At 48.1% G+C, this 57,671-nt stretch carries 53 protein-coding genes and 1 riboswitch (1 of these 54 running past the window's edge); of the genes, 30 read left to right on the top strand and 23 right to left on the bottom strand.

All coding sequences use genetic code 11. The annotated features are described in order from the left end of the window. Positions 1-745: the 5' portion of a multidrug transporter subunit MdtD gene (gene mdtD / locus OKC24_RS14135; protein WP_130144091.1), read on the bottom strand. It extends 647 nt beyond the left edge of the window; only the first 745 of its 1,392 coding nucleotides appear in the window; its start codon is at positions 743-745; its stop codon lies off the left edge, out of view. Positions 746-983: 238 nt separating this feature from the next. Between mdtD and OKC24_RS14130 the strand changes: the two genes are divergently transcribed. Then, a complete protein-coding gene (locus OKC24_RS14130) occupies positions 984-1,952 on the top strand; it encodes a hypothetical protein (RefSeq protein ID WP_130144109.1) in 969 nt (322 codons plus the stop codon). Positions 1,953-2,021: 69 nt separating this feature from the next. Here the strand turns inward: OKC24_RS14130 and OKC24_RS14125 are convergent, their stop codons facing one another. Beyond that, the gene (locus OKC24_RS14125; RefSeq protein WP_130144090.1) at positions 2,022-2,642 is read right to left on the bottom strand and encodes an LOG family protein; all 621 of its coding nucleotides are present in this window, start codon (positions 2,640-2,642) and stop codon (positions 2,022-2,024) included. A 324-nt stretch (positions 2,643-2,966) separates the two neighbouring features. On the opposite strand from OKC24_RS14125, the gene OKC24_RS14120 reads away from it, so the two are divergent. The 6 genes from OKC24_RS14120 (at position 2,967) to OKC24_RS14095 (ending at position 11,645) form a co-directional block, all read left to right on the top strand. Beyond that, positions 2,967-4,550 (top strand): TerC family protein, encoded by a 1,584-nt coding sequence (locus tag OKC24_RS14120; protein WP_130144089.1) that lies wholly within the window; start codon positions 2,967-2,969, stop codon positions 4,548-4,550. A gap of 77 nt (positions 4,551-4,627) precedes the next feature. Then, on the top strand, positions 4,628-5,095 hold the full coding sequence (locus OKC24_RS14115; protein WP_265465736.1) for a YchJ family protein: 468 nt from the start codon (positions 4,628-4,630) through the stop codon (positions 5,093-5,095). Positions 5,096-5,155: 60 nt separating this feature from the next. Beyond that, complete coding sequence (locus tag OKC24_RS14110) at positions 5,156-5,800, top strand: trimeric intracellular cation channel family protein (protein ID WP_130144087.1); 645 nt, start codon at positions 5,156-5,158, stop codon at positions 5,798-5,800. Between the two features lie 137 nt (positions 5,801-5,937). After that, the gene (gene niaP, locus OKC24_RS14105) at positions 5,938-7,257 is read left to right on the top strand and encodes a niacin transporter NiaP (RefSeq protein WP_131276165.1); all 1,320 of its coding nucleotides are present in this window, start codon (positions 5,938-5,940) and stop codon (positions 7,255-7,257) included. Between the two features lie 340 nt (positions 7,258-7,597). Then, positions 7,598-9,817 (top strand): DNA topoisomerase IV subunit A, encoded by a 2,220-nt coding sequence (parC, locus tag OKC24_RS14100; RefSeq protein WP_131276164.1) that lies wholly within the window; start codon positions 7,598-7,600, stop codon positions 9,815-9,817. A gap of 151 nt (positions 9,818-9,968) precedes the next feature. Beyond that, the gene (locus tag OKC24_RS14095) at positions 9,969-11,645 is read left to right on the top strand and encodes an AMP-binding protein (RefSeq protein WP_130144084.1); all 1,677 of its coding nucleotides are present in this window, start codon (positions 9,969-9,971) and stop codon (positions 11,643-11,645) included. Positions 11,646-11,695: 50 nt separating this feature from the next. Here the strand turns inward: OKC24_RS14095 and OKC24_RS14090 are convergent, their stop codons facing one another. Then, positions 11,696-12,076 (bottom strand): hypothetical protein, encoded by a 381-nt coding sequence (locus OKC24_RS14090; RefSeq protein ID WP_131276163.1) that lies wholly within the window; start codon positions 12,074-12,076, stop codon positions 11,696-11,698. Between the two features lie 103 nt (positions 12,077-12,179). Here OKC24_RS14090 and OKC24_RS14085 point away from each other — a divergent pair, with 103 nt between their 5' ends. Both OKC24_RS14085 and ppa read left to right on the top strand, forming a co-directional pair. Beyond that, the gene (locus OKC24_RS14085) at positions 12,180-12,578 is read left to right on the top strand and encodes an MAPEG family protein (RefSeq protein WP_130144083.1); all 399 of its coding nucleotides are present in this window, start codon (positions 12,180-12,182) and stop codon (positions 12,576-12,578) included. A 116-nt stretch (positions 12,579-12,694) separates the two neighbouring features. After that, positions 12,695-13,231, top strand: coding sequence for an inorganic diphosphatase (ppa, locus tag OKC24_RS14080; RefSeq protein ID WP_265465731.1), 537 nt, complete (start codon positions 12,695-12,697; stop codon positions 13,229-13,231). 87 nt (positions 13,232-13,318) lie between these two features. Here ppa and OKC24_RS14075 read toward each other — a convergent pair whose 3' ends face one another. Then, the gene (locus OKC24_RS14075) at positions 13,319-14,641 is read right to left on the bottom strand and encodes an OprD family outer membrane porin (RefSeq protein WP_130144082.1); all 1,323 of its coding nucleotides are present in this window, start codon (positions 14,639-14,641) and stop codon (positions 13,319-13,321) included. Positions 14,642-15,228: 587 nt separating this feature from the next. Here OKC24_RS14075 and OKC24_RS14070 point away from each other — a divergent pair. Together OKC24_RS14070 and OKC24_RS14065 are read left to right on the top strand one after the other, a co-directional pair. Beyond that, on the top strand, positions 15,229-15,996 hold the full coding sequence (locus OKC24_RS14070) for a TorF family putative porin (protein ID WP_130144081.1): 768 nt from the start codon (positions 15,229-15,231) through the stop codon (positions 15,994-15,996). A gap of 367 nt (positions 15,997-16,363) precedes the next feature. Beyond that, on the top strand, positions 16,364-17,128 hold the full coding sequence (locus OKC24_RS14065; RefSeq protein ID WP_130144080.1) for a TorF family putative porin: 765 nt from the start codon (positions 16,364-16,366) through the stop codon (positions 17,126-17,128). Positions 17,129-17,218: 90 nt separating this feature from the next. On the opposite strand, the gene OKC24_RS14060 is transcribed toward OKC24_RS14065, so the two are convergent. Together OKC24_RS14060 and OKC24_RS14055 are read right to left on the bottom strand one after the other, a co-directional pair. After that, entirely contained in the window at positions 17,219-18,706 is a 1,488-nt protein-coding gene (locus tag OKC24_RS14060; protein WP_131276162.1) for a YifB family Mg chelatase-like AAA ATPase, read from the bottom strand. A gap of 66 nt (positions 18,707-18,772) precedes the next feature. Next, on the bottom strand, positions 18,773-19,000 hold the full coding sequence (locus tag OKC24_RS14055; protein ID WP_130144078.1) for an accessory factor UbiK family protein: 228 nt from the start codon (positions 18,998-19,000) through the stop codon (positions 18,773-18,775). Positions 19,001-19,277: 277 nt separating this feature from the next. Between OKC24_RS14055 and glnK the strand changes: the two genes are divergently transcribed. The 7 genes from glnK to OKC24_RS14020 all read left to right on the top strand — a co-directional run bounded on the left by glnK (position 19,278) and on the right by OKC24_RS14020 (position 25,424). Next, on the top strand, positions 19,278-19,616 hold the full coding sequence (glnK, locus tag OKC24_RS14050; RefSeq protein ID WP_004650081.1) for a P-II family nitrogen regulator: 339 nt from the start codon (positions 19,278-19,280) through the stop codon (positions 19,614-19,616). 60 nt (positions 19,617-19,676) lie between these two features. Beyond that, entirely contained in the window at positions 19,677-21,071 is a 1,395-nt protein-coding gene (locus tag OKC24_RS14045; protein WP_130144077.1) for an ammonium transporter, read from the top strand. Between the two features lie 152 nt (positions 21,072-21,223). Next, positions 21,224-21,682, top strand: a complete 459-nt coding sequence (gene nrdR, locus OKC24_RS14040; RefSeq protein ID WP_005013430.1) for a transcriptional regulator NrdR — start codon at positions 21,224-21,226, stop codon at positions 21,680-21,682. A 23-nt stretch (positions 21,683-21,705) separates the two neighbouring features. Next, the gene (ribD, locus tag OKC24_RS14035; protein WP_130144076.1) at positions 21,706-22,794 is read left to right on the top strand and encodes a bifunctional diaminohydroxyphosphoribosylaminopyrimidine deaminase/5-amino-6-(5-phosphoribosylamino)uracil reductase RibD; all 1,089 of its coding nucleotides are present in this window, start codon (positions 21,706-21,708) and stop codon (positions 22,792-22,794) included. After that, on the top strand, positions 22,791-24,083 hold the full coding sequence (locus OKC24_RS14030) for a DNA adenine methylase (RefSeq protein WP_130144075.1): 1,293 nt from the start codon (positions 22,791-22,793) through the stop codon (positions 24,081-24,083). Before ribD ends, OKC24_RS14030 begins: the two co-directional genes overlap by 4 nt. Before the next feature lie 24 nt (positions 24,084-24,107). Beyond that, positions 24,108-24,767, top strand: a complete 660-nt coding sequence (locus tag OKC24_RS14025) for a riboflavin synthase (protein ID WP_130144074.1) — start codon at positions 24,108-24,110, stop codon at positions 24,765-24,767. 111 nt (positions 24,768-24,878) lie between these two features. Continuing rightward, positions 24,879-25,424 (top strand): VTT domain-containing protein, encoded by a 546-nt coding sequence (locus OKC24_RS14020; RefSeq protein WP_130144073.1) that lies wholly within the window; start codon positions 24,879-24,881, stop codon positions 25,422-25,424. A 66-nt stretch (positions 25,425-25,490) separates the two neighbouring features. On the opposite strand, the gene OKC24_RS14015 is transcribed toward OKC24_RS14020, so the two are convergent. From OKC24_RS14015 to OKC24_RS14000, 4 genes are all read right to left on the bottom strand, one after another. Continuing rightward, on the bottom strand, positions 25,491-25,709 hold the full coding sequence (locus tag OKC24_RS14015; protein WP_130144072.1) for a hypothetical protein: 219 nt from the start codon (positions 25,707-25,709) through the stop codon (positions 25,491-25,493). 133 nt (positions 25,710-25,842) lie between these two features. After that, the gene (blhA, locus tag OKC24_RS14010; RefSeq protein WP_130144071.1) at positions 25,843-26,472 is read right to left on the bottom strand and encodes a cell division protein BlhA; all 630 of its coding nucleotides are present in this window, start codon (positions 26,470-26,472) and stop codon (positions 25,843-25,845) included. Between the two features lie 35 nt (positions 26,473-26,507). Further along, positions 26,508-26,915, bottom strand: coding sequence for a DNA polymerase III subunit chi (locus tag OKC24_RS14005; RefSeq protein WP_130144070.1), 408 nt, complete (start codon positions 26,913-26,915; stop codon positions 26,508-26,510). After that, complete coding sequence (locus OKC24_RS14000; protein ID WP_130144069.1) at positions 26,908-28,356, bottom strand: leucyl aminopeptidase; 1,449 nt, start codon at positions 28,354-28,356, stop codon at positions 26,908-26,910. The genes OKC24_RS14005 and OKC24_RS14000 overlap by 8 nt, the downstream gene beginning before the upstream one ends. 159 nt (positions 28,357-28,515) lie before the next feature. Between OKC24_RS14000 and lptF the strand changes: the two genes are divergently transcribed. The 4 genes from lptF (at position 28,516) to OKC24_RS13980 (ending at position 33,559) form a co-directional block, all read left to right on the top strand. Then, complete coding sequence (gene lptF / locus OKC24_RS13995; RefSeq protein ID WP_130144068.1) at positions 28,516-29,616, top strand: LPS export ABC transporter permease LptF; 1,101 nt, start codon at positions 28,516-28,518, stop codon at positions 29,614-29,616. 2 nt (positions 29,617-29,618) lie between these two features. Further along, positions 29,619-30,689, top strand: a complete 1,071-nt coding sequence (gene lptG / locus OKC24_RS13990) for an LPS export ABC transporter permease LptG (RefSeq protein ID WP_130144067.1) — start codon at positions 29,619-29,621, stop codon at positions 30,687-30,689. Between the two features lie 122 nt (positions 30,690-30,811). Next, positions 30,812-32,359: a 2,3-bisphosphoglycerate-independent phosphoglycerate mutase gene (gene gpmI / locus OKC24_RS13985; protein ID WP_130144066.1), complete on the top strand. Its 1,548-nt coding sequence runs from the start codon at positions 30,812-30,814 to the stop codon at positions 32,357-32,359. A gap of 27 nt (positions 32,360-32,386) precedes the next feature. Then, positions 32,387-33,559, top strand: a complete 1,173-nt coding sequence (locus tag OKC24_RS13980) for a S41 family peptidase (protein WP_130144065.1) — start codon at positions 32,387-32,389, stop codon at positions 33,557-33,559. A gap of 13 nt (positions 33,560-33,572) precedes the next feature. Here the strand turns inward: OKC24_RS13980 and OKC24_RS13975 are convergent, their stop codons facing one another. The 3 genes from OKC24_RS13975 to gacA are packed head-to-tail and all read right to left on the bottom strand — an operon-like array spanning position 33,573 to position 37,225. Further along, positions 33,573-34,985 carry a sigma-54-dependent transcriptional regulator gene (locus OKC24_RS13975; RefSeq protein ID WP_130144064.1) on the bottom strand — a complete coding sequence of 471 codons (1,413 nt, stop codon included), beginning with the start codon at positions 34,983-34,985 and terminating at the stop codon, positions 33,573-33,575. Positions 34,986-35,003: 18 nt separating this feature from the next. Beyond that, a complete protein-coding gene (locus OKC24_RS13970; RefSeq protein WP_130144063.1) occupies positions 35,004-36,569 on the bottom strand; it encodes a sensor histidine kinase in 1,566 nt (521 codons plus the stop codon). Between the two features lie 20 nt (positions 36,570-36,589). Next, positions 36,590-37,225 carry a response regulator transcription factor GacA gene (gene gacA / locus OKC24_RS13965; RefSeq protein WP_130144062.1) on the bottom strand — a complete coding sequence of 212 codons (636 nt, stop codon included), beginning with the start codon at positions 37,223-37,225 and terminating at the stop codon, positions 36,590-36,592. 207 nt (positions 37,226-37,432) lie between these two features. Between gacA and OKC24_RS13960 the strand changes: the two genes are divergently transcribed. Beyond that, a complete protein-coding gene (locus OKC24_RS13960) occupies positions 37,433-38,488 on the top strand; it encodes a serine hydrolase (RefSeq protein WP_416346063.1) in 1,056 nt (351 codons plus the stop codon). Between the two features lie 115 nt (positions 38,489-38,603). Here the strand turns inward: OKC24_RS13960 and thrC are convergent, their stop codons facing one another. The 4 genes from thrC to xerD form a co-directional block, all read right to left on the bottom strand. Beyond that, positions 38,604-39,743, bottom strand: a complete 1,140-nt coding sequence (gene thrC, locus OKC24_RS13955) for a threonine synthase (protein WP_005013380.1) — start codon at positions 39,741-39,743, stop codon at positions 38,604-38,606. Positions 39,744-39,809: 66 nt separating this feature from the next. Next, on the bottom strand, positions 39,810-41,114 hold the full coding sequence (locus OKC24_RS13950; RefSeq protein ID WP_130144060.1) for a homoserine dehydrogenase: 1,305 nt from the start codon (positions 41,112-41,114) through the stop codon (positions 39,810-39,812). Between the two features lie 123 nt (positions 41,115-41,237). Then, on the bottom strand, positions 41,238-42,050 hold the full coding sequence (locus OKC24_RS13945) for a DsbC family protein (RefSeq protein WP_130144059.1): 813 nt from the start codon (positions 42,048-42,050) through the stop codon (positions 41,238-41,240). A gap of 97 nt (positions 42,051-42,147) precedes the next feature. After that, on the bottom strand, positions 42,148-43,065 hold the full coding sequence (xerD, locus tag OKC24_RS13940; RefSeq protein WP_130144058.1) for a site-specific tyrosine recombinase XerD: 918 nt from the start codon (positions 43,063-43,065) through the stop codon (positions 42,148-42,150). 172 nt (positions 43,066-43,237) lie between these two features. Between xerD and OKC24_RS13935 the strand changes: the two genes are divergently transcribed. The 5 genes from OKC24_RS13935 to ftsW all read left to right on the top strand — a co-directional run bounded on the left by OKC24_RS13935 (position 43,238) and on the right by ftsW (position 48,363). Next, a complete protein-coding gene (locus OKC24_RS13935) occupies positions 43,238-43,492 on the top strand; it encodes a FeoA family protein (protein ID WP_005013373.1) in 255 nt (84 codons plus the stop codon). Next, positions 43,489-45,342 (top strand): ferrous iron transporter B, encoded by a 1,854-nt coding sequence (gene feoB, locus OKC24_RS13930; RefSeq protein ID WP_130144057.1) that lies wholly within the window; start codon positions 43,489-43,491, stop codon positions 45,340-45,342. The genes OKC24_RS13935 and feoB overlap by 4 nt, the downstream gene beginning before the upstream one ends. 30 nt (positions 45,343-45,372) lie before the next feature. Beyond that, positions 45,373-45,624: a DUF6587 family protein gene (locus OKC24_RS13925; protein WP_005013369.1), complete on the top strand. Its 252-nt coding sequence runs from the start codon at positions 45,373-45,375 to the stop codon at positions 45,622-45,624. 174 nt (positions 45,625-45,798) lie between these two features. After that, positions 45,799-47,145, top strand: a complete 1,347-nt coding sequence (gene murD / locus OKC24_RS13920) for a UDP-N-acetylmuramoyl-L-alanine--D-glutamate ligase (protein WP_130144056.1) — start codon at positions 45,799-45,801, stop codon at positions 47,143-47,145. A 21-nt stretch (positions 47,146-47,166) separates the two neighbouring features. Beyond that, on the top strand, positions 47,167-48,363 hold the full coding sequence (gene ftsW / locus OKC24_RS13915; protein WP_130144055.1) for a putative lipid II flippase FtsW: 1,197 nt from the start codon (positions 47,167-47,169) through the stop codon (positions 48,361-48,363). Between the two features lie 147 nt (positions 48,364-48,510). On the opposite strand, the gene gluQRS is transcribed toward ftsW, so the two are convergent. The 6 genes from gluQRS to OKC24_RS13885 all read right to left on the bottom strand — a co-directional run bounded on the left by gluQRS (position 48,511) and on the right by OKC24_RS13885 (position 55,002). After that, complete coding sequence (gluQRS, locus tag OKC24_RS13910) at positions 48,511-49,431, bottom strand: tRNA glutamyl-Q(34) synthetase GluQRS (protein WP_171457686.1); 921 nt, start codon at positions 49,429-49,431, stop codon at positions 48,511-48,513. Positions 49,432-49,433: 2 nt separating this feature from the next. After that, on the bottom strand, positions 49,434-49,961 hold the full coding sequence (gene dksA / locus OKC24_RS13905; RefSeq protein ID WP_005013354.1) for an RNA polymerase-binding protein DksA: 528 nt from the start codon (positions 49,959-49,961) through the stop codon (positions 49,434-49,436). 209 nt (positions 49,962-50,170) lie between these two features. After that, entirely contained in the window at positions 50,171-50,980 is an 810-nt protein-coding gene (gene cpdA / locus OKC24_RS13900) for a 3',5'-cyclic-AMP phosphodiesterase (protein WP_130144053.1), read from the bottom strand. Between the two features lie 10 nt (positions 50,981-50,990). Continuing rightward, on the bottom strand, positions 50,991-51,611 hold the full coding sequence (locus tag OKC24_RS13895) for an NUDIX domain-containing protein (protein ID WP_130144052.1): 621 nt from the start codon (positions 51,609-51,611) through the stop codon (positions 50,991-50,993). Between the two features lie 83 nt (positions 51,612-51,694). Next, positions 51,695-53,590, bottom strand: a complete 1,896-nt coding sequence (thiC, locus tag OKC24_RS13890; protein WP_131276159.1) for a phosphomethylpyrimidine synthase ThiC — start codon at positions 53,588-53,590, stop codon at positions 51,695-51,697. Between the two features lie 149 nt (positions 53,591-53,739). Next, a riboswitch (TPP riboswitch) is annotated at positions 53,740-53,865 on the bottom strand. 96 nt (positions 53,866-53,961) lie between these two features. Further along, positions 53,962-55,002, bottom strand: coding sequence for a hypothetical protein (locus tag OKC24_RS13885; protein ID WP_213073342.1), 1,041 nt, complete (start codon positions 55,000-55,002; stop codon positions 53,962-53,964). Positions 55,003-55,275: 273 nt separating this feature from the next. On the opposite strand from OKC24_RS13885, the gene abuO reads away from it, so the two are divergent. Next, positions 55,276-56,622, top strand: coding sequence for a multidrug efflux outer membrane protein AbuO (gene abuO, locus OKC24_RS13880; protein WP_165499131.1), 1,347 nt, complete (start codon positions 55,276-55,278; stop codon positions 56,620-56,622). An 86-nt stretch (positions 56,623-56,708) separates the two neighbouring features. Then, positions 56,709-57,425, top strand: a complete 717-nt coding sequence (phoU, locus tag OKC24_RS13875) for a phosphate signaling complex protein PhoU (protein WP_005013328.1) — start codon at positions 56,709-56,711, stop codon at positions 57,423-57,425. Positions 57,426-57,671: the final 246 nt, after the last annotated feature.

The following is a 57,671-nucleotide window of genomic DNA, read 5'->3' as shown; positions in this document are numbered from 1 at the left end:
CATACAGCACGGCAGCGGCCAGTCCTGCGCAAATCAGGCCGAGGCTCCAATACAAAGACAGCGAGGTGCTGGCAAAGTTTTCAATCCCGAGTGACAGGCCAGCCATGGCAATGACCAGCAGCAGGAAGCCCCATAAATCAAAGCGCTGCACACTCGGTTCCGTGACATTCGGCATGGCCTTAAAGGTGATCAGGCAGCCTAAAATACCCATGGGAATGTTGATCAGGAAAATCCAGTGCCATGTGGCCGCTTCGGCCAGCCAGCCGCCCAGTGTTGGGCCAATCAGCGGGCCGATCAAGCCCGCCAGGCTCATCAGGCTCATAGCGGATAGAAACTGCGCGCGCGGAATGACTTTCAGCATGGCTAAACGGCCAACCGGCAGCAGCAATGCGCCGCCAATGCCTTGCAGCACGCGGTAAGCCAGCAGTTCGTTTAAACTGTCAGACTGGCCGCAGCCTAAGGACGCCAAAGTAAAAATAATGATCGCGCTGAAGTACGTATTGCGCACCCCGAAGCGGTCTGCCAGCCAGCCGCTTAACGGGATGCAGGCCGCCACAGACAGCACATAGGCGACCACCACACTATGCATATTGAGCGGGTCTTCATTTAGATGCGCCGCCATAGAGGGAATGGCGGTATTGACAATGGTGGTATCCAGTCCCTGCATAAAAAAGCCAATGGATACCAGCAGAACCAAAAGTCTGAATTCAGGCTGCAAGGCCTGATGTGAGGGCGTGGCATTCATAGTATTTTAAAATTTAGAGTTTTAAGCAGTTTAGCTGAAATTCAGTGCGGCGGCTGTTGCAATACTGCAGTCTTTTCCTTGCAGTTTCATAAAATCAGCTGTTTTTTTTGCGGGGTAAAACGGATCAGGCAACAAGAATATCCCCCCAGTGCAAGGCAAATGAAATATCATGGGCTCACTTTTTGAGATGCCTTGGCTGCCAGATGGAGGCTTTTTTGATTCAGGTCTTTGCAATACGATGACAATTGAAATTTTAATGGTTATTGGTTTCTGTTTAGCGGCTTATTCTATTGTCGGCAATGATGTGCCGCAAACGCTGGGTACATTTATTTCATCCAATGCGCACCGCCCCTGGTGGCTGCTGTGGCTATATGTCAGTTCAATTTTAACCGCTGTGCTGCTGTACGGCTGGTTTACGTCTGGAGTGGGGGATGCGTCCTACGGACGGCTGAACACGATTCCATTTCCGGAAGACGGAGTTACATGGCTGTATATAGTCCCGCCGATTCTGCTGATTATATTGACGAAATACGGCATTCCAGTCAGCACCACTTTCTTAGTGCTGACTATTTTCTCGCCCAGCAGCCTGGGTTCCATGCTGACCAAATCGATGATGGGTTACGCAGTGGCGTTTATTGTCGCAATTGTGGTTTACCGCTTTGTCATCAAGCAGATTTCCATCCATTTCAGCAAAACCCGCCATGAACCGCATTCCAGTATTTGGGTGGGCCTGCAGTGGGTTTCTACGGCATTTTTATGGAGCCAATGGCTGATTCAGGATTTGGCGAATATTTTTGTCTATGTGCCGCGCGCCGTACCGCTGTGGTTCTTACTCTTCGCCATCAGTGTTTTTGTCGTTTTATTGGGGATTATTCTGTACCGGCGCGGCGGCGCGATTCAAAACATTATTGATACCAAAACAGGGGTGGCGGACATTCGTTCAGCGACCATTATTGACTTCATTTACGCCACGATTCTGTTGGTATTTAAGGAATGGAGCAATATTCCCATGAGCACCACGTGGGTGTTTTTGGGCCTGCTGGCAGGGCGCGAGTTTGCCATGGCCATGCATCTGCATGAGGTCAATAAATACAAAACTTCCCGCAATGTCAGCAAAGATGCCATGAAATTAATGTTCGGCTTAGTGATCAGTATTTTTCTAGCTACAACTTTGCCGTGGTTTTATCATGCGGTGTCAGGCAAATAAGCCTTCAGTTCAAATTTTAAAGCGTAAAAAAGCGGACTGTGCAGTCCGCTTTTTTACGCTTAAGCGTGCTTAAACTACAAAATGTTCCGGGGAATCCAAATTTCTCAATGCGCTGAAAATTTGCTTTGATGAGTTGCAGACAATCAGCTTGGCGCGGTGCTGCGGCGGCAAGAACCCTTCCTGCACAGCATGGTCCAGCTGTGCAATCAATGCATTGTAAAAGCCATTCACGTTATACAGCATCATTGGTTTTTGATGCTGATTCAGCTGCCCCCAAGTGGCAATTTCCAAAATTTCTTCAAAAGTGCCTAAGCCGCCCGGCAAGGCTACAAAGGCGCTGGCGCGTTCCGCCATCATGGCTTTGCGCTCATGCATGGTCTGAACCACGTGCAGTTCCGTTAAGCCATTATGGGAAATTTCATAGTCCAGCATAAACTCAGGAATGACCCCGACGGCTTCACCGCCATTTTGCACCACGGCATCCGCCACTTGCCCCATCAGGCCAATGCTGGCGCCGCCGTAGACCAAACCAAAACCTGCATCAGCAATGCCTTTGGCTAAAGCAATGGCCTTTTCTTGATAAATTGGATTGTTGCCTGAGCGCGAACCGCAATACAGGGCAATCAGCGGCTGCGTAGTTTGAGGAGAAGAGAGATTCAATGATTCTGTCATTTTTAATACGCTATTCATTTCGTTTTATTCACCTTATCACTTTATTTTTTATCGCTCTAGCATAGTGCGGAAATATGACAGCAAGATGCAGCCCTGGCATTGCGCAGCAAAATTTTACGGTGCGGCGGGGCGCCGCTGCAAAAAAAGATGAAATTCTGTCCCAGCTTGCTATACTGATTCCTTGTTTTTCCACAAATGAATCGTCATGGGCAGTGGTTGTTGTCGCTCCGCAAAAAAAAATTTCTTAAAAATTAATCATCTTGGTGCTGCAGCGCGCACCTTTTTCAATTTGAATATGCCAAACATAAATGCAAGACGGCATCCTGCTCAGGAGATGACTGCATGATCTTTGAGTGGATGTCCGATCCTTCAGCATGGGTCGGTTTGCTGACCCTCGTGATTCTAGAAATTGTATTGGGTATCGACAACCTGGTCTTTATTGCGATTCTTGCGGAAAAATTGCCGCCGGAACAGCGTAATGCCGCCCGGATTGTGGGTTTATTGCTGGCGCTGTGCATGCGCTTGGTGCTGCTGGCTTCAATTGCCTGGGTCATGACGCTGGTTGCGCCGCTGTTTCACGTCTTTGGCCATCCGTTCTCCGGACGCGATTTGATCCTGCTGTTCGGCGGGGTATTTCTGCTGTTCAAAGGCACGATGGAATTGCGTGAGCGTCTTGAAAACAAGCCGATGCTGAAAGAAGAAAATCCCGTGCATGCAACGTTCTGGATGGTGATCATTCAGATTGTAGTGCTGGACGCGGTGTTCTCCTTAGACAGCGTGATTACTGCGGTCGGCATGGTGAAACATCTGCCTGTCATGATGATTGCCGTAGTGATTGCGGTCGGCATTATGCTGTGGGTGTCTAAACCGCTGATGAATTTCGTCAACCGTCATCCGACGGTGGTGATTCTGTGCCTGTGTTTCCTGATGATGATCGGCTTCTCCCTGCTGGTTGAAGGCTTTGGCTTCCATATTCCGAAAGGCTACCTGTACGCTGCCATCGGCTTCTCTGTGCTGATTGAATTCCTGAACCAGACCATGCGCCACAATCAGGAAAAAACCGTCACGACAACCGATCTGCGTTACCGGACAGCCTCTGCGGTGATGCGCATGCTGGGCGGCAAAAGCGGTTCAGAAATGCAAAAAGATGAGCATGAAGATGTGCTGGCGACCCGCGCTTTTGCCGATGATGTCTTTGATGAAGACAACGGGGCATATCACAGTGTGATGGTGCAGGGGGTGCTGGGCTTATCTGAACGCCCTGTGAAGTCGGTGATGACGCCGCGCCCGGAGCTGGAATGGATTGATTTGGAAGAAGATGAAGCGTCCATTAAGCACCAGCTGCTGAGCATGACGCATTCGCGCCTGATTGTTTCCCGCGGTGAGCTGGACAATATTGCCGGTGTGGTGCTGACGCATAAAGTCATGAATGAATACATTGAAACCGGCGTGCTGAACTTTGAAAAGCACCTGCGTGAGCCTGTGATTGTGCATGAAAATGCGCAAGTGCTGATGGTGATGGAGCAGCTGCGTCAGGCGCCGCTGCAAATGGCGCTGGTGCTGAACGAATACGGCTCCATTGAAGGCATTGCAACGCCGATTGACGTGCTGGAAGCGATAGCGGGTGAATTTCCGGATGAAGACGAACTGGAAACGGCAGCTGCAAGTTTGGAAGACGGTTCACTGATTCTGGAAGGCTCAACCGATATCCGTCATGTTTCTTTACTGTTGAACCGCGATTTGGTGGATGATTCAGAACAGTATTCTACGCTGTCGGGCTATATCTTATTCCATTTGGGCCGCTTGCCTGAAAATGGTGAAAAACTCACAGCCGATGGGCACATTTTTGAAGTGGTGACTATGGATGGCCATAAGATTGAAAAAGTGCATGTCACTGCAATTGCCCATAATCTGCATTCCAATTAGGGATTGGCTCTGAATTCAGAGCCATCTTCCGTTAAAATAGCCTGCATTGCAGGCTATTTTTTTTATTTGAGATGCACATGACAGAAAAGCAATGCCCTTGCGGTCAGGGCGAATATGCCCAATGCTGCCAGCCGCTGCATGCGGGCAAAGAAAAAGCGCAAAGCGCAGAACAGCTGATGCGTTCGCGCTACAGCGCATTTGCCCAGCATGAAATTGATTACATCGTGAAAACCACAGCAGCGCAGCAGCAGCCAGCTTTGGATGTGCCTGCCATTGCAGACTGGAGCAGATCCAATCAATGGCTGCAGCTGGACGTGGTGCAGGCCAATGAAAAGCTGGATAAAAGCCATGCGCAAGTGGAATTTAAAGCGCATTATCATGACGGCAAGCAGGCGCATGTGCACCATGAAGTGTCGCATTTTGTGAAGCAAAACGGCGCATGGTATTTTCTCGACCCGACTGTAGATCAGCATGTCACCCTGAAACAGCCATGCATTTGCGGTTCAGGCAAAAAATTTAAACAATGCTGCGCGCAATATCTGTAGTTTTTTTCTGAAGATGCCTTAAAATAGCGCGCATCTGTTACCCTCAGTGGATGAAGGGCCATGTTACTCACCGTTATTTACATTATTGCAATTACGGCAGAAGCCATGACGGGCGCACTGTCCGCAGGACGGCGGAGCATGGACTGGTTTGGGGTGATTTTAATCGCCTGTGTGACGGCATTAGGCGGCGGTTCTGTGCGCGATGTGCTGCTGGGGCATTATCCGCTGACGTGGGTCAAGCATCCTGAATATCTGGTGCTGACCTGCTGCGCCGCGCTGTTCACGATCATCATTGCCAAATGGATGAAGCATTTGCATTCCATTTTTCTGCTTTTAGATGCTTTGGGCCTCATCGGCTTTACCATTATTGGCTGTCAAATAGCCTTGCAAATGGGGCACGGTTTTGTGGTTTCAGCCGTTGCCGGCGTGCTCACGGGTGTCTCTGGCGGCATTTTGCGGGATATTCTGTGTAATGACGTGCCTTTGGTGTTCCGCCGTGAACTGTATGCTTCAATTTCTTTTGTCGCAGTGATCTTCTACTGGTTCTGCATTGACTTTGGACTGTCACTGGAAATTACTGTTATCTCAACCTTGGTGTTTGGCTTTTCCCTGCGCTGCATTGCGATTTATTTCGGCTTAGAAATGCCGAAATTCATTTACAAGGATGATGATGAGCAGTCAGCCTCTTCCAAAGACCCGTCTTAAATTGCGCAGCTAAGCGTAAAGCCTCAATGGAAAATGCTTCATTGGGTCAGTTTGGCGCATCATATTAAAAAGAGCACAATCATAAAATCCTGTTGTGAAGGCAGCATGCACCCTTTCACCTCATCAGAGATCTTGTTATGGACTTAGTCTCACGGATACAGCGCTTGCCGATAGGCAAGTTTCACTACACATTGCTATGGGTCATTGGACTGGGCTGGATGTTTGACGCGATGGATACAGGGCTAATCTCCTTTATCTTGGCGAAAATGGCGGAAGACTGGGCCATGAGCCCGGCTGAAAAGGGCTGGGTGGTGTCGATCGGCTTTGTCGGCATGGCGATTGGCGCAGTCTTTTCTGGGGCGCTGGCAGACCGGGTTGGTCGTAAAACGGTATTTGCATCGACATTGGTCATATACAGCTTGGCCACGGCAGCCTGCGCATTTGCGCCGGATTTAACCTGGCTGCTGGTGTGCCGCTTTATTGTCGGTTTAGGCTTAGGCGGCCAATTGCCTGTGGCGGTGACGCTGGTCAGTGAATATATTCCTGCGCACGTGCGCGGCCGCTTTATAGTGCTGCTGGAAAGCTTTTGGGGGCTGGGCTGGCTGTGCGCCGCGCTGATTTCTTATTTTATCATTCCGCATTACAACTGGCATGCCGCCTTTTTAGTCGGCGGTTTGCCGGCGCTGTATGCCATTGTCATTTGGAAAATGGTGCCGGAGTCGGTTCCGTATCTTATCAACCGCGGCCGTTTTGAAGAAGCGCATGCGCTGGTGAAAAAAATTGAGGCCAAATGCGGTGTGCAGGTGCTGGAGATCTTTGAAGTCAAACCTGTGGCGGAAAAGCAGAATACCTCATTCAAACAGCTGTGGTCAGGCATATTTGCACGCAGAACATTGATGCTGTGGCTGATCTGGTTCGGCATCGTGTATTCGTACTATGGCATTTTTACCTGGCTGCCCAGCCTGCTGGTGAAGCAGGGCTATACCATTGTGCAGTCTTTTGAATATGTTTTGGTGATGATCCTGGCGCAGTTGCCGGGCTACATTGCAGCCGCATGGCTGGTGGAGAAACTGGGGCGCAAAGCGACGCTTGCAGGCTTTATCGGCTGCTGTGCGGTTTCCGCCTACTTCTTTGGCCAAGCTGAAACGGTGACCATGATTGTGGTCTGCGGCTGCCTGATGTCTTTCTTTAATTTAGGCGCATGGGGCGTACTGTATACCTATACGCCGGAACAGTATCCAGCCAATATCCGCGCCTTCGGCTCTGGCTGGGCTGCAGCGGTTGGGCGCATGGGCGGCATTGTGGCGCCGTTGGCGGTGACGCATATGATGGTCATGAACAACGGCTTCAGCTATGTCTTCAGCATGTTTACTGCCGTGCTGCTGGCCGTGGCTTTTGTGATTGTAGTGTTGGGTGAAGAAACCAAAGGCAAGACCTTAGAGTCCATGGGCCTATAAAATCGATGTGGCGGCAAAAGCGCAGCACGGTGAAAAGCCTGCTGCGCTTTTTTGCTTTTTGAACAAGCATTTTCAGCTGATTTTGAGGAAGGGAAATGCTTCATTGGACAATGCGGCTTTGAAATGGAGCGCTGAAGCGATGAATTCAGATGAAATCCACAGGCCAAATGGAAATTAGAAGTTGCTCATTTTAAAAAAAATGGATAATTTTACGGCAATAGATCGATCATAAGACACGATTTGTCGCTGTGTTGAAGGACATACCCTTGTGTATGCGCCAGCTGCGACATAGCATAAGAACCCAGATATAAAAACGAATTTATTAGGATTACAGGTTGTTATGACAAGCCTTGCGCATCATGCGACAGAAAACCGTTCCGTAGCGGAATTTACCGAACAAGCCTACCTCAACTATGCCATGTACGTGATTATGGACCGTGCATTGCCGCATATCAGTGACGGCTTAAAGCCTGTGCAGCGCCGTATCGTTTATGCGATGAGTGAATTGGGCCTCAAGCCCAGCGGCAAGCCGAAAAAATCGGCGCGTACGGTGGGTGATGTGCTGGGTAAATACCATCCGCATGGCGACTCTGCCTGCTATGAAGCCATGGTGCTGATGGCGCAGCCGTTCAGCTACCGCTATCCTTTTATTGAAGGCCAGGGCAACTGGGGTTCGCCGGACGATCCAAAATCCTTTGCGGCCATGCGTTATACCGAAGCTAAATTGTCGCCTTACAGCGACTTGCTGCTGTCAGAACTGGGGCAAGGCACCTGTGACTGGCAGGACAACTTTGACGGTTCCATGAAAGAGCCGGTGAACCTGCCTGCGCGTGTTCCGAATATTCTGTTAAACGGCACCACCGGTATTGCCGTGGGCATGGCCACAGATATTCCGCCGCATAACCTGCGTGAAGTGGTGAAGGGCACAATTGCACTGATCCGCAACCCGAATTTAACCGATGAAAAAGTTGCTGAATATATTCCGGGTCCAGATACCCCGACCAGAGCGGAAATTATTACTGCGCCGGATGAATTGCTGAAACTGCAGACTACAGGCCGCGGAAGCTACCGCACCCGTGCGGTTTATACCATTGAGAAAAATGAAATCATCATCACTGAGCTGCCTTATCAAGTCTCAGGCTCCAAAGTGATTACCCAAATCGCCGACCAGATGCAGGCGAAGAAATTGCCGCTGGTCAGCGACCTGCGTGATGAATCAGATCATAAAAACCCAACCCGCCTGGTGATTGTGCTGCGTTCCAACCGCATTGATGCAGAATCGGTGATGAGCCATTTATTTGCCACCACCGATTTAGAATCCAGTTACCGCGTCAATATGAACATGATTGGCGCAGACGGCCGTCCGCAAGTGAAATCCATCCGCCGCATTTTGCTGGAATGGATTGAAATCCGTAAAAATACGGTGACCCGCCGCCTGCAGTACCATTTAAATAAAATTGAAAAGCGCCTGCATATTCTGGGCGGTTTGATTATTGCCTATTTAAATATTGATGAAGTGATCAAGATTATCCGTGAAGAAGATCAGCCGAAGCCGGTGCTGATGCTGCGCTTTAATATTGATGAAATTCAGGCCGAAGCTATTTTAGAGCTCAAATTGCGCCACTTGGCCAAGCTTGAGGAAATGGAAATGCGCCGTGAACAGGATGAATTGGAAGCCAAAGCCACCATTATCCGTGAGCAGCTGGCCAATCCTGAGTCGCTGAAAAATCTGATTATCAATGAGCTGAAAGACGATGCGAAGAAATTCGGCGATGACCGCCGTTCGCCAATTGTGCGCCGTGAAGATGCGCAGGCCATCAATGAACAGGACATGCTGCCGGCAGATCCTGTGACCGTGGTGCTGTCAGAAGCCGGCTGGATCCGTTCCGCCAAAGGCCATGAAGTCGATGCCGAAAATCTGAATTTCCGTGCCGGCGATCAATACCTCAGCCATGCACAGGGCAAATCCAATCAGCGGGTCTATGTGCTGGATGATGCAGGTCGCAGCTATGCGTTGGCCATTAATTCCTTGCCGTCTGCACGCGGATTGGGAGAACCGCTGAGTTCAAAATTATCTCCAGCCAGCGGTGTTGGCTTTAAGCAGCTGTTGATTGCAGATGATGATGCAGAATTATTGGCAATCAGCAATAAAGGCTATGGCTTTAAAACGCAAGCCAAGCAGCTGGATACCAATGCCAAAGCGGGTAAAGCTTTCCTTACTTTGTCTGATGATGCGCAGCCGATGAACCTGCAGCTGGTTGAGCAGGCGACGCATCTTGCGCTGCTCAGTTCAGCGGGCCGTTTGCTGGTCATCGATTTGGCGGAATTGCCAAGCCTGAATAAAGGCAAAGGTAATAAATTGATACAACTCGAGGCTAAGGATCAGCTCGCATCTATGATAGCGTTGACTTTAGATGATGTAATTCAAGTGGTTGCAGGTCAGCAGCAATTAAAATTAAAAGGCGATGATCTGCAGAAATATATGGGCAAGCGTGCTTCGAAAGGCGTGACCCTGCCGCGCGGATATCAAAAAGCAAATAAACTGTGCATTCAAAGATAATACTAGCATCCATGGATCGAAATACGTTATATATGCAAAGTATTCGTGAAATGGATGCAATATTAGGCTCACACAAGTTAAATAATGAGCGGCTTAATATTGAGAAAAACAGTTGAATTATTAAGGATTACTGACAGGAGAATCGGGCGTTATGGAAAAGATTTGGTTCGCAGAATACCAAAAGACGGGTATTCCAGAAACTGTAGAATTACCGCCGGAAAACACATCACTGAATGATATTTTTGAACGTAATTTTCAGAAATTCGGTTCGCGTGATGCCTTTATTTTTATGGACAAAGTCCTGACATTCAGCGAGCTGGATGAGGCAAGCCGTAAATTTGCGACCTATTTACAAAGTTTAGGTCTGGCAAAAGGTTCGCGTGTTGCGGTCATGATGCCGAACGTTCTGCAGTATCCAGTCGTGGCCTTGGGGGTGTTCCGCGCTGGTTTGGTTTTGGTCAACGTTAATCCGCTGTATACCTCGCGTGAGCTGGAGCATCAGCTTAATGATTCAGGCGCAGAAGTGCTGGTCATTGTTGAAAACTTTGCTTCCGTCTATCAGGCGATTCTGGGTAAAACGCCTGTGAAGCATGTGGTTGTGGCTTCAGTTGGCGATATGCTGGGCGCATTGAAGGGCACTCTCGTGAACTTTGTATTGCGTTCTGTGCGCAAGCAAATTCCGGCTTGGGATATTCCAGGCCATATCCGCTTTAATGCTGCGATGTCCAAGGTCAGCGCAAGCAACTATAAGCGTCCAAGCTTAACCTTAAGCGATACCGCTGTACTGCAGTATACCGGCGGTACGACGGGTGTTTCTAAAGGTGCAGAATTGACCCACCGCAACCTTGTTGCGAATATGCTTCAGTGTGACGGCATTTTCCAAAGCAAGTTTGGCCAGCAAGACGGCCAGCCGGATGACCGTATTTTCTGCGCATTGCCGCTGTATCATATTTTTGCCTTCATGGTCTGCGCGCTGTACGGCATGTACAAAGGCCAAGCGAATGTACTGATTCCAAACCCGCGTGATTTGCCGGCTGTAATTAAAGAGCTGCGCAAATACCAGCCGACCTTCTTCCCGGCAGTGAACACTTTGTTTAATGCATTGGTCAACAATGAAGAATTTAAGCAGCTGGATCACAGCAAAATGAAAATGGCGATGGGCGGCGGCATGGCTGTTCTGCCATCCACAGCGGCGGCATGGAAAAAAGTCACTGGCACGAATATTATCGAAGGCTACGGCCTGTCGGAAACTTCACCGGTTGCGACGGCAAATCCGCCATCATCTATGGAATTCAGCGGCACGATTGGCATTCCATTGCCATTAACCGAAGTTGCTATTCTTGATGATGACGGCAATGAAGTTGCATTAGGCGAGCAGGGTGAAATTTCAATCCGCGGCCCTCAAGTGATGAAGGGCTACTGGAACCGTCCGGACGAAACTGAAAAAGTCATGAGCAATGGCTTCTTCCGTACCGGTGATATTGGTGTGATGGATTCCCGTGGTTATATTAAAATTGTTGACCGCAAAAAAGACATGATTCTGGTGTCGGGCTTTAACGTCTATCCTTCTGAAATTGAAGAAGTTGTTTCTAAACATCCAAAAGTGCTTGAAGTGGCGGCGATTGGCGTGCCGGATGAAAAATCTGGCGAAGTGCCAAAGCTTTTCGTCGTGAAAAAAGACCCGTCCTTAACGACTGAAGAAGTTTTAGCCTTTGCAAAAGAAAACTTAACCGGCTATAAGCGCCCGCGTTATGTTGAGTTTATGGATGAATTGCCAAAATCGAATGTCGGCAAAATCCTGCGTAAAGATTTGCGTAAAACGGCTTAATCTGCACCATAAAAAAAGCGCCTTCAGGCGCTTTTTTTAGTGCTGCGCTTTTATTTTTTCATCAGCCAGCGGTCAAAGTAGCGGCGTCCAACGCCAAAAATGCCGAGAAAAATAAACATGGCGCCAAACTGCAGGCTGAATTGGCTTTGCTTAAAGGTGCCGTAGCTTAGCACATTGTCAATGATGCAATACACGAGAATGGCAATAGCCCAATGCCATAACGGCCATTGCTTAATGGATACCGCGTAAAATGCCGTCCAAAGCATGATAAAGGTAAAGACGGTCGACCAAACATTCATATTGGCGCAGATCACAGTCAGCAGAAAAGCTGTAACAGGAGTTACAATCTTTAAAACACGGTCTACCTGCAGCTGGTTCTGGCGCTGCTTTTCCAGCACCTCGAACATTTCTTTTTGATCCGGACTGACCATATTCAACCTATACACAGTTAAAGAAAACACTCTATTTAACAAAATTTATTGACGAATTGCCATGTTATGATGGCATTTATAAATTCATCAAGAGAAAAAACACATGCAAAGCATAAGTGGGATCATTTATCTCATTTTGGGCGCTTGTCTGCTCCCTTATGTTTTTACCTTTATTGCAAAAAAAACGTCAGGCCTGACAGCAAAAGACCATCAAAATCCAAGAGAAGCATTGGCTAAAGCAACAGGCATTAGCGCCCGCGCCAATGCGGTCCAGCAAAACAGCTTTGAAAGCCTGCCTTTATTTATCGGCGCTGTGCTGATGGCTGAATATATGGTGATTCCGCAAAGCTTTATTATGACCTTGGGGATTGCCTATATTGCGCTGCGCATTATTTACGGCATCTGCTATTTGGCCAATTGGGCAACTTTGCGTTCTATTATTTGGACGCTGTCCATGCTGTGTCCTGTATGCCTGCTGCTGATTATTATTAAAATTGTTTAGGCCCACTAGCATTTAGATGAAAATTTCAATGCGCAAAGGCAAAATCAAAAAAAAATACCGAAAAACCGTTATAATTGACGCGGTTTAAAAGATTTAACTTGTTAAAGAGCAATGCTATGAGCTACAGCAATATCCCAGCGGGTAAAGATGCGCCAAATGACATCTATGTAATTATTGAAATTCCTGCAAATGCAGCGCCAATCAAATACGAAATCGACAAAGATTCTGATGCGCTTTTTGTGGACCGTTTCATGGGTACAGCAATGTTTTACCCAGCGAACTACGGTTATGTGCCAAACACGTTGTCACTGGATGGCGACCCGCTAGACGTGCTGGTTGTTACACCGCACCCAGTAGAGCCGGGTTCTGTCATCCGCTGCCGTCCAGTCGGTAAATTGAACATGGAAGATGACGGCGGCGTAGATGCAAAATTAATCGCTGTACCGCATGACAAATTGACACCGCTTTATAAAGATGTCAAAGAATATACAGACCTTCCAGAATTGCTGATCAAGCAAGTTGAGCATTTCTTTGCTCACTATAAAGATTTAGAAGCTGGCAAATGGGTTAAACTCAACGGCTGGGAAGGTTCTGAAGTTGCTAAGCAGGAAGTACTCAGCTCTATCGAAGCGTATAAAGAAGCAAATAAATAATTGCTTTGCATCGGGCGGATGTATCCAGCCCAATAAAAAAACCTGCACATTGTGCAGGTTTTTTTATTGGCTTGAATATCGTGTGAATTAGAATAATTTCACAGGGATATCCAAGAAAATGCGCCATTCATTGGTATCGCCAATATAAGCGCCTTCATATGCGCTGTTTGCGCGGTAGATTGAGTTGCGCAGGCGCAGGCTGGCATCTTTGGCAAAACCGCTTTGCACAGTATATTTCACTTGGTTAAAGAATTCATTTTCTTTACCTTCGTCTGCTGTGCCGGCAACATTAATATCCCAGCCATAAACATAAGCGGTTGTCCAGTTTAAGCCTGGAACGCCTAATTTGCCGAAATCTAGGTTGTACTGTACTTGTACTGATTTTTCATGGTTGCCGATAAAGTCAGACAAGTATGAGTTCGGCAGGTAAATGCTTTGGAAACCGTCCGCATTTTGGCCATAATCATAGCCAACATTACCGGTATTTTGTTGGTATGCCAGCATGAGGTTGTGCGCGCCAGTATTATAAGTGCCTGAGATCGCCCAAATATTATTGGTTTTTTCTACGCCGGCAATGCCTGTTGCTGCATAGTTCGGTAAAACCTCACCTGTTGCAGAATAAGTTTGCGCATTTTTATCAAATTTAGTGTGGTAACCGCTGAAGTCATATGTCAAAGAGCTGCCGTTTTCCAAAGCTTGCTTATAGTTTGCATTGACATAGTGGCGGTCTAATTTATTTTTACTGTCTAAGCCATAGTATGAGGCATTCAGGGCATCGCTGAATTTATATTTTGCGCCCCAGACGACTGCGCTTTCCAGGTGGTTGCCGTCGGTATTGATTTGTTCAGACATTTGGTTCTTAGTGAATTTACCGGCAGTCAATTCCAGGCCATTGATTTCGCGGCTTGTCGCTAAAACACCTTCGAAATATTCAGGCACCATGCGGCCAGTATTGCTGGCAAGCACAGGCAAGTCTAGAACTTGTGTACCGTAGCGCACTTCAGTATTTGAAATGCGCGCTTTCACATTGGCGCCGCCGCGTGCCCAATGGTCATATGTATCACCGGCTTGTTTCTTGCCATTTAATGTTTCACGGGGAATCATGTTGTTGCCGGCATTTTTGTTTTCGCCCAGCTTGAATGAAGCATCGCCAACGGCACCTATACCAAAGCCAATCACGCCTTTGGTATAGCCAGACTCTAAATCAAAAATTGCAGATTGAGCTGCAGAGCTTTGGTCTTTTACGCCAGGCGCTTTCTTATCACGGTTAATGTAACCTGTGCGGAAAAGCACCGATCCTTCGGCATCTTCTACAAATCCTTTTGATTCGCTTTGTTCGCTTGCAAACGCTGTTGAAATTAAAGCTGCGTTAACAAGCAGCGCCAGTGTAAGCTGTTTTGATTTGAGCATTGGGATAAAGCCTTATGCAGAAAATATATAGTTAAAGAGTTCATAGATTGTATAAGTTTTCTATAAAAAAAGATCATTTTTATTGTTCTTATTACACTAAAGTTACGCATATTTTCGATAAAGTGTATAAAAAAATCTGCTAACAAAAACTAAATATTTCTAAGATTGTTTTTTAATTTTAATTAAAAACATAGAGATATATTTATTTTAAAGCGGAATGGCTATTTCACGATGCAGCTTTGATTTTCTTGAGGCTGTATCAGCAGTGCAAAATTCAGAACGCTTAAAAGCGGTTGCTGACAGATTGCTTTTTTTGCCGTGTGGCCGCTCAAAAAGGATGTTCTGCAAAACTGAAGCTGCTGACTGGTGTTTAAAATATTCTCGTGAAAAGTGTTGCAATATTGTTGGTTAATTGATCGAAATTTTGAATTTTGCCTAACTGGAATATGCTGAAAGTGAAAATCAATAGGTACCGGTCAAGCTTAAAGTTTCATCATATCTGAAATATAAGTTTACCAAAAGTTATAAAAATAATTAAAATCCGGCCTCGGGAAAAACAATTTTGCAAATATGCATATAGGGGAATCATGCCTGTATTTTCACACCGGACAGCAATGGCGCTATTGCTGGCTTTGACTTCATTTCATGCGTTCGCTGCAGACAAGGCAGAGGCGTCCAGAGCGCTCACCGGCAGCGTGTCCATTTTAAGCAAGTATATTTACCGCGGCGGTGTGGAAAATGATGATGCGGCTTTGCAGGCGGGTTTAGAATATGCGCATAGCAGCGGCGCATTTGCCGGCTACTGGGGATCGACCTTAGATTATGATGCAACGGATGAAAGCAAAGACTCGGGGTTTGAGCATGATTTTTATCTGGGCTATGGCCGTACGCTGAATGAGGACTGGAGCTATAGAACTCAGCTAACCGCTTATGTCTACCAAAATGGCGGCGCGGTTTATAGTGAAGATGGCAGTGAAAAGCGCCGTACCACAGGTGTAGAGCTGCTGAATAACCTGGATTATAAAAACTTAAGCGTGGGGCTGGCGGTCATGCTGGCCGATGTCAATTACAGCAATGCCGGCGATATCTACTTAAGCGCGGCATATGAGCATGCATTGCCGCAGGATTTTGCCTTAAGAACTTCTGTTGGCGGGTTTATCTATAATGACCGCCGTGATGATGGCATTGTCGAAACGGCGGAACATGCTGTATTTTCCGAGGCGCGTATTGGCTTGGCGAAGGCGTTGGGCAAGACAGGCGCTGAAGCGGTGCTGGAATATGTCTGGGGCGGCCAGGACCGCATGGGTGAATCACTGGAAGATCAGACATTGATTGGATTGAATTACAGTTTCTAAATTGATATCACAATCCGGATCGATCTTCTAAAAGTGTATAAATGCAAATTTATGCACTTTTTTTAAGCACTTTTGATTAATGTGGTGAAAAAACGTACTCAAAAAGAGGCATTTTTTATAATTGGTTACAAGTTGCTTATTTGCATGGCTTTCAGCATGCATTGTGAAGATGCTTCACGGTGCACCAAAGAATCATGCGCTTACGCATTGCCATGATTTAAAATTAAATAATTAAAAAACAAGAGGGTAATGTCTTGGATTGGGGGCTTATAAAACGGTCATGAATTTTTTATCCAGCTGTTTTGAAAAGTTGGCACAGCGTTTGCTACTTCTCAGTGAGTTTCAAAAATCTTCTGGGGATTCCAAAATGTTAAAAAAATTACTTGCTGTGACTGCTTTAACTGCTGCATCAGGCGCTGTATTTGCTGAAGATGCGCCAGCAATGCCATTTGGCTTAACCTTTAGCGGCAGCGCTGCGGTGACGACCGATTACCGTTTTCGCGGTGTGACGCAAACTCAAAACGACCCAGCGGTACAGGCCGGTTTTACATTAGGACATTCTTCAGGTTTGTATTTTGGCCTTTGGGGCTCAAATGTGAATTTTGGTTCAGGCACGCCAAGTCTGGAATTAGACCCGTCAATTGGTTATGCGACAACTTTAGAAAGCTTCAGCAGCAAGCCAGTACTTGATGTAGGCGTGGTGTATTACAATTACCCAAGCGCGAGCGATTTAAATTGGGCAGAATTGTATGGGAAACTGACATTTAAAGAAGTTCTTGCCTCAGGTGACAGCCTGTTAACCAACATTAACTATACCAATGATTATGCCGCTGCGGATACCAGCAGCTGGAACATCAATGCAGGCTATTCAGTTCCATTTGGTTCATCAGGCTTTGGCGGAGTGGCAGGCTTAGGTTATACCGTTGTAGATGATGAAAATAAATATGGATTCAGTGGCGATGATAACTATATTGACTGGAAAGTCGGTGTGACTTACGGCTTTAAATCAATTCCAGGCGCAACAGCTGAATTGGCAGCCATAGGCACCAATATGGATACAGATGGCATCTATGAGCCATCTTCACGCGCTGTGGAAACAGGCGCAGTTTTTACCTTAACTAAGACTTTCTAATTTAGAATGTGCTGGAAAAGCCCTGGATGCTGATGCATTCAGGGCTTTTTTATGTTTATCTCTGGGCTGTTCGGCTTTTGCGCATCCGCACTATGGCATTTGCCCTCTGTAGGACAAGGCTTCTGAAAGATGCTGTGTTTGAATGCGCTCTTCTAAAGACAAATCAGCAATAGTGCGCGCCACCCGCAGTACGCGGTGGTAAGCTCGGGCAGACAGATTCAGGCGCTGCTGCGCCATATTCATCATGTTCTGCGCTGTGCTGTCTAGAACAGCATGCTGTTCCAGCTGTTTGGGACTGAGCGCCATGTTGGCGAAGTTTTGCCGTTGTATTTGCTGCTGATAGGCTTTTAATACCCGTTCGCGCACTTGGGCGGAGGTTTCCGCGGGCTGTTTATCCTGCAGTTCAGATGCCTGCAGCGGCGGAACATCAATATGCAAATCAATTCTATCCAATAAAGGCCCTGAAATCCGGTTTTGATAGCGCTTAATCGCATCTGGGGAGCACTGGCAGCGGGCATCCTGATTGAATGCATAGCCGCAAGGACAAGGGTTCATTGCGGCAATCAGCTGAAAGTTAGCTGGAAAGGTGATCTGCCGCGATGCGCGTGAGATAATAATTTCTCTGGATTCCAGCGGCTGGCGTAAAACTTCCAGCACTTTCCGGTCAAATTCCGGCAGCTCATCTAAAAACAGCACGCCTAAATGCGCTAAGGTGATTTCACCGGGTTTGGGGTTGGAGCCGCCGCCTACCAAGGCAATGGCGGACGCCGTATGATGCGGTGCGCGGAAGGGGCGGTGGCCAAATTCATGCTTTGCGCTGGCAATCGAATAGATGCTGGCAACTTCTAAATTTTCCTGCAAATTCAATGGCGGCAGAATGCTGGATAAGCGTGAAGCCAGCAGCGTTTTTCCTGTTCCGGGCGGGCCGCGGAACAGCAGAGAATGCCCGCCGGCTGCGGCAATTTCCAATGCGCGGCGTGGCCGCAGCTGGCCTTTGACATCAGCCAAATCAAATTGATAGCTGGAGAAAGATGCCGGCTTCACTGCATTAAATTGCAGTAAAGGCGCGATTTGATTCAAATGATCACAAACATCTTTTAAATGGGTGGCAGCAAAAACTTCAAAATTAGGCAATTGAGAAGCTTCCTGTGCATTCTGTTCCGGCACAATCAGCTGATGCTTCGCCTGCTGGCAGGCAATCGCGATGCTTAAAGTGCCGGTGGTCGGGCGCAAATGGCCATCTAATGCCAGCTCGCCAATAAATTCCAGCTGTTCTGCAGCGTTTTCAGGCAATTGGCCAGATGCAATCAAAATGCCTAAAGCAATGGCAAGGTCTAAGCGTGAGCCATCTTTGGGCAAATCAGCAGGCGCCAAATTAATGGTTAAGCGTTTGGTGGGGAATTGAAATCCGCTGTTGATAATGGCTGATCTGACCCGGTCTTTACTTTCCCGAACAGCCGCTTCCGCCAGTCCAACAATGGTTAAGGAAGGCAAGCCTTGGCTGAGATGGACTTCAACTTCTATTAAAGGGGCATGCAGGCCCAATTGCCCGCGGCTATAAATTTTGGCAAAAGACATATTATTGTTCCGTTATAGTGCATTTTTTTTAATCATTATGCGTCTAATGCTGCACTAAAAAAGTGCTTATTTTTTGTTCTGTATTTTCAATTCGAGTGATTCTACTTGTTTCAGCAGCTCATTCAAACGCAAGTTTGCATTATTCAAAGCTGTGCGCTGACGTTCAATTTCTTCCTTAGACACTAAATCCATCTTGCTGACCGCTTCGTTCAGCAGTGCGCGTACATTATGTTCCAGATCTTTTTTGGGCTGATCCAGCTGTTCCATAATGGCTTGAAGTAAAGTTTCAAACATTTTTGATCTCCGTCTGATGCAGATGAGCGGGCAGTGTAGCATTGCCTTGCTGCAGACTATAGTATTTGAACTAAAAATAAGGCTGCTTCCGATGGGTAATATGATCATTCTTATGATAAATATGTCTAATTTTCGCGTCTAAAGCAGCATTCGAAGTCTAAAATAGGTTATAAATAAAACTCATGCTGGAAGCTTCTATTTTCCCCGACCTTGGAACTTTTGGCATGAAAATTGAACATAAAACCTTACTGGTGAAAGAAGCCGAAGGAAACCACACATGAAGCTTGTAACTGCAATTGTAAAACCCTTTAAATTAGATGATGTGCGTGAAGCGCTGTCTGAAATTGGTGTTCAAGGGATCACTGTCACTGAAGTGAAAGGATTTGGCCGTCAAAAAGGTCATACAGAACTATACCGCGGCGCGGAATATGTTGTTGATTTCTTGCCTAAAGTAAAAATTGAAATCGCAATCAGCGATGAAATGGTGGATTCAGTGATCGAATCTATTACACGTGTTGCAAGCACAGGAAAAATTGGCGACGGTAAAATCTTCGTTACCAATTTAGAACAAGTCATCCGTATTCGTACTGGTGAAACTGGTGCTGACGCTGTCTAAAAAATTGGCACGAAGTTTGCTGAGTACCTAATAACTCACAAAATAGGTCGGGGGATACGAATGAAAAAAATGCTACTTGCGCTCAGTCTGTCTGGCGCACTCTTAGGCGGTTCTGTTGCGTGGGCTGAAGAGGCCGTAACAGCACCTGCTTCTTCAGAAACGGCAGCCGCTTCAGCAGCTGAAACAGCGGTTGCGCCTGCAGCTGCAGAAGTTCCGGCAGCGGTGCCTGCGCCAGCACCTGCAGAAGAAGGGCCAAAACTGGACACAGGCGATACCGCCTGGATTTTAGTTTCAACAGCGCTGGTGCTGCTGATGACGATTCCCGGTTTGGCGCTGTTCTACGGCGGCATGGTCCGCAAGAAAAACGTGCTCAGCACCATGGCGCATAGCTTCGTCGCGGCAGCTATCGTCAGCATCACGTGGGTCGTGATTGGCTATACGCTGGCGTTTGGTTCAGGCAATGCCTTTATTGGCGGTTTGGATAAACTGATGCTGTCCGGCATTACGACAGCTGCGCTGACTGGAACCATTCCTGAAATTCTCTTTGTTATTTTCCAAATGACCTTTGCCATTATTACGGTTGCCATTATTACCGGTTCTATTGCAGAACGGATGAAGTTTGGCGCTTTTGTGGCTTTCATCACCGTTTGGTCTATTGTTGTCTACGCGCCAATCACGCATTGGGTGTGGGGCGGCGGCTGGTTGGGCAGTGATGGCGCGCTGGACTTTGCTGGCGGTACCGTGGTGCATATCAACTCAGGTGTTGCAGGCTTAGTGGCAGCGTATATGCTGGGCAAGCGTATGGGCTTGGGCCGTGAATCTATGGCGCCGCACAATCTGGCTTTAACTGTTATCGGTGCAAGCCTGGTATGGGTCGGCTGGTTCGGTTTCAACGGCGGATCTGCTTTGGGGGCAAACGGTTCTGCAGGTTATGCGCTTGTGGCGACTCAAGTAGCGGCGGCAGCGGCGGCGGTAGCATGGCTGATTACTGAAAAAGTAGTGCGCGGCAAATCATCAGTATTGGGCGGCGCGTCTGGCGCGGTAGCTGGCTTGGTAGTGATTACTCCGGCAGCCGGTTTTGTGACGGTGGGCGGTGCGATGGCGATGGGCCTAATCGGCGGTGTCGTCTGCTTCTGGGGAATTACTGCACTGAAACGCGCATTGAAAGCCGATGACTCTTTGGATGCTTTTGGCCTGCATGGCGTTGGCGGTATTGTGGGCGCGATCTTAACTGCATTCTTTGCCAGCCCATTCATTATGGGTGACAAAGCGCCAACAGACGTAATGCATCAATTATGGGTGCAAGTTGAGGGTGTATTGGCAACAATTGCTTATTCTGCAGTATTGACATTCATCATCCTGAAAGTGATCGATCTGGCCATTGGCATCCGTGTTGAATCTGATGATGAACGCATGGGTCTGGACTTGAGCCAGCATGGCGAACGTGTAGAATAATAATTTAGCGCAACAATTCATATAAAATATCAATATATTGTGTAAAACAGCCCGAAAGGGCTGTTTTTTTTCCATATATTGCGTAATGCTCTACAAAACTCATAATTTTTGCTACACTTTAAATCCATCAGGATTTGTTCAATTAAACCGCTATGCATTGTCCATTTTGCAACGCTGCAGACAGTAAAGTAATCGACTCGCGTTTGGCGGCTGAAGGCTGTCAAATTCGCCGGCGCCGTGAATGCGTGTGCTGCGGCGAGCGGTTTACGACTTTTGAAAGCTACGAAGTCGTGATGCCCCGCGTGATCAAGTCCGATGGCAAGAGTGAGCCTTTTGATGAAGCTAAACTGCGCCGTTCGCTGATGCACGCGCTGCAGAAGCGTCCCGTCACGCAAGAACAGATTGAAACAGTGCTGAGCGATATTCAATTGCAGATTCGCCGTTTGGGCGAGCGTGATGTGCGCTCATTGACCATTGGTGAAATTGTCATGCAGTCACTGTTTGCGCTGGATCATGTGGCCTATGTGCGTTTTGCTTCGGTGTATCAGGACTTTCAGGATGTCGAAGCATTCCGCCGCCAAATTGAGCAAATGCAGCATCGTGGCCAGTAAGCAAATTCAAATGAGTTATCAACATGTCTGAAACCAAGTCTGATCAGGACTGGATGCAATTTGCATTGACGGAAGCCGCTTCGGCTGTTTACCGGACACGGCCAAACCCAGCAGTCGGCTGCGTAATTGTCAAAAATAATCAAATCATTGGGCGCGGCGCAACAGCCCCTGTGGGCGGGCCGCATGCCGAAGTTTTTGCGCTCAGGCAAGCGGGAGAGCAAGCCCGCGGCGCAACTGCCTATGTGACTCTAGAGCCGTGCGCGCATTATGGACGCACTCCGCCATGCGCTAAAGGGCTGGTGGAAGCGGGGATTGCGCGGGTCGTCATTGCCTGTGCAGACCCCAACCCATTGGTCGCAGGCAAAGGGGTACAGATTTTAAAAGATGCCGGCATTGAAGTCGTGCAGGGCATTGGTGAAGCGCAGGCCGCGGCGCAAAACAGAGGCTTTTTAAAAGCCATTGCGACGGGAATGCCGTATGTCCGCTTGAAAATCGCCTCCAGTTTAGACGGACGCACGGCCATGGCATCCGGTGAATCCAAATGGATTACGGGTGCTGAAGCGCGTTTGGATGTGCAGCATTGGCGCGCCATTTCCGGTGTCGTGATTACCGGCATAGAAACGGTATTGGCGGATGACTGCCAGCTGAATGTGCGCCAGCTTAAAGACACTGAAGACTTAAGCGGCGTTGTGCAGCCGAAACGGCTGGTCTTAGACCGCCAGGGGCGTCTGCCTTTGAATGCTAAAATACTGATGCAGCCTGAAATGGTGATGGTCATGGGGCCATTCCGTCAGGAACTTGCGGATTTAGGCGTCACGCAATTAAGCGTGCAGCCTTTAAATACACTGCTGCAGAGCTTATCCCAGCAGTACCAGATATATGATGTGCTGGTGGAAGCCGGAGCGACGCTATCGACTGCATTTTTGCAGGAAAAATTAGTTGATGAACTGATCAGCTATGTTGCGCCGGTATTTTTAGGCCGTTCAGCACGCGCGATGTTCAATGCGGAATTTGACCGCATGGCAGAGCAGCTCCGCTTTAAGCTGGTGGATATTGCCCAAGTGGGTAACGACATCCGCTTAATGCTTATTCCTTCACAAGAGACACTATGAACTCAGAGTCTGCGGTTTATCACAAACGCCGTCACGCGGCACGCACTACCGATGAATATCTTTTCCATCAGCTGGTTCCTTATTTAGGCAACAAGCGCCGCTTGCTGCATCTGATTTTAGAAGCGCTGGAAAGTACGGGAACGCTGAACCGTGAAGATGGCCGGGCGCCGATATTTGCCGACTTTTTTGCCGGTTCTGGGGTTGTATCGCGCCTTGCCCGTCAAAATGGCTACCGGGTCATTGCCAATGACTGGGAGCCGTATAGCCACGCTCTAAACAGCGCGATTTTATCCTGCGTCGATGCGCCTGCGTTTAAAGAGCTGGGCGGCTATCAGAAAGCCATTGATTATCTGAACCGCCTGCCTGAAGTGAAGGGCTGGGTGACGCATAATCTGTGTCCGCGCAATGATGAAATTTATGATCCGGCGCGCGACCGCCTGTTCTTTAAACGCCGCAACGGCATGCGTATAGATGCCATCCGCCAGCAAATTGCCGCATGGCAGGCGCAGGGCGCGATTGATGATGTGGAAATGAGCGCTTTGCTGGCGCCGCTGCTGTATTCAGCAAGCTTTGTCAGCAATACCAGCGGGGTATTTAAAAGTTTTCACCACGGCTGGGGCGGCAAAACTCAAACTGCGCTGGAGCGGATTGAATCGCTGCTGTGGCTGACGCCGAGCCGTTTTTGTGAAATTGGCGATCCAAAACGTCCTGCTGCGGAAATGTGGTGTGTAGATGCGCAGCATTTGGCCAGCCAAATGAGCAGTTTTGAAGTGGATGTGGCGTATCTTGACCCGCCGTATAACCAGCATGCCTACAGCAGCAACTATCATGTGCTGAATGCGCTGACATTGTGGGATCAGGCGGACTTGCCGACGCCGGATACCAAAGGCTTTAAGAGCGGGATTGACCGTGCGTGGCGCAAAGAGCGCCCGAGCCCCTATAACTCGTCTAGGCATGCCAAAGAAGCGTATGAAAAATTATTGGAAACAATTAATGCGCGCTTTATTCTGACCAGCTATTCTACAGACGGCAATATTGAAGCGGCCGATCTGCTGCAGGCCAACTTAAAGCGCGGACGTGTGACTTTGTTAACGCAAGATGTGCCGCGCTACCGCGTCAGCAAGCAGCGCCAGTCTGAACGCGCGCGGGTATTGGAATTTATTGTGATTACCGATACCCATGCTAAATCAGGCCCGCCGATCCGCCAGCTGCTCGGCCAGCTGCATCATTTTGCAGAACTGGGCGGTGTTGACACTTCCGGTGTCAGCACTCAGCTGGACTTGTGGTAACCCATTTAAAAAATTGAGTACGCTATGTTTACAGGCATTATTGAAAGTTTAGGCAAAGTTGCCAGTGTGCAAAATGTGGGAGGCGATGTGCGCTTACGCATAGAAACCGATCTGGATATGTCTGATGTGCATTTGGGCGACTCCATTGCGACCAACGGCATCTGCCTGACGGTGATTGACTGGGGCGATAGCTGGTATGCTGCAGACGTTTCCCGTGAAAGCCTGAACCGCACGACGCTGGGCAGCTGGAAAGCTGGGCATCCTGTCAATGTGGAAAAAGCCATGCTGCCGACTACTCGCTTTGGCGGCCATATTGTCAGCGGCCATGTCGATGCGGTTGGTGAAATTACCGTGGTGCGTGAAGATGCGCGCTCTCTTTATTTTGAAGTGGCTGCGCCGGCAGAAATTGCCAAATATCTTGCTGAGAAAGGCTCGATTACCGTTGATGGCGTCAGTTTGACTATCAATCACCTGCGCGGCAATATTTTAAGCCTGAATTTGATTCCGCATACAGCCGAACGCACCAACATCGGCACCTGGAAAGCGGGTGTAAAAGTGAATTTAGAAGTTGATGTTTTAGCGCGCTATATCGAACGTTTATTGCTGGGGGATAAAGCCGCGCAAGCGCCGCAGCAGTCAAAAATCAGCATGGAATTTCTTGCGGAAAATGGCTTCATGAAATAAGCTGAATACTGAAAATAAAAACAGTCTGGTTGAAAAATTAGACTGTTTTTTTGTTTTTAGCTGTATTTTTGGGTCATAATGTTGTTTGAAACATCGCTTGGACAGGTGTAGATGATTGATTTTTTAATGAATATTGAACAATGGCTGCCAATGCTGCTGGACCAATATGGTGTATGGATTTACGCTATTTTGTTTCTGGTGATTTTTGCAGAAACGGGTTCAGTCTTCATGTTCTTCTTGCCGGGAGACAGCCTGCTGCTGGCGATTGGCGCCTTATGCTCTACAACAGACGCGGTGCATCTGCATTATATGTTCAGCCTGCTGTTTATTGCTTCAGTGCTGGGCTATACCGTTAATTACTATACCGGCAGTGTGCTGGGGCTGAAATTTTTCAATCAGCATTCGCGTTATTTCAAGCCGGAATATATGGTTAAAACCAATGCTTATTTTATGAAGCATGGCGGAAAGACCATTTTAATGGCGCGTTTTGTCCCTTTTGTCCGCTCTTTCGCGCCTTTTGCCGCAGGGTCTGCGCGCATGAATTTCGCCGTTTTTACTTTTTATAATGTGGTGGGCAGCTTGTTCTGGCTGGGCTTGCTGCTGGGGATCGGCTATGGCTTGGGCCATACGGTCAATGCGGTTGCGGATTCATTTTAAAATCAACACGGATTGATATAACTCAATAAAGCCCGAAGAAGCGGGCTGTATCAAACGAGCTGTTGGTTAATGCTTGGTCACAAGCAGGGCTGTGCTGCCTAAGCGCATGGATGGTTCATCCGCTGCTGCAAGGCTGAAATGGCCTTTTCGCGCTTCAAGCGTTAAAAATGCTGAAATGGATTGAAAATCGCTGCGGCTCATCCAGAGCTCCTGTGCGGTGACAGTCCATTGCCCTCCAGCAGGGAGGGCTTCAATTGTTCTGGAAATGCGGTTCAAAATGTCCATTTACCTGTCCTGATCAAAGCGGTGCGTCCGCTGATTAAAGGCATGCAGAAGAAGATTCTGCTGAGTGCATGAACATCGTGCTGCAAAAATATGTCAATTTAATGACATAAAGTTATTGATATGATAATTAATATTAACTTTTTGGAATTTCATTTGAAAAATTAGAGTTTTTCAAAATATATTCAATTTCTTCCTGCGCAGCCGCCTGCAGTTTGGCGCGGAAAGCGGCAACAGCCTGCTCGATTTGCGTTTCGGCTTCCAATTCTAAGCGCAGCCGCACACTTTCCAGTTCGGACAGCATTTCTTGATCAGAAACAGACAAGCCTTTGGCAAAATTGAAAGGCGCGCTTTCAGGGTTTTTATGATACCGCGAGGTATAAGTCTGGGTATCGCGGTCGATTGTTTGGCGGATGAGCGCTAGAGTTTGCGCCTGCGCGGCAAATTGGCGCAGTTCATCCTGCTGCAGCCGTTCCGCATAGGCCTGCTGTTCGGCGCGCTTTTTTTCCAGCGAACGTTCCAATGCCTGCTGTTTGCGGATGCGCGCTTCTTCAATCAGCTGCGCTTTACGTTCAGCATATGCTGTTTCAATGCGTTCAAAAGACAGCGCTTGCCTTTTTTGATCATGCTCCAGCCATTGCTGGACATTGCTGTCGGGCTGGAGTACATCACAGATGCGTCCAAGGTCATCAATAAAGGTCTGACGCACAGCTTCAGGCACATTTAACCAGCGCTGTTTAAAATCTGGACCAACATTCAATGCCACGGCAGCATCTCCTCAAATTGATAATTGAACACCAGTTAAAGCTTGAACATCTGCGGTTCAACCCCTAAGTGGCGGTATTTTTTGAATTTTTCACGGCCTATGATTTTAGCCGATTCATTGTTTTCAATAATTTCAATAATGTGACTAAAATTTGCATATTGTTCAAGTGCTTGATCGTTAAAATTAAACACAATCCAATCCTGCTGTTCAGGCAGATGCTCTGCAATGCATACCGGCGCATCCTGCTGATTGATACCGTGCGGAATGAAGCCTGCCGCATCAAAGCTCCACAGGCGTTCATCCAGCTGCTGCCGCAATTCTGCATCTTGGCTTAACAGCCAAATCCGCGCGGATTGACGCAGAATCTTACGGCATAAACGGCAAGCGCTTTCGACTCGCCGCTCAGGGCTTTTTTCAAACAGATAAAAGCTGACTTTAGCCATTGGCTTGAGTGCGGTTGATCAGGAATTGCATCAGTAAAGGTACTGGACGTCCAGTTGCGCCTTTATTGGCGCCTGAATTCCATGCTGTGCCTGCAATATCCAAATGCGCCCAGCGGTAGTCCTGTGTGAAGCGCTGCAGAAAACAGGCCGCGGTTACTGCGCCTGCTTTAGGCCCGCCAATGTTGGCAATGTCGGCAAAAGGCGAATCCAGCTGCTCCTGATAGTCGTCAATGACCGGCATGCGCCATACACGGTCAAATGAGGTTTGACCGGCTGCTGAAATTTCCGCTGCCAGTTCATCATCCGGCGTAAACATGCCTGTCAGTACAGAACCTAATGCTACAACACAGGCGCCAGTCAAAGTTGCAATATCAATGACCAGGGCCGGGTTGAAACGCTTGATATAGGTCAAGGTGTCGCACAGCACTAAACGGCCTTCAGCATCGGTATTCAGAATTTCAACGGTTTGACCGCTCATGGTGGTCACAATATCGCCCGGGCGGGTTGCATGGCCAGACGGCATATTTTCCGCAGCAGCGATTGCGCCAACCACATGAATCGGCAGCCCAGATTCACATAATGCGCGGATCGTGCCCAGTACAGAGGCTGAACCGCACATGTCGAATTTCATTTCATCCATGCCGGCGCCAGGTTTCAATGAGATGCCGCCGGTATCAAACGTCACGCCTTTGCCGACTAAGACGACAGGCGCTTCCGGACGGCTGGCTTGATATTCAAGGGTAATGATGCGACCCGGGCGGTCTGAACCCTTGCTGACGGCAAGAAATGCGCCCATGCCTAAATCGGCCATCTGCTGTTCATTCAGCACGGTTACTTTCAGCAGGTCTGGGAATTCCGCCGCTAAAGCCTGCGCCTGTTCGGCCAAATATTCAGGGAAACAGATATTGCCCGGGCGGTTGCCCAAGTCGCGGGTAAAGTTCTGGCCAGTCTGAATCGCTGCAATCAGGGCTAACTGCTGTTCTGTCAGCGCTGTTTGCGCAGCAATCAAATGAATCTGCTCAAGGGTGCCTTCATTCTTTTTCGATTTGTACTCATCAAAAGCATAAGCGGCCTGCGTCAGGCTTAATGCGAATAAATAATGCAATTCTTTCGGAAGCGCTGAAATATCAATGCTGATGTGCTGGAATTTTTTTTGTGAAGATTTGATAATTGTTTGTGCAATTTTCGCTAATTTTGCAGGCTGCAGTTCTGCCGCTTTGCCAATTCCGATCAGGGCCGTGCTGAGGCAGGCTTTGACCGAGCCAATTAGCGCTAAAGTTTCATTGAAGCCCGCTTTATATTGAACGGCTTCCATTATTTTATTTAAATCATTGATTTGATATGAGTCGGCAGCATTTTGAACGTGTTCAGAATCTACTAATATCAACAAAGACTGGCTAGACGCATTCGCTTGGAATGACGTATTAATCGTTAGTTTCATAGACGGTATTCGTGCCTTTTTAAATTTGCAAACCATTAAACCATTGAAACATTTTCCTGAACAGATTTTCAATGCGCAACATAGGGAAAGGTTTTTTATTTTCAGCATTCGGGTAAACTAGGGCTAGTTTTATCTGCTTATCTTTTTGGAAGAATTAATTTGATTATTCGGCGTTATCTGGTCAAGCAAGTTGTTTCGACATCTTTGGTTGTGATTGCCTTATTGACCTTGATCATGATGGGTGGCCGGCTGATCAAGTACTTTGGCGTGGCGGCGCAAGGCCGTTTAGATGCAAGCATTCTGTTCAGCATTATTGGCTACCGCCTGCCGGAGTTTTTAACGTTAATTTTTCCGCTGGGTTTTTTTATTGGCCTGATGCTGGTGTTTGGCCGCATGTATGTTGACCATGAAATGGCGGTGATGAACGGTAGCGGGATTAGCCGCCATCAGCTGGCGCGCCTGCTGATTCCAATGACGGTCATTTTTTTAGCAATACAGTCTTTTTTGATGATGTGGGCATCGCCATGGGGGCTGCGCCAGTTTGAAGCGCTGACCACCAGCCAGGCGGTGCGCACAGGCTTTGACTTGGTGCGGCCGAAGGAATTTATTTCCTCAGGCCCTTATACCATTTATGCCGGTGATTTATCGGATGACCGCAGAAACTTAAAAGATATTTTCTTTTATCAGCGGGCGGAAAAAGAAGGCAAGCCGGATGTGATTATTTTGGCGAAGGAAGCCACCCGTGTTGAAATGCAAAATGATGCCGCCAGCGTAGTTGACTTGACCGAAGGCCGCCGCTACGAAATTTATCCCGGCAAAGCCCGTTATTCGCAGGCTGAATTTCAAAGCTACCGCCTGCGTTTAGAAAATGATGCTGAAGCCAAGTTTGAAAGCGCGGAAGTAGAAGCGCTGCCAACCTCAAAATTATGGAAGAACCGTCAGGATCCCGTGGTTGCCAGTGAACTGGGCTGGCGCATTTTTGTGCCGTTTTCTATCGTGATTGCGCTGATATTGGCCGTAGCGTTGTCCGAAGTGAGTCCGCGCCAAGGCCGTTATCTAAAATTATTCCCAGCGTTGCTGATTTTTGCCAGCTTGATTGTGGCATTGATGGCGGTTAAAACCCGAATTTCCAAAGGCGAAATGGACATTTGGATCTATCCTGTCATTTTATTGGTTTATGCCATTGCAGGTGCACTGTTCTCACGCAAGCAAAAACTTGCGCCTAAAATTAAGAAACAAATTCAGCGAGTGAGGTCTTAACAATGTTAGCGCGCCGTATTATTGCCAAACATGTGACCAAAACGACTGCACTCGCGATGCTGGGTGCAACAGCGGTCTTGTCCAGCCTGCAGGTGCTGTTTACCTATTTGGGCGAGCTGGGCTCCCTCAAAGATGGTTATGGCGCATGGGATGCATTCCTGTATGTGCTGTGGGGCGCACCGCATGCGCTGTATGAAATTTTACCCATTTCGGCGCTGATCGGCGCTGTGCTGGGGCTGGGCACGCTGGCATCGAACAGTGAATTGATTGTGATGCGCTCTGTCGGGATCAGCTTATGGCGCATTGTGGGCTGGGTTATGCGTTCTGCACTCATTTTGGTGATTTTATCCTTTGCTTTGAGCGAATGGGTGATTCCCTATACCAATGAGAAATCAGAAAGCATCAAAAGCCACCGGACTGCCGCTGAACTGGGTGAAGTCAAAGGCTATTGGTCGCGTGAAGGGCAGCGCTTTATCTATATCGATTATGCCAATTCGCAAGGCCAATTAAAAAATGTCCAAGTGGTCGATTTTGATGACAGTTATCGGCTGCGCGGCACACTGGAAGCAGAGCTTGGTCAATTCGTCAAAGACGGCAGCTGGACATTGCAGAATGCCAAGCAAGTGGATATTTTGAAAACCGGCGATGCAGTGCTTGAGCAAAGCGCCAAGCTGCCATTGTCCTTGGCGCTGCAGCCGAAATATGTGCATATGGTGACGCTGGATCCTGAAGATTTGTCGCCAAGCCAGCTGGTCAGCTTCATGAGCTATTTGAATGAATACAGCCAAGTGCCTAAAACTTATCAATTGGCATTTTGGCAAAAAGCCGCTTCGCCGCTGGCGCTGATTGCCTTGGTGGTGATTGCCTGTTCCTTTATTTTCGGCCCGCTGCGCCAGCAGTCGATGGGCTTCCGCTTGGTGATTGCTTTGTTCATCGGTTTGGGCTTTTTCTATCTGCAGGATTTCCTCGGCTATGCCAGTTTGGTTTATTCGCCGTCGCCTGCATGGTTTGTTTTTGTGCCGATTGCGCTGATTTTTGCAGCTGGCGGTTACCTGCTGCACCGCGCAAGATAAGCGGAAAGCATCGAGGAAAGCTATGCTCCTGAACAGGATTAACTGTGCCGGGATCATAGAGTCTTGACCGAAAATTCGGTAAGATAGCGTGATTAAATTATAGACCTGAAGAGTGTGCAATTATGTCGGATGCAGCTGCTAAAAAAATCCCTCACGTTTTAGTAATTATGGATGGTGTGGGACATCGTGTTGAAGAGAAAGATAATGCCTTCTTAGCGGCGAAACGCCCTAATTTGACAGCGATGGAAGCAAAGCATCCGCATGGTTTAATTTCAGGTTCTGGCGAAGACGTCGGCTTGCCGGATGGCCAAATGGGCAACTCTGAAGTGGGGCACATGAACCTTGGCGCTGGCCGCGTGCTGTATCAGGACTTTACCCGCATTACCAAAGACATCCGTACTGGCGTGTTCTTTGAACACGAAGTGCTGGTGGATGCTGTAGAAAAAGCCAAAGCAGCCAATGGCGCAGTGCATATTATGGGCCTGCTGTCGCAAGGCGGCGTGCATTCACATGAAGACCACATTGTGGCGATGGCGGAATTGGCGCTGAAACGCGGCGCGAAGGTCTATTTGCATGCATTCTTGGATGGCCGTGATACGCCGCCAAAAAGCGCGCAGCCGTCTTTAGAAAAATTGGATGCGCTGTTTGCGCAATATCCTGGCCAAGGCCGTATTGCAACGATGATTGGCCGCTATTTTGCCATGGACCGTGATAACCGCTGGGACCGTGTAGAACAGGCTTACCGCCTGCTGACAGAAGGCGAAGCGCTGCGCACGGCTGCAACAGCTGTTGAAGGTCTAGAACAGGCGTATGCGGCCGAAGAATCAGATGAGTTCGTGAAAGCGACCCGCATTGGCGATGTTGCAAAAATTCAAGATGGCGACAGCGTCGTCTTCATGAACTTCCGTGCAGACCGCGCGCGTGAAATTACCAAAGCGTTTGTGGAAAAAGACTTCGCTGGCTTTGAGCGTAAAACTGTCCCAGCCTTATCTAAATTTGTCATGCTGACCCGTTATCAAGCAACCATTGATGCGCCTGTAGCCTATATGCCGGAAGCGCTGGTGAACTCGATTGGCGAGTACTTGTCGGGCTTGGGTAAAACGCAGCTGCGTATAGCTGAAACAGAGAAATATGCGCATGTCACCTTCTTCTTCAGCGGCGGCCGTGAAGATGAATATCCCGGCGAAAAGCGTATTTTGATTCCTTCTCCAAGCGTTGCAACGTATGATTTGAAGCCGGAAATGAGCGCATACGAAGTGACTGATGAGCTGGTGGCTGCCATTAATTCAGGTGAATTTGACCTGCTGGTGGTGAACTATGCCAATGGCGATATGGTTGGCCATACGGGCGTATTTGATGCTGCAGTGAAAGCGGTTGAAGCGGTAGACACTTGTCTTGGCCGGGTATATGACGCGGTCATGGCAAACAAAGGCCACATGATTATTACTGCTGACCATGGTAATGTGGAACAGATGCAGGATTATGTCAGCGGTCAGGTGCATACGCAGCATACCACTGAGCTGGTGCCGTTTATTTATGTCGGGCCAAATGCTGCAGAAATTGATGAAGGCGGCGTGCTGGCGGATGTCGCGCCGACATTGCTGACTTTAATGAATGTGCCGGTTCCAGCAGAAATGCAGGGGCGCAATTTAATACACGTGAAGGCTTAAGCATTAAGCATATGCAAGGATAGAGGAATGGCGAAAGCGCATTGGCGGTCTGCGGTACTGTTTACCACACTGATGTGCGCGGGCCATTTGACATGGGGAGCAGGCAAGATGCCTGCTTCCGATGATTTTGACGGGGAGTTCGAGGTAACTTACCAAGAGATTCCTGTCGAATCCATTCAGCAGTTTGTGCAAATTTACGGCATCGTCAAAGATAATTATGTCAAAGAAAAAAATGACGATGAACTGTTCCAGCAAGCCATCAAAGGCTTATTGAGCGGCTTAGACCGTTATTCTAGATATTTGTCGCCAGAAGATTATAAGCAGCTCCTGCAATATACTGAGGGCGATTTAGCCACGGTTGATTTTGATCTGCGCTTTGACACAGCGTTGCAGCATTGGGTCATTCATAATTTAAAGCCGGATGCGGACTCGGCTAAGCTGGGCCTGAAAAATGGCGTGACAGTGTATAAAGTTGAAGATCAAGAACTGAAGAGGCTGAATCAGGATCAGGTGAAGCATGTTTTGGATGGCGCAATTGGCTCGACGCTCAGCCTGCAGCTGTCCGCCAATAGTTTGCCGATGAATTTGGTGCGTAATACTAAAATTGAAACGGATATTGAGTCCCGTTTACTGAATAATCAGGTGCTGGTGCTGCATATTAAGGTGTTTCAGCAGGACACCGCCAATGAAGTGAAGCGCTTGATTGAAAGCCATGCATCATCCAAATTAAAAGCGGTGCTGTTTGACCTGCGCAATAACCCTGGCGGTTTGCTGTCAGCAGCAGTGGAATCGGCCGATTTATTTTTAAATCAAGGCATCATTGTGTCGACTAAAAGCCGTTCCGAAGGTGATCAGCAGTTTCAGGCTTTGCCCAGCTTTGAATTTCAAAATTTGAAAGTAGGGATTTTAATTAACAGCCGTTCAGCATCTGCCGCGGAAGTGTTTACAGCGGCGATGAAAGAGCATGGGCGCGCATGGGTGGCCGGCGAAAAAAGCTACGGCAAAGGCGTAGTTCAGAAGTTATTTCCGCTGAGTAATGGCGCAGCGTTACAGATGACGGTTTCGCAGTACTATACGCCGAATGGGCGCATGATTGAAGGCACTGGCATTCAGCCCAATCTGAGCTATCCGATCCCGCATGATATGCGGGAGGAGAGCTATATTGAACATGTTGCAGATTTGCTGCTGCTTCAGAAATAAAATGGATGAGGGTTTAGTCCTCATCTGTATCCAGGCCGAATTTCTTTAAACGGTAACGCAAAGACCGGAACGTCATGCCAAGTTTTTTGGCGGCGACAGTTCTATTCCAATGCGTTAAATTCAGTGCATTCAGCAAAATTTCTTTTTCAATTTTTTCCAGAAAAATTTCTAATCCTTCTTCGGGCAGTTTTTTGGCGCTTTGAGGCGGATCGGTCAAGCCATTGTGCAAGGAAGGTTCTGCGGATGATGCAAACAGCTGCGCCATTTGACGCTGCGGCGCGCTTTGCAGCTGAGGCAAATCGATATTGCCGTCATCGCTTAGGGTTATGGCGCGTTCAATGATATTGCGCAATTCACGCACATTTCCCGGGTAATATTGCCCCGTCAGAAACTCTTTCGCGCGGGCGGTCAGCTGCTTGGCCGGGATATCCCATTCTGAACTGATTTTGTGAATAAAATGCTGTGCCAGAAGCAAAATATCTTCACCGCGCTCACGCAGCGGCGGCAGGATCAAGTCCATAACATGAATGCGGAAGAATAGATCCTGACGGAACTTGCCTTGCTGTACCAAAGCTTCCAAATCTTGGTGGCTGGCGCTGATGACGCGGAAATCGACATCAATTTCCGCATCTGAACCGACAGGGCGGATACGCTTTTCCTGCACCGCGCGCAGCAGTTTGACTTGCATGCTGAGCGGCAATTCAGCAATTTCATCTAAAAATAAACTGCCGCCGTGTGCGGACTGAATTAAGCCCTGCTTGTCTTGAGTGGCGCCGGTAAAACTGCCTTTTTTGTGGCCGAACAGTTCGCTTTCCATCAATTCAGTGGGAATCGCGCCGCAGTTAATGGCAATGAACGGGCCTTCATTGCGGTTGCTTAACCGGTGCACTAAATTGGCAACCACTTCTTTGCCTGTGCCGGACTCGCCTGTAATAAATACAGGCGCCTGTGAGCGGGCGATCTTTTTCAGCGTGACCCGCAGCTGCTGCATCGGCTGTGACTGTCCGATCAGCATTTTATGCTCCAGCGCATCGGTTTGGAGCTGTTTAGGCTCAGCAGGAGTGTTCAGCGCTTTTTGCAGCAGCTGTTCCAGGTGCTTCGGGTTCACAGGCTTGCTGACAAAATCAAACGCGCCTGCTTTTAAGGCGGCGATGGCGATTTCCATATTGCCATAAGCAGTCAACACTGCAACAGGCAGGCTTGGGCCATGTTCATTGATCCATTCCAATAGCTGCAGGCCGTTGCCATCCGGTAAATTCAGGTCGGTTAAGCAGGCGTCATAGGCATGTTCAGCCAGACATTTTTTGGCATCGCTGAGGCAATGCGCGCTGTGCGTATCAATACCCATGCGTGACAGAGACATCTGCATGAGCAGACACAAGTCTTCTTCGTCGTCTACCAGTAAGACCAGTGGCCGTTTTTCCACAATTTCACCCCAAAAAAATTAAATCGCTGCACGCTGGCAAATCAGCCTAAAGCAGGCGCCCCGTTGTTGTTCTACATAAGTCAGCTGAGCCTGATTGGCTTCACAGAAGCTGTGCGCAAGATACAATCCTAAACCAGTTCCAGTAATTTCGGTACTGAAAAATGGCTGAAATAGCGAAGTGCGGTGCTGCACAGCAACGCCGCGGCCAAAATCCCGCACATCCAGCCTGATGATCTTCTCATGCGGATAAACATTGAGCTCAATAAAAGGCGCATCTGCGTCATTGTGGCGGATTGCATTTCTGATGAGGTTAATCAGCACTTGACGCAATTGCGCTTCATCAAAATAAATCAGGCAGTCTTTTTGTATATTCAGCTGAATTTTCTTTTGCACATCCGCTAAATCCTCCTGAATCAGCTGCGGTATAAAGCGGTTCAAGCAGAGCTGCACAGCATGGGTTTCACGGTTTTTCACCATATTCAGCGTATCCTGCACAATGCTGTCAATGCGCTGCGCCTGCTTGCTGATCATTTTGCTGAGCATTTGCTGCTGGGCAGGGCCGCTGCCGTTTTGCAGTTCATTGGCCTGGACAATAGCGGCCAAAGGATTGCGGATTTCATGGGCAATACTGGCGGAGAGCTGGCCCAGAGCGGCCAGCTTCAGCTGCTGCACCTGCTGGTTCAGCTTTTGCGCATCCTGCAGCACCAAAAGCGTCAGCAGCTGATGTGGCACAATCAGTTTCTTTACATGGACATGGATATGATAAAGGCTTTGCTGAGATTCAAACTGAAACTTTTCGCCATCTTTGAGGTCTTCAAATTTCAGCAATTCGAATAAATCAGGCTGAGTCATATACAGGGGGTATTTATCTGCGCTGTAGGCTGCAGGGATGCCAAGCAAATGGCAGGCGGCAGGGTTGCTGAGCACCACATGGCAGTTTTCGTCCAAGACCAGATAGCCGGTTTCAATCTGTTCCAAAATATAGCGGTTGATATTTTGCAGCTGGTGCAATTCGATCGACTGTGAAAAGTTCAAATTTTCCAGAATTTGAAAGCGCCTTACCGCAATTTGCCCGCAGCCATAGACCACAAAGAATAAGAAGGCTAGCAGGGCGCTGTTGCCAATATTGCGCAGTGAGGCAAAATCTAAAATGGAGCCTAAAAAGAGCTGATAAACCACACTGATCACAGCAATCAAGGTAATCACCAGCGCTTTTCTGGCATCCAGCAGAATTGATGCGGCGAAAATGGTGATGACAAACAGCAGGCTGATATGCAGGTTAGGGCCATCCAATGCCAAAGTCAGCAGGCTTAATGCTGTAACATCGGCAAAAAAAATCAAGATCATCTGCTTCGGGATGGCGGTTTTGATTTTATTCAGTGCAAAAAATTGCAGGCTGTTCACGATGACATAAATCGTTAATACATAGAGGTAAAGCTTAGGATACTGATACTGATTGTTGAGCTGGTTATAGGTAAATAAAAAAATAATCAGCAGGCAGCTGCTGATTATAAAACGGTAAGCGCTGTACCAAATGCCCAGATGATATTGATTAAGTTCTGAAAGATTGGGGCGCTGACTCATGTGACCTGCAGAGGAATGAATTAAGGTTTAATGAGTCCGTAACGAATGGCTAAATGTGTCAATTTGACATCACTGTCAATATTCAGCTTTTCAAAAATACGGTATCGGTAAGTGTTGACGGTTTTTACGCTGACAAACAGCTTGTCCGCAATTTCCTGCGCGCTGATGCAATTCACCACCATCATCGCAACTTGCATTTCACGTTCCGACAAGGCGTCAAAAGGGGATTGCTGTGTATCAGACAAATAGGAGCTGGCCAGTTGCTCGGCAATATCCGCACTGAAATATTTTCCGCCCTGCATGACTTTATTGATGGCGCGAACCATTTCAGTGACCGGAGCGCCTTTGGTAATATAGCCTTTGGCGCCAGCTTTCAGCAATAAAGATGGATAAGGCTCTTCGGCTAAGCCGCTGACCGCAAGCACTTTGGTTTCTGGCGCAGTCTGCAGCAAACGGCGTGTCGTTTCCACACCGCCAATCCCAGGCATGTTGACATCCAGCAGCACTACATTCGGGTGGTGCTGGCGGACTAAGGAAATTGCTTCTTCACCAGATTCAGCTTGGCCAATAACCTGAATTTCTGCATGGTCTTCGAGCATTCTGCAAATCCCTGTGCGTACCAATTCATGATCATCTACAACTAAAACTGTGATCACCTGTACTCTCCCTGTCTGAAAATCGTTTTTTTTGTTACATAAAGCAAAATAAGCTTGCAATGAAACGACAAAATTAGCAATGCTATTCTTATCAAAAATGGAGAACTTATTAAACTTTCTTTGAACGTAATTTGTTCTCTATTGCATAAATGTACGGCATATTAGAGGCGATAGGCAATTATGGCCTTATTGAGTTGAGTAAATATGGTGAAGACTTCAAATAAATTTCTAATGCGCGCGCTGGGAATTTCATTTCTGTTTGGCATGAGCTCGGTGAGTTTTGCAGACATTGTAATGAATTCAAGTCCCAATCAGGCAAACCTCAGCTGGTCTTCAGAAGAAGCCAATCAGCTGCTGAATGCTGACGTATCCGCATCTGCTGAGCTGGCAGACGAACCTTCACCGCAAGGCTCAACCAAAGTCAGTACTTCTATACGCAGTTCAAATGGCGCAGTGCAGTCTGGACCGTCTAAAACGGTGCAAATTTTTGATACCAGCGTCAATGCGCATCAGCCTTCGGTAAATGCCCGCGCGGCTCTGGTCATGGATGGGCAAACTGGAGAGGTGCTGTACAGTAAAAACAGCAATACCGCCTTGCCTATTGCATCCATTACTAAATTGATGACAGCAGTGGTGATTGCAGATTCGCGCTTGAATATGTCGGAAAAAATTACTTTACAGCAGGGGGATTTTTCTTGCTCAGGCTGTAAAAGTTCCAGTTCAACACTGCGTGCCGGCGACAGCATGAACCGTGCAGAAGCCTTACTGTTTGCATTGATGAAATCTGAAAATCCAGCCGCTTCGGCTTTGGCGCGCACTTATCCAGGCGGCCGACCTGCATTCTTTGCTGCCATGAATGCTAAAGCGAAGTCTTTAGGCATGCATTCGACCCGTTATGTAGAATCAACAGGCTTACACCCAGGCAATGTGTCTTCTGCGCGTGATTTAGGCATTTTGGTGAATACGGCTTCACAATACGGCTTGATCCGCCAATTTTCGACTACGCCAAGCTACGATTTTAATTTAGGCTACCGTGTTCTGAAATCAAACAATACCAATGCACTGGTGCGTAATGGCGGGTGGAATATCAATATTTCAAAAACCGGCTATATTAGTGAAGCTGGCCGCTGCGTGGTGATGCATACGACGTTGAATAACCGCCCTGCAGTGGTTGTCTTGCTGGGTGCTGATTCTTCGGCAGCGCGCACCAATGATGCGACCCGTCTCATGACTTGGGTTTCTCAGCTTCCAAAACGTATCTAAGCGCATTCACTTGACTGAATGCCTGAACATGTTCAGGCATTTTTATTTCGGCGGCCAATGCGCGCCAGCCATAAAAAAGCCCTGCAATTGCAGGGCTTTTTCAGTTTGAAGTGAATTACATATTTGACAGAATCGAGTCTTTAACCTGATCCATGGTGGCATCAATAGATAGCATCACGGCATCTTGGCATTGCTTGATGGCCGTATCAGGATCTTTCAGGCCGTTGCCAGTTACAGTACAAACAATCACAGAACCTTCTTTGATTTTGCCAGACTTAATGTCACGGATTGCGCCGCCAACAGAGGCAGCAGAAGCAGGCTCTACGAATACGCCTTCGTACATCGAAAGCAGGCGCTGTGCATCTAAGATTTCAGCATCAGTTAATTCGTCAAACCAGCCTTGTGAATCACGTACAACTGCTTTGGCATGGTTCCAGCTTTGCGGGTTACCAATACGGATTGCAGTCGCTACTGTTTCAGGGTTAGCCACTGGTGCACCGCGAAGGAATGGCGCAGCGCCTGCAGCTTGGTAGCCCGCCATAATTGGCAAGCCAGCTGGTTTAGGGCCTGTGAATTGGTCAGTCTCAGCGTCATAAACCACTTGTTCAAACTCATCTTTCGATTGGTTTGCAACCGCTTCTGTATAACCCATCCAGTGTGCAGTAATGTTGCCTGCATTACCGACAGGCAGGCAGTGATAGTCTGGAGCACGGCCCAAAGCTTCAACAATCTCATAAGCAATGGTTTTTTGACCTTGCAGGCGGTATGGGTTGATTGAGTTTACAATCGTCACCGGCGCTTGGTCAGCGACTTCCTTAACAAGGCGCATGCCGTCATCGAAGTTGCCGCGGATTTGCATAGTGATCGCGCCATACATCATTGCTTGCGCCATTTTACCCATGGCAATTTTGCCTTCTGGGATTAATACGAACGCTTTGATGCCTGCACGCGCAGCATAGGCAGCAGCGGCGGCAGAAGTGTTGCCTGTAGACGCGCAGATAATGGCCTTAGAGCCTTCTTCGACTGCTTTTGTTACCGCCATAGTCATACCGCGGTCTTTAAATGAACCAGTCGGGTTTAAGCCCTCGTACTTCACATAAATTTCAACATTTTTGCCGGTTAAACGTGGAATGTTCTCAAGTTTAATCAGTGGCGTGTTGCCCTCGCCTAATGAAATTGCGCGAGTGGTTGCAGACACTGGTAAACGGTCGCGATAGCGGTCAACTAAACCAGTATAACGATTGGCATTCGACATGATGATGTTCCAATTGTGTGTAGAGCTTGGCGAGAGGAATTGAAAATATTCCCCTCGACCCGGTGATTAATTATCAAGCGATTCTAAACGAATTCGCACAATTTCGCCATGAATGACGGGCAAAGCTTGAATTTGCTGAAGGGCTTCATCCATTTTTGATTCTTTCACTGGATCGGTTAGAATCACGATAGGAATAAGGTCTTTTAAGCGCGGTTGCTGCATGATGGCGTCAATGCTGATGCCTGCACGGCTTAAAATAGTCGTTACATCGGCAAGTACGCCCGTTTGATCTTCGGCATTAATGCGGATGTAGTAGCCTGTGGTCATTTCTTCGCGCGGCAGAATCGGCAAATCGGTCAGCGCTTCAAATGCCAATTGCGGAATAGTGCCTGCGCCATCTTCGGTATATGAAATGTCGCGGACAATATCAACCACGTCAGCAACGACTGCAGATGCTGTCGGGCCTGCACCTGCGCCTGCGCCGTAGTAAAGGGTAGGGCCAACGGCATTGGCTTGAACCAAGACTGCATTTTTCACGCCGTTGACATTCGCAATCAGCTGATCTTCTGGAATCAGCGTTGGATGCACGCGAAGCTCAATGCCTGTTTCTGCGCGGCGCGCAATGCCTAAATGCTTAATGCGGAAACCCAGCTCTTCTGCATATTTCACATCTTGCGCAGTGACTTTACTGATGCCTTCAGTGAAAACTTTGTCAAACTGCAGCGGAATACCGAATGCAATTGAGGCTAACAGGGTCAGCTTATGCGCAGCATCAATGCCTTCTACGTCAAAGGTTGGGTCTGCTTCTGCATAGCCCAGTTCCTGTGCTTCTTTCAGCACGTCTGCAAATGCTCGGCCTTTTTCGCGCATTTCAGTCAGAATAAAGTTGCCTGTGCCGTTGATGATGCCCGCCAGCCAGTCAATTTTATTGGCAGCCAGGCCTTCACGCATGACTTTAATAATGGGAATACCGCCGGCAACTGCGGCTTCATACGCAATTTGTACGTGATGATCATCCGCGAGCTTAAACAATTCATTGCCGTATTCGGCTAAAAGCGCTTTATTGGCAGTCACGACTTGCTTGCCATGCTTGATCGCTTCCTGAATGACTTCGTAGGCAGGATGAATGCCGCCCATAACTTCAACCACCACATCAACATCCGGCTGACGCACGATGTCCATCAAGTCAGAGCTTTGCTTGACTGATGCAGGCAGATCTAAATCTGGGCGCGGACGGCGTGTGCCGACATGGGTAATTTCAATTTCACGACCGGTGCGACGTTTAATCTCAGCAGCATTTTCTTTTAATAGTTTAAGGGCACCACCACCCACAGTACCAAGACCGAGGATTGCCAGACGAACTGGTTTCACGTCACACTCCAAATATTCATCAACATTAAGCGAACCTAGATCATAGCTAAAAAAATGCCATGACTCTAGGAGATTCACAACTTTCTATCCATCTATAAAAAACAGTAATTTAATCAATAAAATTTATTTATTTAAACGCTCAGCCAATTCATTCGGCTCCATGTAGCCGCCCAAATAAACACCGTCTGTGCTGTAGATGGCAGGCGTGCCGTTTACGCCAATATTCAGGCCCATTTGATACATGTCGCGCACTGGGTTTTTGCAGGCAGCTGGCGGCAGCTGCGCGCCAGAAATGGCTTGATTGAACGCCAATTGGCGGTCTTTGCTGCACCAGACGCTTTCCATTGCCGGAATGAACTGTTCGCCGCGCGGCCATGCGATATAGCGGACTTCAATGCCTTTGCTGCTGATCTCATCCATATGCTCATGCAGTTTATGGCAATACGGGCAGCTGGCATCAGTAAAGACATATACCACGTGCTTGGTTTTGCCTTTGGCTGGATAAACAATTAAATCTTCAGTTTTCAGTTGATCAAAGAGTTTTTTGGCATTGGCGGCCTGCAGATTTTGGCTGACATTATGTAGCTCTTTGCCGCCTAGGCGCACAATTTCCCCCTGCAGAATATATTTACCGTCAGCTGTCGCATAAACAGAAGGCATGCCTTCGAAGCTGATCCAATACAAGTTGGGCACTTCAGTCGGCTGAGCATCAGTAATTTTGGCATTGATATTGGCTTTTTTCAGGCCGTCCTGCAACGTGCTGATCAGGCGCTGCTGCGCATTGCGTTCAGTCAATGTGGATGCTTCACCTGTTGCGGGGGTGCTGGCGGTCAGGGGCGCTTGTTTTTCTTCATTATTGGATTTTGAACACGCGCTTAACCCCATGCCTGCGGCAAGCGTGCATGCAATAAAAAATGTTGAACGGGTAAATAACATAAACAACCCTTTTTCTTTTAGCTTTATAAAACTGGTGGATTAGCATAGCAAAAAAAACATAGAGCAATAAAATTTCTTCGTCTTATCGCGCTGCGTTTTATGCGCGAGGATGGTGCGCCGCATGCAGCTGCTGCATGCGCACTTGAGCGACATGGGTATAAATTTGCGTGGTGGACAAATCGCTGTGGCCGAGCAGCATTTGCACCACACGCAGGTCTGCGCCGTGATTCAGCAAATGAGTGGCAAACGCATGCCTTAAGGTATGCGGTGAGAGTTCTGACTGGATATTGGCCTGCAGCGCATAGCGCTTAATGGCATACCAAAAATTCTGCCGGCTCATGATGCCGCCGTGCTGGGTTAAAAATAAATAATCGGTTGAAGTCTTATATAAAGCTGGGCGGGCCTCGGACAGGTATTTTTCGACCCAGTCACAGGCGATTTGCCCTAAAGGCACGAGGCGTTCTTTATTGCCTTTGCCGACAATGCGCAAGTAGCCTTGCTTTAAATTGATCAAATCTAATCTTAAGTTCAGCAGTTCAGTCACCCGCAAACCGCAGGCATACAGCACTTCAAGCATAGCGCGATCACGAAGGCCCAGAGCGGTGCTTATATCTGGTGCATTGATCAGTGCTTCGACATCGGCTTCAGACAAATCTTTTGGCAGCGCCCGTCCTAATTTTGGCGTTTTGTGCATGCTGACAGGGTTGTCATCGCGCAGCTTCTGCTCCTGCAGAAATTTAAAAAAGGAACGCAGGGCAGACAATGAACGGGCGATGGAGCGAGGGCTTTTCCCTTGTTTGGTCAGGCTTAAAAGCACATCGGATAGGTCATCGCTGCTCCAAGCGGGCATCGCTGAAGTGCAGCATCCACTGCATTGGATTAAATCAGAGAGGTAGGCATTGCGTGTATGCGGGCTGACGGTCTGAGCGATCAGGAAATCCCGGAAACCCTGCAAGAAACCTAACTGTTCAGGAATTGTAACGGGCGCAGGAACGCGCGGTTTTTTATTTAACATGCAATTTTCAACTTATCAGCGCTACGCCCTCAACTGGCGGGCTTTCTGCAATGTAATGCAATTTACTTTTCCTGTCGATGCGCTGTTTGGAAATGAGAATTGAAATCAAATCTGATTTGGTAATTATTCTCATTTGCTTGTATAATATTCAAAATTTTTTAGGATTAGATGCGTGCGTTTATCTGATTTGAAAGTCAAACAATCTGCCATCATTCAAAAGGTTCACCGTATTGAAGATGAGCGTTCCCAAGCTGATCTGGTGGCGGGCCGTTTGGAAACATTAGGCTTTATTCCAGGTACAAAGGTGCAAGTCATTACTAAAGGAATTTTTGGCGGGGACCCGATTTTAATTCAGATTGGCTTTACCCGTTTCGCATTGCGTAAAGCGGAAGCGCAGAAAATTGAAATTGAAGGAGCGCCTGCATGAGTGATGCGTTGCGTATTGCCCTTGTTGGTAACCCTAACTGCGGTAAAACATCATTATTCAACCACTTAACAGGTACCCGGCAAAAAGTTGCCAACTATGCGGGGGTAACGGTTGAACGTAAAGTCGGCCAATTTGTACTGCCGTCAGGCAAGCCTGTGCGTGTACTGGATTTGCCGGGGACATACAGCCTTAACGCGACCAGTCCGGATGAAGCGATCACCCGCGATGTTGTGCAAGGCAAAATTGCTGAAGAAGGCCATCAGGATGCTTTCCTGTGCGTGGTGGATGCAACAAACTTGAAACTGCATCTGGGCTTGGTGATGGAGATGATTGCGCTGGGGCGTCCAATGCTGCTGGTGCTGAACATGATGGACGAGGCGCGCCGCCGAGGCATGCAGGTCAACACGCAAAAGCTGTCAGAGCGTTTAGGCATTCCGGTCGTGGAAACGGTTGCTGTGCGCAATGCAGGCATTGAAAGCCTGATGAGTGCGCTGGATCAGGAGAAGTTTGCTGCGCCGCATACCGAACTCAGCGGCCTGACGGGTGATGCTCACCAAAAGATTGATACGATTCTGAACGATGTCGTTCATTTTGTAGACCATGAAGATAAGCGTTCCGACTTTCTAGATAAAATATTCCTGCATCCTGTGCTGGGCTTAGTCAGCCTGGCGGTCATGATGTTTATTATCTTTCAGGCTGTCTTTGCTTGGGCTGCGCCATTTATGGACGGCATTGAAACCTTCTTTGGCTGGCTGGGTGAATTTATCGGACAGCATATTTCGCATCCGCTGCTGAACAGTTTGGTGGTGGATGGAATTATTGCAGGGGCGGGCGGTGTCGTGGTGTTCCTGCCGCAGATTTTGATTTTGTTCTTTTTTATTTTGGTGCTGGAAGAATCGGGTTATTTGCCGCGCGCGGCTTTCCTGCTGGATAAGCTGATGTTCAAAGCCGGATTGAGCGGGCGTGCGTTTATTCCATTGCTGTCCAGTTTTGCCTGCGCTGTACCGGGTGTGATGGCAACCCGCAGCATCAGTGATCCGCGTGATCGTCTGGTGACCATTTTGGTTGCGCCATTAATGACCTGTTCTGCGCGTTTGCCTGTCTATGCGCTGCTGATTTCAGCCTTTATTCCTGCAAAAATGGTGTGGGGTGTGTTGAATTTACAAGGTCTTGTGCTGTTTGCCTTGTACATGGCGGGCATAGTCAGCGCTTTAATCGTAGCGACCATACTGAAATTTTTCCAAAAAGATAAGTCTCAGCATGCGCTGCTGATGGAACTGCCAAGCTACCGCTTTCCTGATATTAAAAGCATCTGGATCGGTCTGCTTGACCGCGCCAAGATCTTTATGAAGCGCGTTGGCGGCATTATCTTTGCGCTGTCGATTTTGCTGTGGTTCCTGTGCACTTTCCCGCAGGCGCCAGAAAATGCGGCGTTGCCAGCGATTGATTATTCTTTTGCCGGCATGCTGGGTCATTTAATGCAGCCGATTTTTGCGCCGATTGGATTTAACTGGCAGATCTGTATCGCCTTGATCCCTGCGATGGCTGCCCGTGAAGTGGTGGTAGCGGCATTGGGCACCGTATATGCCTTATCCGCGGCGGATGATGATGCTGTGGCCCAGGGCTTATCGACATTGATCAGCAGCGGAGATTTAGGCTGGTCATTGGCGACAGGTTTATCATTGCTGGTCTGGTTTGTTTATGCGCCGCATTGCTTGGCAACATTGGCCACCGTAAAGCGTGAAACAGGCTCTTGGAAAACGGTCGGCTTTATGACGGTTTATCTGTTTGGTTTGGCTTACTTCATGGCCTTTCTAACCTATCAAATTGCATCACATTACTTCGGCTAGGTTTTCGAGGCGACGTGAGAGGAGACTAAAATGATTGAAGTTCTAATCGTGGCTGCATTGGTGATTTGGAGTGCTGTCGTGGTGTTTAAGAAAGTTTTTCCGAAAACAGCGTACGCGTTCTTTCTGTCTTTATCGAATGTGGCTCAAAAGCAGGGATGGACGGCTGTGGCGAAACGCTTAAAGCCTGCCATGGTTGCGGGCTGCGGCGGCAGCTGCGGATGCTCTGCATCGGACACGCCTGCTGAAAAAAAACCGGAAGTGCAGGCCGTGAAGTGGAAATAGAAACCATTTCATAAGTCCGTTGTGCTGTGAAATAGAAAACCGTCATTTTTATGACGGTTTTTTTACGCGCTGACACAAAAAAACCGCCAGAAAGTCAAAACTGAAAAAGCATTCAAAACAGCAAAGTGCTAACATTTTGTCAGTTTTAAAAACAAACCATAAAATGGGGCAAAAATGTTAATACAGCGTGGTGGTTTAAAGGTCGTTGCTGGACTTGGAATTTCAGGTGTCGCCGCGGTTAATTTTTTACATGAACACGGTTACCGCGTTGCTGTTACAGATTCAAGAGTTACCCCGCCAGGCCATGACCAGATTCCTGCTGCAGTGCAAGCCAGTTTTGGCCAATTAGATGAAGAGCTGCTGCTTCAGGCTGAAGAAATTGTCATCAGCCCAGGGCTGGATCCAAAACTGCCGGAAATTCAGGCGGCAGAAGCCAAAGGCATTCCAATTGTCAGTGAAATTCAGATTCTGCGCCGGGCAACAGATAAGCCGATTGTCGCCATTACCGGATCTAATGCCAAAAGCACCGTGACCACGCTGCTGGGCTTGATGGCGAAAGAAGCAGGGAAAAAAGTCGCTGTGGGCGGCAACTTAGGGCGTCCTGCACTGGATTTAACCAAAGATGATCCAGAACTGTATGTGCTTGAACTCTCCAGCTTCCAGCTGGAAGCGACCTCTAATTTAGCGGCGGAAGTTGCTGTTGTATTGAATATGAGTGAAGATCATTTAGACCGCCACGGCGATATGATGGGCTACCACACTGCGAAGCACCGCATCTTCCAAGCTGTGAAAAAAGTGGTGTATAACCGTGATGATTCTTTAACCCGCCCGCTGGTGCCGGACGCAACGCCGATGCAAAGCTTTGGATTGAATGCGCCAGATATGAATCAATTTGGCATCTTGCGGGATGATGACGGTACCATTTGGCTGGCGCGCGGGCGTGAGCGCCTGCTGAAAAGCTCGGACATGTATATTCAAGGAACGCACAATGTGGCGAATGCTTTGGCTTGCCTGGCGCTGGGTGAAGCGATCGGCCTGTCTTTAGACAGCATGCTGAATACACTGAAGACGTTTAAAGGCCTCGAGCACCGCTGTGAATTCGTGAAAGAATTGGCGGGTGTGCGTTACTACAATGACTCGAAGGGCACCAATATTGGCGCGACACTGGCAGCGATTGATGGCTTAGGCGCCGCCATTGAAGCCCAAGGCGGCAAAGTGGCGATTATCTTGGGCGGGCAAGGCAAGGGGCAGGATTTCACAGCGCTGCGTGACTCGCTCAGCAAATACGCTAAAGTGGCGGTGCTGATTGGTGAAGACCGCCCAATCATTGAGAAGGCGATTGCAGGGACAACAGCGCTGCTGCATGCGGCAACGCTGAAAGAAGCGGTGGAAATTTGCCAGCAGCATGCGCAGGCCAATGATGTCGTGCTATTGTCACCTGCATGCGCAAGTTTTGATATGTTTAAAGGTTACAGCGAACGCGGTCATCAGTTTGTTGACTGCGTGAATTCACTGGCTTAAAAGAATGATAAGGAACGTTGTATGGCTGGGTTAGCTCAGACGACCATCAGTAAAATAAATGAAGCCTATGACCGGTGGGCGCCTCGGCTGCCTGCCGAAGTCAACATGCGCAATGTGCTGATTTTTTGCGTGCTGGCGCTGTTGTGTTTAGGCTCCATTATGGTGGCTTCGGCATCAATGCCGTATGCAGACCGTCTGCATGAAAATGCATTTCATTATATTACACGGCACGGGATTTCAATTCTTGTGGCCGGTGCAGCGGCATTCTTGGCCTATAAAGTGCCGATGAATGTCTGGTTCAACAATACCTTCCCGCTGTGGCTGCTGACGATTCTGCTGCTGGCGGTGGTGCTGGTGGCGGGAACCGAGGTCAATGGTTCAACCCGCTGGATTCGGATAGCCGGTTTTACCCTGCAGGCCTCTGAAGTCGCCAAAGTCATGATGGCGATTTTTACTGCAGATTATGTGGTGCGCAGGGCCGAAGAAGTGCGGACCAGCGTTTCTGGCCTTGTGCGGCTGGGTGTGGTGATGATTATTACGGTGGGCTTGATTCTGGCAGAGCCAGACTTAGGCGCGACTGCTGTAATTGTCTTAATGATCCTCGGGGTATTTTTCCTTGCAGGCGCACCGGCAATTCAGTTTATCGCTTTCATGGCGTTTATTATTGCTGGCTTAGTGATTGCAATTGTTTTCGAACCTTACCGCCTGCAGCGCGCGCTGTCGTTCACTAACCCTTGGGCAGACCCGTTAGGGACTGGCTACCAGCTGTCGAATGCCTTAATGGCTTTTGGCCGCGGTGAGTGGTTTGGTGTGGGGCTGGGCCACAGTATTCAAAAAATGTCGTATCTGCCGGAAGCGCATACTGACTTCATGCTGGCTATCTTAGGCGAGGAATTCGGCTTTTTTGGCATCACGACGGTTTTGGTGCTGTCATTCACCATGGTGGTATGCTGCATTAAAATTGGCCATCGCGCGCTGAAAAACCAGTACCTGCGTGCAGGCTATTTGGCGTATGGCATCAGTATTATTTTTCTGCTGCAGATTTTAGTGAATGCCGGCATGAACATGGGCATGCTGCCAACCAAAGGCTTAACGCTGCCCTTTATCAGTTATGGCGGCTCATCTTTAATTATGTGTGCGGTGATGATCAGCCTGATTCTCAAAATTGAAGCCACCACTTGCCAGACCAACCCAAGCAAAGAAGAATCCAGCTTTTAAATGATTTATGGGCAAGATTCAGGCCGGACAGCGTAAAGGCGGTGTCCGGTTTTTTATTGGGCAGTCGGGTGGATTGAACAGCAGTCTGGAAGCAGAGATATCAGCGGATCATTTGCACGGCTGTCAGGGGGGAATTGCTGGCTGCCTTTACAAATAGATGCCGTGCAGTTCTGTGCTGTGCGGGATCAAACCTGTATTCCACTGCGCGACAGCTTGCTGAAGCATTTGAGCTGGGCTGTTTAATTCGACTTCCGGCTGGCGCAACGCGCGTAAGGCCTGCTGTAAAAGCTGCTGCGCCTGTGTTAAATCCAGCGCCTGCGCCATATTCTGCTTAGACAGTTTTTGCCCCTGATCATTCATCGCTAAAGGCAAATGCATATACTGCAGCTGCGGATAACCCAGCAGCTTGCCTAGCCAAATCTGCCGTTCAGTATTGTCTAAGAGGTCTGCGCCGCGCACGACATGCGTCATGCCCTGCAGATAATCATCCACCACCACTGCCAGCTGATAATTGATAATGCCGTCGCGGCGCTTGAGCACGAAATCGCCAAGATCATGCTGCAGGTTCGAGCAGTGTCTTCCCTGCAGGCGGTCAGTAAAACAGATCTCCTGATCACTGACTTTGACCCGAATGGCCTGATCTTTTAAAGCCAAGTTCAGATTGCGGCAGGTACCTTGGTAAATATGATTCGAGCCGAGCATTTTTCGGGTGCATTGGCAGGCATACACCAAGCCGTGCTGATGCAGCTGCTCAATGGCAGATTCATAGAGGTTCAGGCGGTTTTTTTGAAAGATGATGTCGGCATCAGGGTCAAACTGGAAAGCATCAATTGAACGAAGAATGTGATCTTCACTGCCGGGGGAAATGCGCGGAATGTCGGTATCTTCAATACGCACCAGCCATTGGCCATGATGTGCGCGGGCGTCGCAATAGCTGGCGACTGCGGTAATTAAAGATCCAAAATGCAAAGGGCCGGTTGGCGATGGCGCAAACCGGCCCACATAAGCCATCCTGCTGTCCCCTTCCTTTGGTAAAGAAGGGGCTAGGGGAGGATTATTCAATAACATGCTTAACCGTTGTTTTGCTTCTCTTTGATTTCTGCCAGTGTTTTGCAGTCAATACATAGAGTGGCAGTTGGACGGGCTTCCAAACGGCGCAAGCCAATTTCAATACCGCAAGTTTCACAGAAACCGTAGTCATCATTTTTGATGGCTTCAATTGACTGCTCAATTTTACGGATTAATTTGCGTTCACGGTCACGCGTACGCAATTCAATCGCAAATTCTTCTTCCTGCGTTGCACGGTCATTGACGTCTGGAAGCGCTGTATTTTCATCCTGCATGGTGTTTAAAGTGCGGTCCACTTCAGACATCAGTTCAGCTTTCCATGCCAGCAGGATACGCCGGAAGTGCTCAAGCTGCCCTTCAGACATGTATTCTTCATTTTTCTTAGGCTGATAAGGTTCAATACCAAATAAGCTAGCAGTAGAACCACCTTCAGATGCCTTTGGCTTCGCTTTGCGGACGCGTTTTACAGATTTTTCATCTGCTGTATCAGTTTGTGCGTCTAAGACTTGATTTTGGTTGTCATTCGCCATATAGGGCATTCCTCATCATATGCATATTATCTATACGCAAAAAATATGGTGATATGCAAGTTTTTATCGACCCTTTTGGGAGATTCCTCCTGCAGGGGTCGTCATCATATAGACTTTTTTTCGATTTTGATAGTCTTAGATGTCGGGTTTCTAACTATCACTTTTCCATCAGATGCAATAACTTAATGCAAAAGAAACAAAATGAAAAGTTAATAACCTGAAATTTCAACATTAATTTTTGGCTGGTTGGTTTTTACGCGAATCACATGCGTCGAAAATTCACCATTTTCTTTTAAATTCAGCACACGGTAACCCGGCATAGACTCATCCAGCGCGAAAGAATCGCTATGCGGCTTGAACTGAACACTGGTCGACGGCGTGGATAAAAACTGCACGCCGTGGCGCTCATTGCGGGAATCTTGATGCACATGGCCGTACAGTACAGCTTTAACATTTTGATGCTTGGCAATCACATCCAGCAAATGATCTGCATTTTTCAGCTTATGCTGATCAATCCAAAAGGACTGCATAGCAAAGGGGTGGTGATGGCAGGCAATGATGATATGCTGATCCGCCTGTTCTGACAGCATTTGATCCAGCTGCTCCAGCTGCTCTTGGGCAACCCAGCCATCCACTTTCCCTTCAACGGCGCTGTTCAGCAGAATGAGGCGCCAATTGCCAAAACTCAGCATGTGCGCGCGGTCTTTCTGGCGGTGAAAAGGGAAAATGGCCGTATCATCATGATTCCCCGGAATTTGAAAATGCGGCAGATTCAGCGTCTGCATAAAGCGTAAATAGCGGTCATAGGTTTCTGAGACCGGCACTTGCGCTAAATCCCCCGTATGAATGATGGCATCAATATCAGGCAGGTGCTGTCTCATATGCTGAATGACAGCATGAAAGCTTTGTTCAGGATTCATGGCTGCAAATTCTAGATCATCCTGATCCATGAGATGCGTATCTGAAATTTGGACAATCGTCCAGCCTGAAGATGAATCTGTGTGATTTGATAAAGGCATGTCCTTCCCCTTAGACACTCTTTATAGTATGAATTTTCTGCTGCAGCCATTGCAAGGCCATAATGACAGGAGCATTCTTTAACCGACCGCTGGCAAGCAGTTCAGGAAGGTCTGCATAATTAAAAATATGCAACTGAATATTTTCGCCTTCGTCCGGCATGCCGAAAATGCCGCCATGTTCAGGCAATTCCGCCTGCGCGGCATATAAATGGAACAGTTCTGAACACGCGCCCGCCGAAGGATAAAAGCTGAACAGATGCTGCAGCTCATCCAGTTCACAGCCCGATTCTTCTAAGCTTTCTCTGCGGATGCAGTTTTCAGCAGATTCATCGCCATCCAATACGCCGGCAATAATTTCCAGCTGCCAAGGCGACTCGGCATCATCAATTGCACCGATGCGGAATTGCTCAATTAAGGCAAATTTTTCCTGATGGTCATGATAAATCAGTACACCGGCAGCTTCCGGACGGTGAATCAGCTCTCTGTGAATGACCTTAGTGAACTGCTCTTGCCCGAATAGGCGGTGCCGGAGGCTGACTTTTTCAACTTGAATAAAGCCTTTGAATTGATATTCACGCCCTTCAACAGTGAAATCTTTTTTGTTATATGAAGCTTGTTTAATAATATTCATATGCTTAAAAAATGCAAAAGGATGAAAACGGCTGTTTTCATCCTAACTGAGATTTAAAAGAACACCAATTTTTTTTTACGCAGTTACAGTTTGTGGTACAATTTTTGACCATGTTCATGGTAGGCCGTTTTCATGGCCTGCATGCCTGCATCAATGGCTGCGGGGCTTTCAGCAGCTAGTCTGGTATTTTGTTGATTTTGCGCGTAATCCCTGACATTTTGCGTGATTTTCATCGAGCAGAACTTTGGCCCGCACATGGAACAGAAATGCGCTGATTTATGCGCTTCTTTCGGCATGGTTTCATCATGCATTGAACGCGCTGTATCCGGGTCTAAGCTCAAATTGAACTGATCTTCCCAGCGGAACTCAAAACGCGCTTTAGACAGGGCATTATCGCGCACCTGCGCGCCGGGATGCCCTTTAGCAAGGTCCGCCGCATGAGCTGCGATTTTATAGGTGATAATGCCGTCTTTGACATCTTTCTTATTGGGCAGGCCCAAATGCTCTTTCGGGGTCACATAACAGAGCATGGCTGTGCCATACCAGCCAATCATGGCTGCGCCAATGGCAGACGTAATGTGGTCATAACCGGGGGCAATATCAGTGGTCAGTGGCCCAAGCGTATAGAAAGGCGCTTCCTGGCAGACTTCCAGCTGCAAATCCATATTCTCCTTCACCATGTGCATTGGCACATGCCCCGGACCTTCAATCATCACCTGCACATCATGTTTCCATGCACGGTGAGTGAGTTCACCTAAGGTGCGCAATTCGCTGAACTGCGCTTCATCATTGGCATCCTGAACGCAGCCAGGGCGTAATCCATCGCCTAGACTAAATGACACATCGTAGGCTTTCATGATTTCACAGATGTCATCGAAATGGGTATACAGGAAGTTTTCGGTATGATGCGCTAAGCACCATTGCGCCATGATTGAGCCCCCGCGGGACACGATGCCTGTCAGGCGATTTGCGGTCATCGGCACATAGCGCAATAGCACGCCTGCGTGAATGGTGAAGTAATCCACGCCTTGTTCGGCTTGTTCAATCAGCGTGTCTTTGAAAATTTCCCAGGTCAAATCTTCAGCCACGCCATCCACTTTTTCCAAAGCCTGATAAATCGGCACAGTGCCAATCGGGACAGGTGAATTGCGGATAATCCATTCACGGGTTTCATGAATATTTTTACCGGTCGACAAGTCCATGATGGTGTCGGCGCCCCAGCGGGTTGCCCACGTCATCTTTGACACTTCTTCATCAATCGACGAACCCAGTGCAGAGTTGCCGATGTTGGCATTAATTTTCACCAGAAAGTTGCGCCCAATGATCATCGGCTCGCATTCAGGATGATTGATATTGGCAGGGATAATGGCGCGGCCTTCTGCGACTTCTTTACGCACAAATTCAGGGGTGATTTCCATGAGATTGCGTGCGCCAAAGTTTTGCCCTGCATGCTGCCGCATATCCACGCCTTCATGCTGGCGCTGATTTTCACGAATCGCAATGTATTCCATCTCAGGCGTGATGATGCCTTGTTTTGCATAGTGCATTTGCGAGACGTTGCGGCCTGTTTTGGCACGGCGCGGTTTTTGGATATGGGCGAAACGGATGCCGGCAGTACGGATATCTTTCAGGCGTTCTTGTCCGAACTTTGAGGTGAGGGTGTCTAAACGTTCGGTATCGTCACGTTCAGCAATCCAGGTTTCACGGACATTGGGCAGGCCTTTGTTCAGGTCGATCTGCACATTGGGGTCGGTATAAACGCCTGATGTGTCATAGACCATGATCGGCAGATTTTTTTCACCGCCTAAGCCGGTTGGCGTATCGGTGAGTGCAATTTCACGCATCGGCACTTGAAGGTCTGGGCGTGAGCCTTGGATATAGACCTTTTGCGATGCGGGCAATATGCGGGTCAGATCTTTGGCTTCTTGCTCGTGTTGAGCCAATTGATCAGCGGGGGATAGATTCGTTAACTGGTTCATTGCAATGATCCTTATGAATGACATCAACGAATCAAGCACGACCAAAAACGCTGGCGATTTCGTCCATTTCAAGGTGTATTCAACATGGTTTTGCTGTGAATACAGGTATTTCGACCTATGCCTCTGAAACAGTTAAATACGGGCTTTAGTTTTTAGACTGGCTTGATTCCTACGCAGGTTTTAACCTGATCAGGTTCAACGGTACTCACTCTCAAAAACATCAAATGCTTTTAAGTGATCTCAGCGAGGGATTACTCGCGCTCCGTCAAGCGATGGGCAAATTTTAGCGCAGTCTGATGATAAAGAATAGTCAGACCGCTTGAACTTGTGCAATAAGCAGATAAATTGCTCTGCTGCTGTAGACAGGGACGCTAAAGGCAAATGGCGTCTGAAAAACAGTCTTGTTTATAATGGGGTGCAGGATTGTGCAAATTCAGATACAGCTCCAGCTGCTGCCAAGGGCTTAACCCGGTTTGACCGCCAGCGGACTGAATGCGCTGTTCGCCATTCATGTCTAAAAATTGCAGGAAACGGCTGGCTTGGCGGGTCAGCTCAGAATGCCGAAGGCTGGATATTTTATGCAGCTCTTCAATCGTGCTGGCCTGCACATCCTGCGGGTCGGCATAATTGCTGGACACTGGTGTTTCTTTTAAGCCTTTGAATAGGAATAGTTTATACTGATACAGCAGGTGCTGTGCATCCTTCCGGTAAGTGCTTTGAGGATATGTGCGAATATAATCTTCCCAAAACAGCGCGCGCCGGGCAATTTCAAAAGGTTCAATCCTTAGCGACTGATTAGCGAATGCGGGTTCAATATTTTGCAGCGCTAAGTTTTCAATAAATACCCGCTCGGCTTCCGGCATGTAGGGCGAAAAAATTTTGGCGAGATAATATGGGTTGCGGCGGTAATGCACATTGGAAGATGCAGAATCCGCCAACTCCACATAGGCTTGGCCTTGATGTTTCAGCAAATACTGATCGCGGATTGTCAGCTGTTCAAAGTGGCTTTGATGAATTGTTGGGTGCTGCGCGATGTCAAAGGCATATTGCTCAAAAGCCATTTGCTGAGCCGCTGTGCGGCTGACCTGCAGAAAGTTGCGGTACATTTCATTTGAGCGCTGGAGCATCTGCTGCTGTTTGGCCAAAGGCTGCAGCGGCAAGCAGACTTTCAAATCATGATTGACTTGTTCTAATGCAAAAGTGGTGCGCTGATTGTTGATTTCCTTCATGCTTTTTTCAAGATTTTGGCATAATGCGGACAAGTCAACAGCATCATGCCGTGCATGCGAATTTTCCAGCTGTTCTTTTAACGGCTGCGGTTCAGGCTGCTGCTCACAGCCCGCCAGCAAGAAGATGCAGGAACATGCAAAGATCTGCTTTGCTGCAGTTAAACAACGCTTTGGCACAGGCACCCAATGAGGAAAGTTGACAATACATTTGTCCGATAGAATGCCGATATTTTATAGCTGAAATTGCATCATACTGTGTAGTATTGTGAAGTTGTTTGTTACAGCGCCGTGTGTATGACGGTTTATTGCAGAAAAATGTGGCAGAGTTAGGAAAAAATGTATAAAAATTAATAAAAATCATACTGGAAATAGCTTAAAACAATTTAGGATTTACTTAAGATTGATATTCAGTGCCTTGCCGGAAGATGGCTGGCTGTGATGGATTTACGAAAAAAAATGAAGATATGTTTTTTATTCAGCGCTTGCCTGCTTTGTGCAAGTTCCCCATTGTTGGCTATGGATTTGGTGGACGCTTATGACCGTGCAAAGCTGGCAGATCCGAATTGGCAGGCAAATCAGCTGCAATATGAAGCGGATAAATTGAATTTAGGCATTGCCAATGGCAACCTGCTGCCGACAGTAACGCTCTCAGGCAATATCACCCGAAAAAATCAAAATGCCAATCAAAGCGGCGCAGCCATGGGTCTGTCCCTGCCGGACAGCAGCACCGCCAAGCAGCTTGCTTTGACGGCGCGCCAGCCGATTTTCCGCTGGGATGCATGGGAAGGCTTGAAGCAAGTCAAAACCTCGATTGACCTGAGTGAAATCAATTTGCGCTTGCAGCAGCAGGATCATATTCTGCAAGTGGCGGATGCCTATTTTAATGTGCTGCGCCAGCAGGCGCTGACGGCGGCAAATTTACAGGAAGAGCAGGCGCTGTCAGAACAGCTGAAAATGATGAATGCCAAGCTGAACGAAGGTCTGGTTGCTAAAAGTGACGTCAGCGAAGCCAATGCGCAATATCAAAATGCGCGCGCCAACCGCATGGCGACGCATGTGCAGCTGATTTTGGCGCAAGAACAGCTGCAGCAGCTGGTTGGATCATACCGCGATCATTTGGCGGTGCTGCGTGAAGATTTTCAATTTCAGAAACCGGTGCCGGATAATATGCAAGACTGGGAAAATCTGGCCATGAGCCAGAACCTTGGCATACTGCAGGCTAAAACCCAGCGCCGCTATGCCGAAGATGCAAAGCGTGTGGAAAAAGCAGCGCTTTACCCGCAGGTTGAAGCAGTCGGCACCTATGGCTACAGCAAGCAAAGCCCCGAATCCATCATGTCGCAAGACGGCCAGTTTGATCAGGTGGGCGTCGAGATGAACTGGAACATATACAATGGCGGGCGCACGCAAAAATCCATTAAGCAGGCAGCCATCAATGTGCAGAAGAGCGAGGCGCTGCTCGATGCCGCGGTGCGGAAGGCGGCAACGGATGTCAAAAAATCCTATTTGCAGGTGGAAACTGATCAGGCCAAGCTTCAGGCGCGCAAAGCGGCCATGGATTCTTCCGCCATTGTATCTAAAGCTTCGCAAGCGCAGTATCAGGAAGGGCTGAAAACCATGGTGGATGTGCTTTTGGCGCAGCGCAACGCATTCTCTGCCAAGCAGGATTATTTGAACTCGAAATATGATTACCTGCTGCACGTCCTGCAGCTGAAAGCTTCAGTCGGGCGTTTGGGCGATAAAGATTTAGCTGAAATGAACGCATGGCTGGTCAGGCCTGCAGAATCTGCTGTAAAGAAATAGCTGGCCGTCATAAAACTTTAACAATGATTATGCTTTAATATCGGCTTAAAAATCTGTCTCAATTCAGCTGCTGTGGAGAACATCCCTTGCCAAATAATCCTGTGTTGAATCACCATATTTCTTCACAATTTAATGAAGATTTACAGGATGTGAACACCAAATTCATGACCATGGGCGGTTTGGTCGAACAGCAAGTGGCGAATGCAATTCATGCGCTGCTGGATACAGATGCCGCCATGGCGGTTGATGTCCAGTTTCAGGACAATACCGTCAACCGCTATGAAACTGAAATTGATGAGGCTTTGACGCTGATCCTTGCGCGCCGCCATCCGGCCGCCATTGATTTGCGCATGGTGATAGCGATGTCAAAAGCCAATACTGATTTAGAGCGCATTGGCGATGAAGCGGCGAAAATTGCCCGCATTGCGCAGAGCCTATGCGAAGAAGGCGGCTCGCCGCGCGGCTATATGGAAACCCGCCACATTGGCAATCAGGTCCGCGTGATGATTCATGACGCTTTAGATGCATTTGCGCGTCTGGATGTTGATCAGGCGCTGAAAGTGCTGCTTGCGGATGCGGACATTGACCGTGAATACCAGTCAGCTACCCGTACTCTAATGACCTATATGATTGAAGATCCGCGCCATATTAGCCGTGTGATCAATGTGTTATGGGTGCTGCGTTCTTTAGAGCGCATCGGCGATCATGCGCGCAACATTTCTGAGCAGGTGATTTATATGGTGAAAGGCTTTGATGTGCGCCATACCAGTGTGGAAGAAATTGAGCAGAAAGTGCAGCGTTAAGCTGAGAGAGATAAAAAGCCTATCCATCGATAGGCTTTTTATCTTTAGCGCGCATTGATGATTCTATTCGGTCGTCGCTTGCAGGTGGAATTTCTCTGTTGGCTTCAGCTGTGCGTTTCTTCTTCGGCATCATCTTCAAAGGTTTTGGCAATTTTTTCAATATTCAGGCTTTTGGCCATCGCATCAAAAATTTCTTTATACATGTTATTCACCAATTAAAATGTCTATGCGATAAACCATTTAAAA

It is taken from the genome of Acinetobacter entericus (genome assembly GCF_026168575.1).
GTDB classification, from domain to species: Bacteria; Pseudomonadota; Gammaproteobacteria; order Pseudomonadales; family Moraxellaceae; genus Acinetobacter; species Acinetobacter bouvetii.
Note: the sequence above shows the minus strand (reverse complement) of the source record. Positions and strands in the feature narration are given on the sequence as shown.

Excerpts from the sequence above, each read along its gene's own strand:
- OKC24_RS14020 (WP_130144073.1), top strand. The coding sequence starts at position 24,879 with ATGATTGATTTTTTAATGAATATTGAACAATGGCTGCCAATGCTGCTG.
- OKC24_RS14030 (WP_130144075.1), top strand. The coding sequence starts at position 22,791 with ATGAACTCAGAGTCTGCGGTTTATCACAAACGCCGTCACGCGGCACGC.
- OKC24_RS13895 (WP_130144052.1), bottom strand. The coding sequence starts at position 51,611 with ATGAATATTATTAAACAAGCTTCATATAACAAAAAAGATTTCACTGTT.
- OKC24_RS14075 (WP_130144082.1), bottom strand. The coding sequence starts at position 14,641 with ATGCTCAAATCAAAACAGCTTACACTGGCGCTGCTTGTTAACGCAGCT.
- OKC24_RS14000 (WP_130144069.1), bottom strand. The coding sequence starts at position 28,356 with ATGAAACTAACGATTAATACGTCATTCCAAGCGAATGCGTCTAGCCAG.
- OKC24_RS14120 (WP_130144089.1), top strand. The coding sequence starts at position 2,967 with ATGATCTTTGAGTGGATGTCCGATCCTTCAGCATGGGTCGGTTTGCTG.
- OKC24_RS14130 (WP_130144109.1), top strand. The coding sequence starts at position 984 with ATGACAATTGAAATTTTAATGGTTATTGGTTTCTGTTTAGCGGCTTAT.
- thiC (WP_131276159.1), bottom strand. The coding sequence starts at position 53,590 with ATGAACCAGTTAACGAATCTATCCCCCGCTGATCAATTGGCTCAACAC.
- OKC24_RS14065 (WP_130144080.1), top strand. The coding sequence starts at position 16,364 with ATGTTAAAAAAATTACTTGCTGTGACTGCTTTAACTGCTGCATCAGGC.
- OKC24_RS14055 (WP_130144078.1), bottom strand. The coding sequence starts at position 19,000 with ATGTTTGAAACTTTACTTCAAGCCATTATGGAACAGCTGGATCAGCCC.
- murD (WP_130144056.1), top strand. The coding sequence starts at position 45,799 with ATGTTAATACAGCGTGGTGGTTTAAAGGTCGTTGCTGGACTTGGAATT.
- OKC24_RS14115 (WP_265465736.1), top strand. The coding sequence starts at position 4,628 with ATGACAGAAAAGCAATGCCCTTGCGGTCAGGGCGAATATGCCCAATGC.
- feoB (WP_130144057.1), top strand. The coding sequence starts at position 43,489 with ATGAGTGATGCGTTGCGTATTGCCCTTGTTGGTAACCCTAACTGCGGT.
- OKC24_RS14110 (WP_130144087.1), top strand. The coding sequence starts at position 5,156 with ATGTTACTCACCGTTATTTACATTATTGCAATTACGGCAGAAGCCATG.
- lptG (WP_130144067.1), top strand. The coding sequence starts at position 29,619 with ATGTTAGCGCGCCGTATTATTGCCAAACATGTGACCAAAACGACTGCA.
- OKC24_RS13945 (WP_130144059.1), bottom strand. The coding sequence starts at position 42,050 with ATGTTATTTACCCGTTCAACATTTTTTATTGCATGCACGCTTGCCGCA.
- OKC24_RS14125 (WP_130144090.1), bottom strand. The coding sequence starts at position 2,642 with ATGAATAGCGTATTAAAAATGACAGAATCATTGAATCTCTCTTCTCCT.
- gluQRS (WP_171457686.1), bottom strand. The coding sequence starts at position 49,431 with ATGTTATTGAATAATCCTCCCCTAGCCCCTTCTTTACCAAAGGAAGGG.
- OKC24_RS14060 (WP_131276162.1), bottom strand. The coding sequence starts at position 18,706 with ATGTCTTTTGCCAAAATTTATAGCCGCGGGCAATTGGGCCTGCATGCC.
- ribD (WP_130144076.1), top strand. The coding sequence starts at position 21,706 with ATGTCTGAAACCAAGTCTGATCAGGACTGGATGCAATTTGCATTGACG.
- ftsW (WP_130144055.1), top strand. The coding sequence starts at position 47,167 with ATGGCTGGGTTAGCTCAGACGACCATCAGTAAAATAAATGAAGCCTAT.
- OKC24_RS13925 (WP_005013369.1), top strand. The coding sequence starts at position 45,373 with ATGATTGAAGTTCTAATCGTGGCTGCATTGGTGATTTGGAGTGCTGTC.
- parC (WP_131276164.1), top strand. The coding sequence starts at position 7,598 with ATGACAAGCCTTGCGCATCATGCGACAGAAAACCGTTCCGTAGCGGAA.
- OKC24_RS14090 (WP_131276163.1), bottom strand. The coding sequence starts at position 12,076 with ATGGTCAGTCCGGATCAAAAAGAAATGTTCGAGGTGCTGGAAAAGCAG.
- OKC24_RS14085 (WP_130144083.1), top strand. The coding sequence starts at position 12,180 with ATGCAAAGCATAAGTGGGATCATTTATCTCATTTTGGGCGCTTGTCTG.
- cpdA (WP_130144053.1), bottom strand. The coding sequence starts at position 50,980 with ATGCCTTTATCAAATCACACAGATTCATCTTCAGGCTGGACGATTGTC.
- OKC24_RS14015 (WP_130144072.1), bottom strand. The coding sequence starts at position 25,709 with ATGGACATTTTGAACCGCATTTCCAGAACAATTGAAGCCCTCCCTGCT.
- OKC24_RS13980 (WP_130144065.1), top strand. The coding sequence starts at position 32,387 with ATGGCGAAAGCGCATTGGCGGTCTGCGGTACTGTTTACCACACTGATG.
- OKC24_RS14005 (WP_130144070.1), bottom strand. The coding sequence starts at position 26,915 with ATGGCTAAAGTCAGCTTTTATCTGTTTGAAAAAAGCCCTGAGCGGCGA.
- OKC24_RS13970 (WP_130144063.1), bottom strand. The coding sequence starts at position 36,569 with ATGAGTCAGCGCCCCAATCTTTCAGAACTTAATCAATATCATCTGGGC.
- abuO (WP_165499131.1), top strand. The coding sequence starts at position 55,276 with ATGAAGATATGTTTTTTATTCAGCGCTTGCCTGCTTTGTGCAAGTTCC.
- OKC24_RS14095 (WP_130144084.1), top strand. The coding sequence starts at position 9,969 with ATGGAAAAGATTTGGTTCGCAGAATACCAAAAGACGGGTATTCCAGAA.
- OKC24_RS14045 (WP_130144077.1), top strand. The coding sequence starts at position 19,677 with ATGAAAAAAATGCTACTTGCGCTCAGTCTGTCTGGCGCACTCTTAGGC.
- xerD (WP_130144058.1), bottom strand. The coding sequence starts at position 43,065 with ATGTTAAATAAAAAACCGCGCGTTCCTGCGCCCGTTACAATTCCTGAA.
- OKC24_RS14070 (WP_130144081.1), top strand. The coding sequence starts at position 15,229 with ATGCCTGTATTTTCACACCGGACAGCAATGGCGCTATTGCTGGCTTTG.
- thrC (WP_005013380.1), bottom strand. The coding sequence starts at position 39,743 with ATGTCGAATGCCAATCGTTATACTGGTTTAGTTGACCGCTATCGCGAC.
- niaP (WP_131276165.1), top strand. The coding sequence starts at position 5,938 with ATGGACTTAGTCTCACGGATACAGCGCTTGCCGATAGGCAAGTTTCAC.
- gpmI (WP_130144066.1), top strand. The coding sequence starts at position 30,812 with ATGTCGGATGCAGCTGCTAAAAAAATCCCTCACGTTTTAGTAATTATG.
- glnK (WP_004650081.1), top strand. The coding sequence starts at position 19,278 with ATGAAGCTTGTAACTGCAATTGTAAAACCCTTTAAATTAGATGATGTG.
- OKC24_RS14025 (WP_130144074.1), top strand. The coding sequence starts at position 24,108 with ATGTTTACAGGCATTATTGAAAGTTTAGGCAAAGTTGCCAGTGTGCAA.
- dksA (WP_005013354.1), bottom strand. The coding sequence starts at position 49,961 with ATGGCGAATGACAACCAAAATCAAGTCTTAGACGCACAAACTGATACA.
- nrdR (WP_005013430.1), top strand. The coding sequence starts at position 21,224 with ATGCATTGTCCATTTTGCAACGCTGCAGACAGTAAAGTAATCGACTCG.
- ppa (WP_265465731.1), top strand. The coding sequence starts at position 12,695 with ATGAGCTACAGCAATATCCCAGCGGGTAAAGATGCGCCAAATGACATC.